The 43,000-nt window shown below is 41.1% G+C and carries 38 protein-coding genes and 1 tRNA gene; 17 read left to right on the top strand and 22 right to left on the bottom strand.

Translation table 11 applies throughout. The features are described from left to right. Positions 1–22: 22 nt before the first annotated feature. The 5 genes from KTR06_RS21010 to KTR06_RS21030 all read right to left on the bottom strand — a co-directional run bounded on the left by KTR06_RS21010 (position 23) and on the right by KTR06_RS21030 (position 7,427). On the bottom strand, positions 23–1,075 hold the full coding sequence (locus KTR06_RS21010; RefSeq protein WP_254306452.1) for an efflux RND transporter permease subunit: 1,053 nt from the start codon (positions 1,073–1,075) through the stop codon (positions 23–25). 11 nt (positions 1,076–1,086) lie between these two features. Continuing rightward, complete coding sequence (locus tag KTR06_RS21015) at positions 1,087–4,137, bottom strand: efflux RND transporter permease subunit (protein WP_120067468.1); 3,051 nt, start codon at positions 4,135–4,137, stop codon at positions 1,087–1,089. Between the two features lie 56 nt (positions 4,138–4,193). Beyond that, on the bottom strand, positions 4,194–5,273 hold the full coding sequence (locus KTR06_RS21020) for an efflux RND transporter periplasmic adaptor subunit (protein ID WP_120067467.1): 1,080 nt from the start codon (positions 5,271–5,273) through the stop codon (positions 4,194–4,196). Between the two features lie 5 nt (positions 5,274–5,278). After that, the gene (locus tag KTR06_RS21025) at positions 5,279–6,763 is read right to left on the bottom strand and encodes a TolC family protein (RefSeq protein ID WP_120067466.1); all 1,485 of its coding nucleotides are present in this window, start codon (positions 6,761–6,763) and stop codon (positions 5,279–5,281) included. Between the two features lie 256 nt (positions 6,764–7,019). Beyond that, positions 7,020–7,427 carry a fibronectin type III domain-containing protein gene (locus tag KTR06_RS21030; RefSeq protein ID WP_120067465.1) on the bottom strand — a complete coding sequence of 136 codons (408 nt, stop codon included), beginning with the start codon at positions 7,425–7,427 and terminating at the stop codon, positions 7,020–7,022. Between the two features lie 107 nt (positions 7,428–7,534). Here KTR06_RS21030 and KTR06_RS21035 point away from each other — a divergent pair, with 107 nt between their 5' ends. Next, positions 7,535–8,668 (top strand): hypothetical protein, encoded by a 1,134-nt coding sequence (locus tag KTR06_RS21035; protein ID WP_243636452.1) that lies wholly within the window; start codon positions 7,535–7,537, stop codon positions 8,666–8,668. Between the two features lie 138 nt (positions 8,669–8,806). Here the strand turns inward: KTR06_RS21035 and KTR06_RS21040 are convergent, their stop codons facing one another. Continuing rightward, complete coding sequence (locus KTR06_RS21040) at positions 8,807–10,174, bottom strand: VapE domain-containing protein (RefSeq protein WP_243636451.1); 1,368 nt, start codon at positions 10,172–10,174, stop codon at positions 8,807–8,809. 309 nt (positions 10,175–10,483) lie between these two features. Between KTR06_RS21040 and KTR06_RS21045 the strand changes: the two genes are divergently transcribed. Then, entirely contained in the window at positions 10,484–11,122 is a 639-nt protein-coding gene (locus tag KTR06_RS21045; RefSeq protein WP_008021253.1) for an HU family DNA-binding protein, read from the top strand. Between the two features lie 108 nt (positions 11,123–11,230). Here the strand turns inward: KTR06_RS21045 and KTR06_RS21050 are convergent, their stop codons facing one another. From KTR06_RS21050 to KTR06_RS21075, 6 genes are read right to left on the bottom strand one after another with little or no spacing between them, the layout of a single operon-like run. Continuing rightward, positions 11,231–12,241: an FAD:protein FMN transferase gene (locus tag KTR06_RS21050; protein WP_121960572.1), complete on the bottom strand. Its 1,011-nt coding sequence runs from the start codon at positions 12,239–12,241 to the stop codon at positions 11,231–11,233. 30 nt (positions 12,242–12,271) lie between these two features. Beyond that, positions 12,272–12,853 (bottom strand): manganese efflux pump MntP family protein, encoded by a 582-nt coding sequence (locus tag KTR06_RS21055; protein ID WP_074707263.1) that lies wholly within the window; start codon positions 12,851–12,853, stop codon positions 12,272–12,274. 6 nt (positions 12,854–12,859) lie between these two features. Further along, positions 12,860–13,609 (bottom strand): DUF6048 family protein, encoded by a 750-nt coding sequence (locus KTR06_RS21060; RefSeq protein ID WP_049703195.1) that lies wholly within the window; start codon positions 13,607–13,609, stop codon positions 12,860–12,862. Beyond that, positions 13,593–14,177, bottom strand: coding sequence for a DUF6452 family protein (locus KTR06_RS21065; RefSeq protein ID WP_049703194.1), 585 nt, complete (start codon positions 14,175–14,177; stop codon positions 13,593–13,595). The genes KTR06_RS21060 and KTR06_RS21065 overlap by 17 nt, the downstream gene beginning before the upstream one ends. 21 nt (positions 14,178–14,198) lie before the next feature. Further along, on the bottom strand, positions 14,199–15,149 hold the full coding sequence (locus KTR06_RS21070) for a glycosyltransferase family 2 protein (RefSeq protein WP_055236505.1): 951 nt from the start codon (positions 15,147–15,149) through the stop codon (positions 14,199–14,201). Positions 15,150–15,178: 29 nt separating this feature from the next. Next, on the bottom strand, positions 15,179–15,736 hold the full coding sequence (locus tag KTR06_RS21075) for a DUF4199 domain-containing protein (RefSeq protein ID WP_032811718.1): 558 nt from the start codon (positions 15,734–15,736) through the stop codon (positions 15,179–15,181). Between the two features lie 308 nt (positions 15,737–16,044). Between KTR06_RS21075 and KTR06_RS21080 the strand changes: the two genes are divergently transcribed. Then, positions 16,045–16,118: transfer RNA gene (locus tag KTR06_RS21080), tRNA-Thr, on the top strand. A 63-nt stretch (positions 16,119–16,181) separates the two neighbouring features. Here the strand turns inward: KTR06_RS21080 and eno are convergent. From eno to crcB, 3 genes are all read right to left on the bottom strand, one after another. Beyond that, a complete protein-coding gene (gene eno / locus KTR06_RS21085; protein ID WP_008021267.1) occupies positions 16,182–17,462 on the bottom strand; it encodes a phosphopyruvate hydratase in 1,281 nt (426 codons plus the stop codon). A gap of 179 nt (positions 17,463–17,641) precedes the next feature. Next, positions 17,642–18,304, bottom strand: a complete 663-nt coding sequence (locus KTR06_RS21090) for a pentapeptide repeat-containing protein (protein WP_049703192.1) — start codon at positions 18,302–18,304, stop codon at positions 17,642–17,644. Continuing rightward, complete coding sequence (gene crcB, locus KTR06_RS21095; RefSeq protein WP_217290780.1) at positions 18,301–18,675, bottom strand: fluoride efflux transporter CrcB; 375 nt, start codon at positions 18,673–18,675, stop codon at positions 18,301–18,303. Before crcB ends, KTR06_RS21090 begins: the two co-directional genes overlap by 4 nt. 351 nt (positions 18,676–19,026) lie before the next feature. Here crcB and KTR06_RS21100 point away from each other — a divergent pair, with 351 nt between their 5' ends. The 6 genes from KTR06_RS21100 (at position 19,027) to KTR06_RS21125 (ending at position 28,185) form a co-directional block, all read left to right on the top strand. Further along, positions 19,027–21,186, top strand: coding sequence for a glycoside hydrolase family 97 protein (locus KTR06_RS21100; protein ID WP_217290781.1), 2,160 nt, complete (start codon positions 19,027–19,029; stop codon positions 21,184–21,186). A 164-nt stretch (positions 21,187–21,350) separates the two neighbouring features. Beyond that, positions 21,351–22,760: an amidophosphoribosyltransferase gene (locus tag KTR06_RS21105; RefSeq protein ID WP_217290782.1), complete on the top strand. Its 1,410-nt coding sequence runs from the start codon at positions 21,351–21,353 to the stop codon at positions 22,758–22,760. 150 nt (positions 22,761–22,910) lie between these two features. Beyond that, positions 22,911–24,134 (top strand): peptidase T, encoded by a 1,224-nt coding sequence (gene pepT / locus KTR06_RS21110; protein ID WP_004316467.1) that lies wholly within the window; start codon positions 22,911–22,913, stop codon positions 24,132–24,134. Between the two features lie 66 nt (positions 24,135–24,200). After that, positions 24,201–25,286 (top strand): glycine cleavage system aminomethyltransferase GcvT, encoded by a 1,086-nt coding sequence (gene gcvT / locus KTR06_RS21115; protein ID WP_217290783.1) that lies wholly within the window; start codon positions 24,201–24,203, stop codon positions 25,284–25,286. A 150-nt stretch (positions 25,287–25,436) separates the two neighbouring features. Then, on the top strand, positions 25,437–27,710 hold the full coding sequence (locus tag KTR06_RS21120) for a cation:proton antiporter (RefSeq protein ID WP_049703186.1): 2,274 nt from the start codon (positions 25,437–25,439) through the stop codon (positions 27,708–27,710). A 49-nt stretch (positions 27,711–27,759) separates the two neighbouring features. Continuing rightward, entirely contained in the window at positions 27,760–28,185 is a 426-nt protein-coding gene (locus tag KTR06_RS21125; RefSeq protein WP_004309783.1) for an HIT family protein, read from the top strand. 184 nt (positions 28,186–28,369) lie between these two features. Here KTR06_RS21125 and KTR06_RS21130 read toward each other — a convergent pair whose 3' ends face one another. The 4 genes from KTR06_RS21130 to KTR06_RS21145 all read right to left on the bottom strand — a co-directional run bounded on the left by KTR06_RS21130 (position 28,370) and on the right by KTR06_RS21145 (position 30,736). Further along, positions 28,370–28,792 (bottom strand): RNA-binding S4 domain-containing protein, encoded by a 423-nt coding sequence (locus KTR06_RS21130; RefSeq protein WP_120144218.1) that lies wholly within the window; start codon positions 28,790–28,792, stop codon positions 28,370–28,372. Positions 28,793–28,903: 111 nt separating this feature from the next. Then, positions 28,904–29,470 carry an aminoacyl-tRNA hydrolase gene (pth, locus tag KTR06_RS21135; protein WP_032811507.1) on the bottom strand — a complete coding sequence of 189 codons (567 nt, stop codon included), beginning with the start codon at positions 29,468–29,470 and terminating at the stop codon, positions 28,904–28,906. A gap of 136 nt (positions 29,471–29,606) precedes the next feature. Next, complete coding sequence (locus KTR06_RS21140) at positions 29,607–30,197, bottom strand: 50S ribosomal protein L25/general stress protein Ctc (RefSeq protein WP_004309786.1); 591 nt, start codon at positions 30,195–30,197, stop codon at positions 29,607–29,609. A 137-nt stretch (positions 30,198–30,334) separates the two neighbouring features. Next, complete coding sequence (locus KTR06_RS21145) at positions 30,335–30,736, bottom strand: PUR family DNA/RNA-binding protein (RefSeq protein ID WP_134985804.1); 402 nt, start codon at positions 30,734–30,736, stop codon at positions 30,335–30,337. A gap of 168 nt (positions 30,737–30,904) precedes the next feature. Here KTR06_RS21145 and nusB point away from each other — a divergent pair, with 168 nt between their 5' ends. From nusB to KTR06_RS21175, 6 genes are all read left to right on the top strand, one after another. Further along, positions 30,905–31,831: a transcription antitermination factor NusB gene (gene nusB / locus KTR06_RS21150; RefSeq protein WP_008021289.1), complete on the top strand. Its 927-nt coding sequence runs from the start codon at positions 30,905–30,907 to the stop codon at positions 31,829–31,831. 39 nt (positions 31,832–31,870) lie between these two features. Next, a complete protein-coding gene (gene yajC / locus KTR06_RS21155) occupies positions 31,871–32,194 on the top strand; it encodes a preprotein translocase subunit YajC (RefSeq protein ID WP_004302063.1) in 324 nt (107 codons plus the stop codon). A gap of 21 nt (positions 32,195–32,215) precedes the next feature. Further along, positions 32,216–33,229 (top strand): CdaR family protein, encoded by a 1,014-nt coding sequence (locus tag KTR06_RS21160; RefSeq protein ID WP_215708499.1) that lies wholly within the window; start codon positions 32,216–32,218, stop codon positions 33,227–33,229. Then, a complete protein-coding gene (gene coaE / locus KTR06_RS21165) occupies positions 33,219–33,833 on the top strand; it encodes a dephospho-CoA kinase (protein ID WP_217290784.1) in 615 nt (204 codons plus the stop codon). The genes KTR06_RS21160 and coaE overlap by 11 nt, the downstream gene beginning before the upstream one ends. 24 nt (positions 33,834–33,857) lie before the next feature. Then, entirely contained in the window at positions 33,858–34,286 is a 429-nt protein-coding gene (locus KTR06_RS21170; RefSeq protein ID WP_004313967.1) for a DUF5606 domain-containing protein, read from the top strand. Positions 34,287–34,528: 242 nt separating this feature from the next. Then, on the top strand, positions 34,529–34,777 hold the full coding sequence (locus KTR06_RS21175; protein WP_008770801.1) for a hypothetical protein: 249 nt from the start codon (positions 34,529–34,531) through the stop codon (positions 34,775–34,777). A gap of 129 nt (positions 34,778–34,906) precedes the next feature. On the opposite strand, the gene clpB is transcribed toward KTR06_RS21175, so the two are convergent. Further along, on the bottom strand, positions 34,907–37,495 hold the full coding sequence (gene clpB / locus KTR06_RS21180) for an ATP-dependent chaperone ClpB (RefSeq protein WP_004313964.1): 2,589 nt from the start codon (positions 37,493–37,495) through the stop codon (positions 34,907–34,909). Between the two features lie 233 nt (positions 37,496–37,728). Further along, a complete protein-coding gene (locus KTR06_RS21185) occupies positions 37,729–39,357 on the bottom strand; it encodes a plasmid pRiA4b ORF-3 family protein (protein ID WP_217290785.1) in 1,629 nt (542 codons plus the stop codon). A 170-nt stretch (positions 39,358–39,527) separates the two neighbouring features. On the opposite strand from KTR06_RS21185, the gene KTR06_RS21190 reads away from it, so the two are divergent. Further along, positions 39,528–40,112: a DUF6621 family protein gene (locus tag KTR06_RS21190; RefSeq protein ID WP_032811814.1), complete on the top strand. Its 585-nt coding sequence runs from the start codon at positions 39,528–39,530 to the stop codon at positions 40,110–40,112. Between the two features lie 60 nt (positions 40,113–40,172). Next, positions 40,173–41,069, top strand: coding sequence for a LysR substrate-binding domain-containing protein (locus tag KTR06_RS21195; protein WP_008021299.1), 897 nt, complete (start codon positions 40,173–40,175; stop codon positions 41,067–41,069). On the opposite strand, the gene KTR06_RS21200 is transcribed toward KTR06_RS21195, so the two are convergent. Next, a complete protein-coding gene (locus tag KTR06_RS21200) occupies positions 41,070–42,791 on the bottom strand; it encodes an ATP-binding protein (protein ID WP_217290786.1) in 1,722 nt (573 codons plus the stop codon). Positions 42,792–43,000 lie beyond the last annotated feature (209 nt).

Raw genomic sequence — 43,000 nt, forward strand, 5'->3', positions numbered from 1 at the left:
TAAGAGAGTTTGGATTACTTTTTCAATTTTCAGGAAAAGATACCTGAGTAGTTACCTTAGCAGCATCATTGGTTAAAGAAATATAAAATCCATCTGAAAGATTGGCTTGTACCTCCTCCATCCGTTTACGTAACTCGGAAGAGGCTTTGATGATATTCACATCAGTATCGGCTGATATACTTAGGTTGATCGTATTCAGACCGTTGATGCGGTAAAAATTGCTTTCGCGGCGTTTTTTATAGTTTAGTTTAGCGATATTATCCAAATAGATGATTTTTCCCTCTATGGTGGTAAGCGGCGTCTTCCCGATATCAGAATCAAGCGGCTCAGTCTCTAAAAGTAGCGTGATACGCTCTTTATTACCATTACGGTCGATCTTGTCAATATCCCCGACAATAGATCGTTGCCCTAAGAAGTTTTGAAGCCCTGATGTGATTATATTGGATTCCAGGCCGTAACGTTGCAACTCTGTCGGATCATATTCTATATCCAGATAGGTTGGAGGTGCTCCCGAAACGGCGACCTCCCGCACATAATCAATTTGCGTCAGATAGGGTTTGATATTTCGTTCTACATAATTCTGAATATTGGCCGGATCCATATCCGCATTGATGATATAGGATAAAACTTGCCGGGAATTTTGTTTCATGCCGCTTCCGACATCTCCTCCTGACAGGGAAGGATAACCGGCTCCTTCAGGCAGCTTGCCGGCTACCTGTTTCAGCAGGGAGGATATTTCAAAACGGACGGCTGATACGCTGGCGTTCTCTTTCAGTTCTATCGCTACGTTTCCACTTCCGTAGGACGATGTAGAAGAGGTTTTCTCCACTCCAACCACTGATGAAACCATTCCTTCTATTTTAGAGGTAATCTCCTGTTCAATTACCCGTGGTGATGCTCCCGGCCAGTTGAACGAGACGTTCAACTGCTTTCCCTGTTTCGGCGTAGGATTATAAGCGACTCGCAGTAGCGGTACCAGCGCCATTCCAATCACCATCAATACCGCCATAATCAGTATGAGGGAGAAGCTGGGGATCCGCTCTAAAAAGCCTTTTTTTGTTATATCTTTACTCATAAGCAGCAGGATTAGCGTTTACGGTAAATAACATAATAAATCAACGGTATGAAGAACAGGCTGATAAGTGTTCCGACTGTCATGCCAATAATGATAGAGAATGACAATGGATATTGCAGATCCGAACCCATGTCCACCCGGTTCAAGAATGGTGCAATAGCCAATATGGTCGTTAGGGAAGTCATAATGATCGGCTTCAAGCGGCTGTGACCACCTACTAAAACCGCTCGCAGCAGTGACATACCCTGCTTTCGCAGGCGATTGATCGTATCCACTTTCAGGATCGAGTCGTTGATGATAATACCACTCATAACCACTAAGCCAATCATTGACATGATATTCAAACTCTCACCAAAGAGCCACAGACCAAACAACACGAAGAAGATATCAACCACAATCTCTGAAAGGATGATTAACGGTTGAACAATACTTTCAAATTGTGCTGCCAGAATAAAGTAGAGTAGCGAAATTGCTACCAGTAGAATGATGATCAACTCCTTGATGGTCTCACGGCTTGAAAAATACTCTCCAGTGAAGGCCACAAAGAAGTAACTATCCTCTTTTACAACCTGCTTGATGGTCTCCATTACTTGCTTCACATCGCTGTCCGGCACATCGAGGGCGATAGGGTAGTAGTCGCCATCACTACCCGAGTAGAGCTTTTTAAAATCTTCTCCTTTGGTTTCACGGATTACCATCGAGAGCGGTATCTCCACACCGTTCTTATTACGCACTTTGCCCGATAAAATATCAGAAGCTTCGGCACGTGATTCCCCCGTTGTGACAGGCATCGAATAACCGCCTTGATTGATGCGAAACAGCACATTCTGACTGATGATATTTTTCATCTTTCCATAGATATCATCATATGTGATATCATATACCGCCATCGCCTCCACATCGGCTATATAACGGATGTTTTGCTCCATCACAGCCGGAGGCACAACTATATCTGGCAGTGCTTTTCGAATCTTCCCTGTCAGCTCTGTTACCTGTTCCACTGTTGGAGCTTGTCCCCCTTTGCTATGTAATTGCACCACCAGTGGACTTCCCTGTTCGGCAAATATCAGATTAAAGATATTGCCCGAAACCTGAAATGTAACCAATGCTTTCGGATGGTTTTCTGCCACATAATCCGTTAGTCTTTTCTCTATCTTAGCCAACGTCTCCGCATCTTTCGCTTTGATATAAACCACGCTCTCAGAGGGGCTGATTTCTTTCGTGTGAGACATTAAAAACTGTTGCACGCCAATCATTGAAGTGGTTTGCTCAACCAAACTGTCAACTTGCGACAACAAACGATGCACCCGCAAATCATTCTCTTCGAGCGATATGCCGCTATTCCAATCGATTGTCATAATGGTATCATCATGCGAGATATGAGGCAGACGGCTCTTTTCAACTATCTGATAGATGAGATAGGTCATCGGAATAAGTGCAATAAAACAGACGATCATCACTTTGCCGTGCCGAAGTGTCCATTTAAGCGTCTTTTCATACGGACGGTAGTAGTTGAAAGTAAAAAAACGGGCAATAAAACGATTTTCGGTATGTGCCGGCAGTTTTTTGTACAACAAGTAGAAATAGACCGGAAGTACCAGTACGGCTACGAGCAATGAAGCAAACAGGGCTATCGTCACCGCCATTGCCTGATCGTAGAAGAGCGCGCCGGCCGTACCGCTTAGGAAGATCAATGGTACGAAAACCGAACAAGTGGTCAGCACACTGCTAAGCATCGGTGTAAAGACCTCACTGACTGCTTCAGCGATGGCATCATTGAGTTGCATCCCCGATTGCCATTTTTGTGATATATTATCAATTACAATAATCGAATTATCAACGATCATACCTGTCCCGAGAATTAAGCCGGATAACGAAATGATGTTAAGCGATATACCCAACAGATGGAATGACAGTAAAGTGACGATCAATGACAGGGGAATTGTCACAACGATCAGCATCGGTGAGCGGAGGTCCTTCATAAACAGGAAAATGATCAGTGCTGCCAAAATAGCACCTACCAACAGGTTACTATCCAAATTATCGATTGAATAGGCCAGCAACTTGGTTTGGTCACGGGTTAGTTCAAACCGGATGTTCGGATGTTCTGCCTCCAGATCGGCTATTAGTGTGGCGATACCCTGTTGCAGATCTTCCATCTTGGCATCGTTCTGTTTAATGATTGCCATTGAAACGGCTGGTTCGCCTTTGCTACGTACTAATCCATTTCGCTTGGCCGGACGCTGCACAATCTCACATAGCTCTTTGAACTGATAGATACGTCCATCGTGTTTGATGTATATGTTTTCGATGTCTTCTTTTGAAATGATATGCGCATCGAAATGAATGCTGTAGCGATATTGACCATCTTTGATGCTCAATGCACCCAAAGATATGTTGTTGTTATTGATTGCCTGCTCCAACAGACTAATATCCGCCCCCATAGAGGTTAGCTTAGTATAATTGGGAATACAAAGCAGTTCCGGTGTCACTACCCCGCTAATATCGACCATCGCCGTTTGTGGTAACTGTTCAATACGTTTAGAGATTACGTCACGAGCAAACTGTCCCAGCTCGCTAAAATCAATACCCGCTTCACGAGGCTCCCCCTCTTTGGGCGGAATACCATTTTTAAGTGACAGGTTGAGATAGAAAGCCGGAATATCAGTCACACTGGCTTTGATTACCTTGGGACGCTCCACATCTTTTGGAAGTGAGGTGATTGCCCGGTCCATTTTTTCATTGACATCAATAAAGACGATGTCTATATTGCAGTCGGGCTCAAAGTTCATATAGATCGCTCCGACATCGGCACGAGCTTCTGCGGTTATATTTTTCAATCCGGCCACCTGCGACAACTGGTTCTTGAGTGGTTTTAACAGAGTGTTGTCTACCTCTCGCACCGACAGACCGGGAGCTGATACCTGTACAGTGATCTGCGGTATATTAATAGCTGGCATAAGCGATACCGGCAGATAACCCACCGCCACCATACCCAGCACCACGATAGCAATTACGCTCATTGTCACTGCTATGGGGCGTGTTATCAGTCTTTTTATCATACTTTTAGGGATTAAGGGTTCGCCAATTGTGTGTTGTAAGCTATAAGTTGTGTCTTTTAATTAGGCGTTACCTCCGTTTTATCAGCCAAATTCAGATTGTTAGATACAATAACAACATCATTCTCTGAAATAGTAGTCTGTTTCTTTGCGTTGCCCGTAATCATATGAGAATCAATATTAGACATAACCACATCCACGTACGTCCATACCGCTCTACCATCTTTATAACGGAAAATCACTTGGAACCCATCTCGAAGTACCACCGCATCTTTTGGAACAACAAACTGCTGTTTCAATTCACGTTCTAACAGAATCTTCACATTCATCCCTTCCACCAAATAATTATTGTGGTTGCGTACTTTTGCACGTACTTTAATCTGTCCTCGTTCATCAATCAGCGGATTGACCTCCGTTATTTCACCTACAAAGCGTTGATCTTCATTGATAAAGGGTGAGACTGTGATCTGCAATCCTCGTGTCACCTCTTCCATCTCCGCTTCCAATACACTAAACTCCACATCGAAATAGGAGTCGTCAATCAACGTACATAGTTTATCTGTCGAACGACTATATATCTTGGAATCCAAATTTGCCACACGACCGCTAAACGGGGCGATCAGGTAACAGTTAGCTAACTGACGTTCGGCTGCCTCCAACTGATCCATCGCGCTTTCATATCCTGATGAGGCCTTCATATTCTGCAAAATAGTGGGTGGTACAGCTGTTGTATCAGCCGTATAGCCCTGTCCGATCAATTTATCTACCAAGTCAATGTTTGCTTTGGCCATTGCACGGCGACTTTTTCGAAGTTCTATTTCCGCCTCTTTCGTGTCGAGCACTGCTAGCGTCATTCCCTTGTTTATTCTGTCTCCGTTGTGTATATGAATAGCAGTAATAGTCCCCGAACCATTAAATGCAAGGTCACTCTTTACTACTGCACGTAACTTACCGTTACATACGATCTGTTTTTGGAAGGACCGTTTTTTCAATACCAGCGTATCAACAGTAATCAATTGTGTTTTCTCATTGCTCTTACCGATTGAAACTTCTTCTTTCTTCTTCCCGTCACCACAAGCTGTCACTCCCAACAGGCAAATGATTATCAATAGACTTTTATATAGGGCAAACTTCTTCATAGTTCTTATTTTTCAATGATTTTATCGAATTCCACGCTAATATCTTTTTTATAAATAAAGTCATATAACGATAATTTTCTTAGCTCAAAATAGGCACTCCAAAAGGTACTTAATTGTGATATATACTGCTCGCTGGCGTCATCCAGCTCTTTCTGAGCCGTATTCAGATCGGTCACGGTGATAGCTCCGTTTTGGAACCTGTCTTTGGTGATGTCGTACCGTTGCTGTGCGATAACCAGTGCTTTTTCCGATATCTCACACTGTCTGCCTTGTTGGTTAAACTGCATCACTTTAATTCGGATATCCTGTTGAAATTGTATTGCATCCTGTTCGTTTTGAGTGCGCGTCAACCGGGCTTTTGCTTCAGCCATCTTTACCTTTCCCCGGCTCATGCCCCAGTCGTAAATAGGCATTGTTAGCGAAAGTCCGACAATTTCCTGATCTTTCAAGAGGCGATATGCCTCATTGAAACTGTTTCCTGTTTGCGAAAAGCCTAGATTAGCTTGTAGCTCTACCTGAATACCTTTTGCCGCTTTGGCTTGTGCTACTTCCTGTTGCGCTTCAACCTCTTTCAGTTGAAGTGAAAAGTTCTGCGATGAATTTTGCAAGGCTTTGCTTAACACAAAATCATATTCCATAATGACATCCGGAGCTATTGTGGGCGGCAGCACCGCAAAAGAAGTCGTTTCCGAAATACCTAAATAGGTCTTAAAGTTGAAAAGTGCAATCTCTAAATTTGTTCTGCTATTACTAACCGTCAGTTCCGCATTTATCAGTGCCAATTCCAGTTGTAATAGTTCACTTTTAGTCACAGTGCCGATTTCTGAACGTTTGAGTGCTATATCATACATCTTTCGAGTATCATTCAGATTCTCTACATTTTTCTGATGACTGGTCTGTGCTGATAAAACGGAAAAGAATTGGGAGGTAGTTCGGAGGGTTATATCCTCCATTGCTTCTAAATATACTTTCTTTTCCTTTTCGTACCGCAAAGGTTCTGTTTTCTTCTGCCATTTTAACTCATTAAACGATCGCAGAGGTTGTGTATAACGGATTGTAAGCGGATTCGAGTTATAGATTTGTGTGCCATAATTGAACTGATCCAGTCGGTCGAGTGATGTATTAAGTGATACTTTACCACCCGTCAGAGAAATGTTCTGATCTATCGAAATAGACAAATCGTTGCTTAATGTGTTATTGGCTACATAGCTGATACGACCTGTTTCCGGATCACGTACATCTACCAACGAGCGGTTATAGTTCCCTAAATTACCATGCAAATTAAGCGACGGTAGTAACTGCGCTTTATAAGAACGAAAATTCCAGTACTGTGCCATAAAATTGAGCTGTGCCATCTGAACCTGTGGAGAGTGAGAATGTGCAATCTCAATCGCTTGTTCGAGGGTCATCTTTCTCGTAGGCAGATTTTGTCCGGTAATGACATTACTGAGTAGCCACCCGACGGATATTAATAGTAGCCTTTTTCGCATTTGTGTTTATGTCTTTAAATTTATCTTCTTTTTAATCTGCGATATCTGTTCCGTAGCTATATTCCCACAATAAATACTTTATATGCTCATTGAAAAGCAGGTTGTTTTCTCCATAGTATTCTGCGGTTTTCTTAACGTGTACAAAGGTCTGCTCATTGTTTTTTATAGTGTTATTGAGTTCTTTTATAAAAAATATCCCGAATAACTCAGCATTATGATTATACGGGACTTTTTATATCTTAATATATTATTGCAATTAGAATGGATTCCTGAATGTTATAGAATTGGAAACCTCTGAATTCATGCCTCGCCCATTACTATTTTGAGCAGAAACACGAAAAACTACCGGATCTGTTCCAACCCTATTATCTACATCGGATTGCATTGTATTATCCATAGGATATTGGGGCTTAACTCTCCTTTCTAGTTGCCACCTACCTGTTTTTAACGATCTATACTCGATAATATAAAATAGTATTGGCAATCCTCCATCACTAAGGGGCTTTTTAAATCTTAATTTACAGAAGTCAGCCTCTATGTCAAAAGCACTAGGTCTTCCTGGACGGCTAGGAGTAGTAGTAAGCGCAAATGTAATTGTTGCAACTGTTAAGCCTAAACAAGCAATTAACAATGGTTTCAGGATTCTTCTTTTAAGTGTTTTCATAGCTTTTTTATTTTGTTTGGTATAAAAATACAGATGTCTTTTGCAAAGGTAAAGATAATAACTATATTCGCAAGTAATTATCATTAATTATTTAAAAATACACACTTATGAAAACAAATGCTCAATTATTATTGCTTTTAATCAGTCTTTCTTTTTTTAGTTGTAATAGTGCTGTCAAGAATCAGGCTGCCCCTATCTCCAATATAGATACGGATTTCCCCATTACCGAAGAATTGGAATTCACCCCTTTTAATAAATTTGATATTCTGGAAATCGGTGGCTGCATGATTGATGACTCTATACTGTGGTTTGTCAGAAGAGGAGAAGATGATGATGACTTCGGATCCTGTTATAATTTAAATACCGGGGAGAAATTATCTATCATTGCATCGAAAGGAAGAGCGGCCAATGAATTAATTGGATTAGAAGACTTTCAAATAATAGGTGATTCCGTTCAACTTTATGCATATCCCAATATGATAAAGACTTTTGCTAAAAAAGAAATAATAGCTAATGTGCCTATGGGCGAACGAACATTTTCTGTGACAATAGTCCCGGATAGTATTTGGGTGCGCCGAATGGTCAAACTTCCTAATGGTTCTGTTCTTGCAACTATAATACCGGCTTTATCGGAATCTGAACAAACAGAAATAAATGAGTTTAATAAGAAATCAGTTACCATATTCAATAATGAGGAAGCGAACTCTTATGAAACAATAAATTATGGAAGTTTTGATCTTGAAAAAGCTAAAGGTATGGAACTGCCTGCAAATGATCTAATAAAATGTGCTTATGCTGATGGCTGTATTGCAATAAAGGGTAATGATATGGCAGCCTTTTCTGTATGTCATCAATTCATATTATATACGTTTGATATTAAGAGTGGAAATGTAGTAAACGAAAAAAGATACACAGAGATGCAGCGCGTTGAGTCAAGAGATGAAATGTCTACATCGCTTAGTACAATAAATAACAGGCAGATAGAAATTGAGACTATGCAAACTAATGACAAATATATTATATGCTCGGTTCGAGGATTTTTTAACGAAAAAGATGAAGAACTGAGACAATTTAGCGAGGCTATATTTGTATTTGACTGGGAGTTAAATCCAATCAAAAAGTTTGATTTGCCATATAGAAAAAATGGTTATTATACAGTCTCTAACGATGGTAGTGCTGTGTACTTCCGTGAGAGTAACGAAGATGGCCTCTCATTGTATAAAGCTGACTTAAATATTTAATTCATAGTCTTTATGTATTAATAGTATAAAGGAATAGAGAAAGTGACAAATAAACTTTGTACACTTTCTCTATTTCAAAATGTCCCAGCTATCCTTGGTGCTTTTTGATTATATTTATGTATTCTTTCTTCACATTTTTCACATTATACTAAGCTCCTGATTTATAGATATATCCTGTGAATAAATGATACTATTTTCACTCTTCACACCCTTCACCCTCTTCACCAGATACACATTCCCCAATCTTGTATGCTGTCGGCTGATACCTGCTGCGGTCAGCACTTGCGCCAATTGGATAGGAGTACAGTTACGCAGTACAGCCGGAAACCTCTTTTTCAATTCCTGATGAATGATAGCGACGGAGAGCGACAAACAATCCGGTTCATCCAACGTGACAGGTGCGTATGTGTTACGGACAATATCTTCTATGGGGTTAACATGATAGTATGCGCTGTTATGACATTGCAAAGCATGTTCTTCCTCCTTGCTGAACCAGTGACGGGCACCCGCAAGCAGTTCTTCTTTCAGTTGGGCATAGATTTGTGAATGTTCAATTCCGGTACAGTCAATGTCATGCTCTGCTTCAATACAAAAGAATCTGCGGCTGCCTGTCGGGTCGTGAAGCAGGTCGGTGCGGTTACTGGTTCCTATGAAAGAGGCGATACGAGGTAGCGGCCGGAAATTTTTCTGATAGGCTTTGCAGATGTTGAGGCTGGACATTTGCATCAGATTTTTCAGTAATGGCATCTTTTGTGCTCCGAATTTATCAAATTCGTCCATGTTTAGTAATCCCATCTCGGCAAGGAGACGTTCGGGATTGCCTTGTGCGGTTAGTTTCAGATTATCCGAATAATAACGGGTTAGTTGTGGCGGCATCAGCATGCGGCAGAAAGTAGATTTATGGCGTCCCTGTTCTTCGCTGATAAGTATCGGGGCTACGCTGTTTGCTTGTGTTTGATTCACTCCCAGCCATTGGGCAGCAAGTCCGAGCATCCAGGTGTGAAAGCTTTTTATCCATATAGGAATGTCGGATACTCGCTTTGCTAAGGGCTTTAACCGGTCCGTTCCGTCCCATATAGGTAGTTCGTTCATATAAAGCCGGAAAGGATGGTAGCTTTCCACTAGGGTAGAGTAGATGTACCTTTGAAGGTCCTTATCCCAGCAATTGATTCCTTCTTTGTGGGCTTCCAGGCAGAAAGTATTCAGTTCCCGCTTGTCTATACGACAGAAAGAGATGTCTCGTTGACCGGATGGGCGGAATTCGGTTTCTTCGGTAAGCAAGTTGTAGCGGAAGTCATACCGAACTTTCAAAAAGTCAATCACTTGTTGTGTCAGAAGGACGGGCTGTTTATGTACTTCTTGTCTATGTATTTCCTGCTTATGCATATCCTGCATTGGTTGTTCGTTCTTTGGCGTATTCGGTGAAACGATGACGTTTGACGATTCTTTCATCAATACCCGTATTCTTTTTGCCAAACGTTTCGAATTATATTCTAATGTCTTCATATTTTTCTTGTTTTTTAAATGAATAAATGTTGTTTTTTCGACCGGTTGATGCTGCTAAGGTATAACATGAGATATGGGGTTTGCAAGTATTTAACTAAGAAAAAGTTTATTTTCTCCTGAAATGAAAAACAAGCTTTCTTATGCGGATAAGTCGTTACTTTGTCGTATCTTTAGTGCTTGTTTAGGAAAAGCCGACTGGAGTTGTCCGGTTGGCTGACAATAGTTGACTGAACAGCCGATTCCAGTCGTCCGAATAGCCGATTAAAGTTGTCCTATGATGAAGTTACACATTTAAATTGATAAGAAGTAATGGCTATTGTGTTTGATTGGTATGAAAATCCTAATGCTTCTTCGGAAGAAGAAGCAGCGTTGCATCCGCGTATCTTTATGAATGGAAAGGTGGATACGGATACTCTTTGTTACAAGATTCATGACTACAGTTCGTTGACTGTGGGCGATGTAAAGAATGTGCTTGATAACTTATCGAAGATTCTTGGCGAGTCGTTGCGTGAGGGAAAAGAAGTGCATATCGAGGGGATCGGTTATTTTTATCCCACTTTGGAGGCTACGGGGAAAGTGACTCGCAGCACTCCGCATAAGACTAATAAGGTGGCTTTCAAAACTGTCCGATTTCGCCCTGACAGTAATCTGAAAGGACATTTTGTGGGTGTTCGCGCCAGTCAGTCCAAGTATGTCCGTCATTCGGAGAAGGTGTCAGAGGTGGAGATTGATATGCTGTTGAAAGAATATTTTGCCGAACATCAGATGATGACCCGCCGTGATTTTCAGGAAGTGTGTGGTTTGGCACGTACTACGGCCAAAACGCATTTGGTACGTTTGCGTGGAGAAGGAAAACTGGTGAATATCGGTTTGCGCAATCAGCCGATGTATGTGCCTGCTCCCGGTTATTATGGCGTATCCAGAGATGCGGCACATCCTTCACGGTAATGACTGTGAAGGATGTGAAGAAGCATATTTCTTTGAGTAATCACACGAAACGGTTGATAGCTTGAGACTTATCCTCATGTGAAGAGAATGAAAGAAAAGAAGCGGATCTTATTTCGCTATGTATTTTTTCATTCCTTCCGTGTAGAAAGTGTTGAACTCTCCGTTTTCTCCGCTATAAATAAAGTAGGCGTCAATCTCCGGGTTCGCTTTGCAGAAGGCTTCCGCTTCTTCCAGTCCCATCACCATGAAGGCGGTAGCCAGGGCGTCGGCAGTCATACAGTCTTTAGCGATTACGGTGGAAGACAAGATGCTGTGCTGTACCGGATAACCCGTTCTCGGGTCGATGGTATGAGCATATTTCTTTCCGTCTTTGTAATAATAGTTGCGGTAATTTCCAGAAGTTGCCAAGCCTAAATCCGAAATTTCAAGTATTGTTTGTAAGTCTTGGTTTACGGCCAGTGAATCGTCGACGGGCTTATTGATTCCGATGCGCCATAAGCCTTTGGAGGGGTTTTTGCCTTTCACAACCACCTCACCGCCTATATCTACCATATAGTTTTTTATGCCTTTACGGTCGAGCAGTTGCGCAATTACGTCTACCGAATACCCTTTGGCAACGGCACTACAACTTAGCATGGTACGGGAATCCTGCTTAATGACTTTGCCGTTGTCCATTTTTACCTTTTCATATCCGGTGATTTGCAACAGGCTATCTATCATGATTGAATCAGGAAAAGTGCCTTTTTTGAAACCGAATCCCCAAGCATTGGCAAGGGGGGCTACTGTGATGTCGAAAGCACCGTTTGTCTCGCAGGAAATTTCCATCGAACGGTTGAAACATTTCTGAAAGAAACTATCGGTAACTAATTCCTCGTTGCGGTTGACGCGACTGATAACTGAACTGTCGTTAAATGGAGACAGAGATTGATCGAAGCGTTTCAGTTCAGCTTCTATTTCCGGTTTTAAATCACCGTCATATTGGTAAGTAATCTTGTATACCGTCCCAAATACCAAACCTTTGACACTGTAATAGCCAGCTTGTTGATTATGCCTGACTAATATCCAGATGGTTGCCAAAATCAGGAAAGCCAGCCAAAGGAAACTTTTTTTTGTTTTCATACGCTCTTCTTTTTGATGAGAAAACTCATTTTATTGGAGAAATAAATGTTCAATTAATATCTTTAATCCGATGATGACCAGAATGATACCTCCCCATAACTCTGCTTTCAGTTTCCGGGCGATGCCACAGCCGCATTGGATACCAAAGATCAACCCGATGAGTGACATGACGAAGGAAACAAGTCCGATGATAAGGATAGGGGACAGGATTTCATTATAATTTTGCACTCCTAAAAAGGCAAACGAAATACCGACTGCCAGCGCGTCGATGCTTGTTGCGACGGCCATAGTGAATACCACTTTCAGACTGGTCGGGTTGAATAGCTGGCAGCACTCTTCTTCTTTGAAAGATTCCCAAATCATTCTGCCGCCAAGGAAGGCAAGAATGGCAAAGGCAATCCAATGGTCTATACTTTCTATGAAATGGCTGAAGCTTTTGGCGAACATCCATCCGATAAAAGGCATGATTGCTTGAAAAAGTCCGAATGTAAAAGCCATGATTAGCATGGGTTTCCATCGGGTACGCTTCAAAATGATACCGCTTGCAATGGAGACAGCGAAACAATCCATCGCCAGACCTATTGCAAGCAACCAAATCTCTAGTCCTGTCATTATATTCTAAAGAGGCAATTTGTAAATAAGGGAATAAGTGATTCCCATATTGTTTGATTTAAATTTTCCGTAGCCGGGCACGTACCATGGATTCCCATATTCTCCGGTAGATGCTTTGGTTTTGTATTTCATACGTACCGACCACCCCATGTTAAAGTTTTTGTAGATACGTACTTTAACGCCTAAAACAATTTCCAGCCATTGCACGGAGCCTTTCATTCCCAAGTGGCTGAAAGGTACGCTTCCGCCCCAGTAACCATCTCCTAAACTGGGGTTACCTACTGCATCTCCCCAGATGGGATCGTCCGCCGGCATTGTGGAAACGTCATATTTAAATGAACTGAACGCATAGCGAAGTCCTGCATATAAGTAGCTGTTCTTCTCTTTCTTCTTTGCCATGGTATTGTAATCCACACCGATCCGGAAGAATGGAGCCATTTTGCTTTTATAGTGTATACCTGTTTCATTCCAGGTGTCTGTTCCTCCCATGCCAAACTCAAAGGTAGGGATGAATTTGTTTTTAAGATTGACGGCCACACTGACTTCAGAACTCATAAAGTCGCCTCCCAGAAGCTTGCTTCCGATGCCGTATAAATCCACACCGATATACGTACCATTGTAAAGTGGAATGGTATCTATCTCGGCAACCTCTTTCTTTTTCTGATCTCTTTTGGGTGTTTGCGTAGGCCGCTGTTGTTGGGCCAGCAACGGAAGTCCAATGCAAAAGAGCAGGAGCAGACTAATTAGTCGTTTCATCAGGTGTGCGTTCTGGCCGATAATTATAGAATATCTGCAAGTTCTGGATTTCATTTGTATTGGCTTCTTTATTTTGTATATGAAGAGAATCTATTTGGTCCGGTTGTCCATTGCCATACGGAGGAGGAAGGCCGGGTCTTCCGGGTTTGCCAAATTTGGCACTGATGATGTTTTGTTTCATCATATATCCACATTCCATGGATTGGAAATAAGGCGTATTCTGTTGTACAATGTATAATGTGTCAACATCATCTTTTTTACGCTTTGGATCATATCTGAATATGAATACAGTAGAGTCACTTGTATATCGTAGTGGAAGCATTAACGTATGCACATTCTTTTCATTGTTCAGAATGATAGAGTCGGTGCCTAATGCTGTGATTGTCAACGAATCGAGCGTGTCTTTTAGTGCAATATTAGGGTTGTCCGGATCGATGGTATATATCGTGCAATACATCATCGGACGTCCTGCTAATGAGCAATCGTTCTCGTCCGAGCACGAGGTATGAATGCTGACAGCACCGCCAACGATTATCAATAGGAGAAAGATACGAATTAAATTCTTCATAGTCAGCTTATTGAATGTGAATCAAATTTTCTTTTCTATCTGATAGTTATTCCGTTCCGGTGCATTGCGGGAGATTAATTCGCCAAGGAATCCGGCTAAGAATAATTGTGTACCTATAATCATTGCCGTCAGTGACAAATAAAAATAGGGAGAGTCGGTCACCAGTCGATAGGGGAGACCGTTGGACATAGCATATAGTTTACTGGCACCTACAATGATGACAGAAATCATTCCGACGAGAAACATCAATGATCCCAGCAGTCCGAAGAAATGCATCGGTTTGATACCGAATCGGGAAAGAAACCAAAGAGAAAGTAAATCCAAATATCCGTTCACGAAACGGTTTAGTCCGAATTTCGTCGTGCCGTATTTACGTGCCTGGTGGTGTACCACCTTTTCACCGATTTTCTTGAATCCAGCGTTCTTTGCCAGGTAAGGGATATAACGGTGCATTTCACCATAGACTTCGATATGCTTTACTACCTCTTTTCGATATGCTTTCAGGCCGCAGTTGAAGTCGTGCAGGTTTTTGATGCCCGACACTTTGCGGGCGGTCGCATTAAACAACTTGGTCGGCAGGGTCTTCGAAATAGGGTCATATCTCTTTTGTTTCCAGCCGGAAACCAAGTCGTAACCGTCCTCGGTAATCATCCGATAGAGTTCGGGAATTTCATCCGGGCTATCTTGTAGGTCAGCATCCATCGTTATGACTACGTCTCCTTCCGCTTCTGCGAATCCACAGTAGAGCGCGGGTGATTTACCGTAGTTACGGCGGAATTTGATACCTTTTACATGTTCCGATTGAGCTTTCAGCTTTTCGATCACTTCCCATGAATGGTCGGTACTTCCGTCATTAACGAAAATCACTTCGAATGAGAATCCGTTGGCTTGCATTACCCGTTCTATCCAAGCATAGAGTTCGGGTAGTGACTCTTCTTCATTGAATAATGGGACTACAACTGATATATCCATTGTACGAATTATGATTTATGATTTATAAATTATGATTGAACGGGTCCGTCATTTTCCGGTTTGGCCTTTTTCATTACCATCAATGCGGTAGGGATGGCCAGGATACTTCCCCAGAATACATCCCATGACAATAACTGCATGGTGATATTGATAGAAGTAAGTGAACGGGCGGTATCTATCGTTTCTTTTATAACTTCTTTGTTTTCTATCAAAGCCGGAGTGTTGGCCATCAACTCGTCCCATAGCTGGATATAAGAGTTGACGATAAAACCGTGATCGATGAACTGGAAATAGGCGTAGTGGGCCACGGCTACCAATAGGGAAGCAAACATATACATAAATATAGTGAAGAGCATGGCATGCGAAAATTGGATACTCCCCCCGCAAATCTTATCCCGATACATTTTCGCGTAGTGATATCCGATGAAAGGTACGGATAATGTCAGGATTACAAATAAAAGCGAAAGGAAAGGTATGTGGAATCCCAGCGGAAATAATATGAACTTCAATATCCAGTAGATTCCCATGTACGTGCCAAAATGCATGGCATATTTTTGTAAATAGCTTCTGTTCTCTGTCATCTTCATTTATAAATTGCGCACAAAGGTACAAATAATATCGGTTGGTAGGGGAAATCTGGTTGTTAAAGTTAATAAAGCAGGGGAAGTTGCTGTCTGAATATTTTTTTGCGATTTTAATTGCTTGAAACGTAGCTTGTTAGTATTTTATTCGTAAAAAAGTTATCTGCAGCTATTGCAGAATACATAAAAATGTCTACCTTTGCAACCGCAAAACGGGTAAGTCCTATACGGCCAGCTCCCTTCGAATCCTCCAGGGCTTGATCGCAGCAAAGGTAGTTGGTTGTAGCGGCGCGATATAGATAGCTTACCCACCCGCCTCTTTAGCTCAGTTGGCCAGAGCACGTGATTTGTAATCTCGGGGTCGTTGGTTCGAATCCGACAAGAGGCTCAAAAAGAAAAAAGCATTCAGGTAGTTTACTTGAATGCTTTTTTTATAATCTAGCATAGAGATTTACTTGATTCTCTTGTATCCATATACAGCCAAGTCGCCGAGTTCTTCTTCGATACGGAGCAGTTGGTTATATTTAGCCATACGATCCGAACGGCTCAACGAACCTGTCTTGATTTGTCCGCTGTTGGTAGCTACTGCGATATCAGCGATAGTAGCGTCTTCTGTTTCACCCGAACGGTGAGAGGTAACAGTGGTGTATCCATGGCGGTGAGCCATTTCGATAGCGTTCAATGTTTCTGTCAACGAACCGATTTGGTTTACTTTAATCAGGATAGAGTTGGCACAACCTTTTTCGATACCCATGGCAAGGAAGTCTACGTTAGTCACGAACAAGTCGTCACCTACCAACTGGCAGCGGTTGCCGATACGTTCTGTCAATTTCTTCCAACCTTCCCAGTCGTTTTCGCTCATACCGTCTTCGATGGAGTCGATAGGGAACTTGTTAATCAGTTCTTCCAGATAGTTGATTTGTTCTTCAGCGGTACGTTTCTTGCCTTTTTCGCCTTCAAACTTGGTATAATCATAAATACCATCGTGGTAGAATTCAGAAGAAGCGCAGTCCATACCGATCATCACATCTTTACCCGGTTCGTAGCCTGCGGCTTTGATAGCGGCAAGGATCGAGTTCAGGGCATCTTCTGTACCTTCGAGGTTAGGGGCGAAACCTCCTTCATCACCTACGGCAGTACTTAAACCACGGTCTTTCAAAACCTTCTTCAAGGCATGGAATACTTCAGCACCCATTCGCAGACCTTCTCTGAAAGAAGGGGCACCTACGGGACGAATCATAAATTCCTGAAATGCGATAGGAGCATCGCTATGTGAACCACCGTTGATGATGTTCATCATCGGTACAGGCATTACATACGTATTTGTTCCACCGATGTAACGGTATAGAGGAAGATCCAGATAGTTGGCGGCAGCTTTGGCTACGGCAAGAGATACACCGAGAATAGCGTTGGCACCTAAATTGGATTTAGTCTTAGTGCCGTCCAATGCCAGCATTGCGTAGTCGATACCTCTCTGATTGAGCGAAGACATACCAACCAGTTTCGGAGCGATGATTTTATTTACATTGTCAACCGCTTTTTGTACTCCTTTTCCACCATAACGTTTTTTATCACCATCGCGAAGCTCCAATGCTTCATGTTCACCTGTGGAAGCACCGGATGGTACAGATGCACGTCCTGTGATGCCGGATTCCAATACTACGTCAACTTCTACTGTGGGGTTACCTCTTGAATCGAGAATTTCTCGAGCTACAATTTTTTCAATTTTCATCGTTTCTATTGTTTTTGAATAAGATTTCTGCAAAAGTACGGACTTGACAGGGAGTGAGAAATCACTATAAATAGGTATTCTTTTTGAGCCTATTCCCTATATGTCGTTAGTCCGACCTTATATTATAACAACGGGACGATGTTTTTTGTTTGAGTGTGGCGGGGTGAATTTGCAGGATTTTAATCTTCGATAATAACCCCTAACAGTGGAAGCAAATCCATAGCCTGCAAGGAGGTGATGACAGCCCCTTTCAGATCACTGATGTTGAGCGTGATTCCGCTGATGCGGGAAGTGCGCAAATCTATTCCGCGGAGCGAAGCATGTGAGAAATCGGCTTCTACAAGGTCGCAACCGTCAAAAGCGACAGATGAAAAACGGCAGTCGTTCAGAGTTCCGTTGCGGAGCTGGCTGTGTGCGAAACGTACCTGATTCATTTTACTCATGGCGAGGTTGATGTAACCGGCATTGCAGTCGTGCAGCAAGACATGATTCATCGTTGTTTCAGATAAATTGGTACCCAATAGTTTGCAGGAAATGAATTCTACCCGGTAGAGCGAACTTTCAGCAAAAGAGATGTTGGATAAATCACAGTTCTCGAACCTGACATCGGTCAGTTGGGAAGAATGGAATTTACATTCGCTGAATGTCTGATTTTGGAAAGTACAGTTCTTGAAACTTTTATAAGATTTGTCGATACCTTCTTCTTTTCCTTTACAGAATAAAAGATGAGAGACGGTTTCTTCTCTGTCGAGCCATTCCTGTAGGGTAGTAGTACTGACTTCCTGCTCTTCCATCATGGGAGGAACAACGCGGACGGGTTTGATTGGGTTTCTTTTCATCATGCCTTTCCCACATATCCGCCGGCTACCACAGCGGCCAATCCTATACCTATACTTATTAATGTATATAGAATAAATACTCCGTAAAATTCTCCTTTCAGTAGACTTACGCCGTCACTGGAGAAAGTAGAGAACGTTGTGAAACCTCCACATAAGCCCGTTGTCAGAAACAAACGGACTTCGAACGGAAGGTGAAACCGTTCTGAAAGGGCATAAAACAGGCCGATAAGAAAACTACCGAGGAGATTGACAGTGAAAGTAGCCCATGGAAAATGGTAGGGGACGATTCGTTCGTACATTAACAACTGAATGAAATAACGCAATGCACTACCCGTGCCTCCGCCGATAAAGATATAGATAACTTCTTTGCTCATTTGATTGAAAGATTGATATTATTTAGGCGACTTCAAAATCCTTTTCGAGTTGCTCGAAACCTCCGGGATAAATTAAGGCGTTGTGCCATATGAATAATAAAATGTTTATTGTGATTGAGATAATAATCTGCAAATATAGAAAGATTATGCAATATTCATATTTAATCCTTTTAATTTATTCACCATAGACACTATATTTTTTCTAGTCTCAAAATATGTTATCTACTTTATTATTAAATACTTATTCTGTTTTTGGTTCTGTATCCCTCTATATTTTATTTATAAAGAAAAACACCTCTTGTGTTTCCGGTCTATCTTTGCCATACGATTATTAACTAACTCATTTATATCATGAAGAACATGAAAATAGGAACTGTAATAGGGCTCTGTCTGTTGCTCTTTTTTTTCTTCGGCACATCAGCTAAAGCCGAAAGTATCACTTCTCCTGACGGACAATTAAAGCTTAATTTCTCTGTCAATGCGCAAGGAGAACCGGTGTACGAACTCTCTTATAAAGGAAAAGAAGTAATTAAACCTTCGAAACTGGGATTGGAATTAAAGAATGATCCGGGACTGATGAACGGATTCACGCTGATCGATACGAAAACTGCTACTTTTGACGAAACATGGCAACCTGTGTGGGGAGAGGTGAAATCCATCCGCAACCATTATAATGAAATGGCTGTCACCTTGAATCAAAAGGCACAAGATCGTAATATGATTATTTGTTTTCGTCTTTATAACGATGGCTTGGGATTCCGTTATGAATTTCCACAGCAGAAAAATCTGAATTACTTCGTTATCAAAGAAGAACATTCTCAATTCGCTATGGCTGGCGATCATACAGCCTTCTGGATTCCCGGCGATTATGATACGCAGGAATATGACTATACCGAATCCAAACTTTCAGAAATTCGCGGATTATTGCAAGGGGCAATTACTCCAAATGCTTCTCAAACACCTTTCTCTCCGACAGGTGTACAAACTTCCCTGCAAATGAAAACGGCCGATGGATTGTATATCAATCTGCATGAAGCCGCTTTGATCGACTATTCTTGTATGCATCTGAATCTGGACGATCAGAACCTGGTTTTTGAATCATGGCTGACTCCTGATGCGAAAGGAGATAAGGGGTATATGCAGACTCCCTGCCGTTCACCCTGGCGTACGGTGATTGTAAGTGATGATGCCCGTGATATTCTGGCTTCTAAATTGACTCTGAACCTGAATGAGTCTTGTATTTATGAAGATGTTTCTTGGATTAAGCCGGTGAAATATATCGGAGTGTGGTGGGAAATGATCACCGGAAAAGGTTCCTGGTCGTATACGGATGATGTTTATTCGGTGAAACTTGGACAGACGGATTATTCCAAAACAAAGCCAAACGGACGCCATTCAGCCAACAATGATAAAGTGAAACGTTATATCGATTTTGCTTCCGAACATGGATTCGACCAGGTATTGGTGGAAGGCTGGAATGAAGGTTGGGAAGACTGGTTTGGAAATTCGAAGGATTATGTCTTTGATTTCGTCACTCCGTATCCTGATTTTGACGTGAAAATGCTCAATGCGTATGCAAAGGAAAAAGGGGTGAAGCTGATGATGCATCACGAGACCTCTGCTTCTGTACGTAACTACGAACGTCATCTTGATAAGGCATATCAGTTTATGATAGATAACGGGTATAATGCTGTGAAAAGTGGATATGTAGGTAACATTATTCCTCGTGGGGAGCATCATTACGGACAGTGGATGAATAACCATTATTTATATGCGGTAGAAAAAGCTGCCGAATATAAGATATGTGTAAATGCCCATGAAGCAACCCGTCCCACAGGATTATGTCGTACCTACCCGAATCTGATTGGTAACGAATCGGCTCGTGGCACGGAATATGAAGCTTTTGCAGGCAACAAACCGTTCCATACCACTTTGCTTCCTTTCACCCGTCAGATTGGCGGACCGATGGATTATACGCCGGGTATTTTTGATACCAAACTATCTTTTCTGTCGGGCGATCACAGCTTTGTACGTACTACTTTAGCTAAACAATTAGCACTTTATGTAACGATGTACAGCCCTTTGCAGATGGCAGCTGACCTTCCGGAAAGCTACGAACGCCACATGGATGCGTTTCAATTTATCAAAGAGGTAGCTGTTGATTGGGATGACAGCAAGTATCTGGAAGCAGAACCGGGAGATTATATCACGGTTGCCCGTAAAGCGAAAGGCACTGATAACTGGTTTGTAGGTGGCATCACCGACGAAAATCCCCGTACCTCTGCTTTTACGCTTGATTTTCTTGAACCGGGAAAACAATATGTAGCCACTCTTTATGCTGACGGAAAAGATGCTGACTTTGAAAAGAATCCGACCTCTTATCAGATAAAAAAAGGATTGGTGACAAACAAGAATAAGATGTCTGTGAAGCTGGCACGCAGTGGAGGGTTTGCGGTAAGTCTGATAGAAGCAACTCCCGCCGACTTGAAAACAATCAGGAAATGGAAATAAGATTCAGGTAAAAAGATTGTTTACGGATTCCTCGTTTTTTAATAAATATTAGTTGTGCTTCGCAAAGAAAACTAAAACTTTGCGGAGTACTTTTTTTATAGGACGGATTCTTTTTTGTACTTTTGCGCCATCTTTTTTAAAACATCATCAATAAAGAGAACAACATGGGAGGTTTTTTCGGAACAGTCTCGAAAACTAGTTGCGTGACTGATTTATTCTATGGCACAGATTATAACTCACATCTGGGTACCAAGCGAGGAGGACTCGCAACATACAGTGAGGAAAAAGGGTTTATCCGCTCCATTCACAATTTGGAAAGTACTTATTTCCGAACCAAATTTGAAGGAGAACTAGACAAATTTAAAGGAAACGCCGGCATCGGCATCATTAGCGACACAGATGCACAACCTATCATCATCAATTCTCATCTCGGGCGTTTCGCCATTGTCACAGTCGCTAAAATAGCCAATATCCAGGAATTGGAAGAAGAACTTCTCAGTCAAAACATGCACTTCGCCGAGCTTAGTTCGAGCAGCACCAACCAGACGGAACTTATCGCATTACTTATTATACAAGGTAGAACCTTTGTTGAAGGTATCGAAAATGTGTTTAATCACATTAAAGGTTCTTGCTCTATGCTGCTCCTGACGGAAGATGGTAGCATCATCGCTGCCCGTGACCGATGGGGACGTACTCCGGTAGTGATTGGAAAGAAAGACGGTGCTTATGCTGCAACGAGCGAATCGTCCAGCTTCCCGAATTTGGATTATGAGATTGAGAGATATTTAGGTCCCGGTGAGATTGTTCGCATGTATGACGATCACATCGACCAGCTTCGCAAACCCAATGAGGATATGCAAATTTGCTCGTTCCTGTGGGTGTACTATGGTTTCCCGACTTCTTGCTATGAAGGAAAGAATGTGGAAGAAGTGCGTTTCACCAGCGGATTGAAAATGGGGCAGACAGATGAATCGGAAGTAGACTGCGCCTGCGGTATTCCTGATTCGGGAGTGGGTATGGCTTTAGGATATGCCGAAGGAAAAGGAGTTCCCTATCATCGTGCTATCTCGAAATATACACCGACGTGGCCTCGTAGCTTTACTCCCAGCAATCAGGAGATGCGTTCGCTGGTAGCCAAGATGAAGCTGATTCCTAACCGTGCGATGTTGCAAAATAAACGTTTGTTGTTCTGTGACGATTCTATTGTACGGGGAACTCAACTGCGTGATAATGTGAAGATTCTGTATGATTATGGAGCAAAGGAGGTACACATGCGTATCGCTTGTCCGCCATTGATTTACGCTTGTCCGTTTGTCGGTTTCTCGGCTTCCAAAAATGCATTGGAGTTGATAACCCGTCGCATTATCAAGGAACTGGAAGGTGATGAAAATAAGAATTTGGAGAAATATGCCACTACCGGTTCTCCGGAATACGAAAAGATGGTTAGCATTATTGCCGAGCGTTTCGGACTAAGTTCATTGAAGTTTAACACGCTGGAAACGTTGATTGAGGCTATCGGCTTACCTAAATGCAAAGTATGTACACATTGCTTTGATGGTAGCAGCCACTTTTAAAGCAGTAAAATAGGATATTTAAATATTCGGATAAAAGTATACAATAAAAAAGAGCCGTGAATTGCTTTGTAATTCACGGCTCTTTTTTTACCTTTACGGCACTATAAACTATCAAATTGTAAATTGTAAATCGTTAAATCGTAAATAGAAATGACTTTAGTAGACAGATTTTTAAAGTATGTAAGTTTCGATACACAATCTGATGAATCGACTGGGCTTACTCCAAGTACTCCTAAGCAGATGATTTTTGCTGAATACTTGAAAAAAGAGTTGGAATCTTTGGGATTGGAAGATATTACTTTGGATGAGCATGGCTATCTTTTTGCTACACTTCCTGCCAATATAGATAAAGAAGTACCCACTATCGGATTTATTGCCCACATGGATACAAGTCCTGATATGACAGGTAAAGATGTCACTCCGCGGATTGTGGAAAAATATGATGGCTCGGATATTGTGCTTTGTGCTGAAGAGAATGTGATTCTTTCTCCATCGCAATTCCCGGAATTGCTGGATCATAAGGGGGAAGACTTGATTGTAACCAACGGAAAAACGTTGCTCGGTGCCGACGACAAAGCCGGTATCGCGGAAATTGTATCTGCGATGGTTTATCTGAAGGAACATCCCGAAATCAAACACGGTAAAATCCGTATCGGCTTCAATCCTGACGAAGAAATCGGTGAAGGTGCTCATAAATTCGATGTAGAGAAATTCGGTTGCGAATGGGGATATACGATGGATGGAGGTGAAGTAGGGGAGTTGGAGTTTGAGAACTTTAATGCCGCTGCCGCAAAAATAACCTTTAAAGGACGTAATGTGCATCCGGGATATGCCAAGGATAAGATGATTAACTCTATCTATCTTGCCAATCAGTTTATCACGATGCTTCCCTCACAGGAAAGACCGGAACATACGACCGGCTATGAAGGATTCTATCATTTGATCGGTATTCAGGGGGATGTGGAGCAAAGCACTGTGTCTTATATCATCCGCGATCATGACCGTGCAAAATTTGAGAACCGTAAAAAAGAGATAGAACGTCTGGTAGCTCAAATGAACGCTGAATATGGAGCTGGAACTGCGACACTCGAACTGCGCGACCAGTATTATAATATGCGTGAGAAAATAGAACCGGTAATGCACATCATCGATACTGCTTTTGCAGCTATGGAAGCCGTTGGCGTGAAACCGAACGTAAAACCGATTCGTGGAGGTACGGATGGTGCGCAGCTCTCTTTCAAAGGATTGCCTTGTCCGAATATCTTTGCCGGTGGTCTGAATTTCCACGGACGTTACGAATTCGTACCTATCCAGAATATGGAAAAAGCGATGAAAGTGATCGTGAAAATAGCTGAACTGGTAGCTTCCAAATAAAAAAGGTGGTAAACACAGGTAATACTTAAAACTTAATACTTGATTAATACTTAATACTTTAAAATAATGAAAACCACTCCGTTTACAGAGAAACATATCATACTCGGTGCTAAGATGCACGAGTTTGCAGGTTATAATATGCCTATTGAGTACTCCGGTATCATTGACGAACACCTGACTGTTTGTCAAAGTGTCGGTGTATTTGATGTGTCGCACATGGGAGAATTTTGGGTGAAAGGTCCACATGCATTAGCCTTTCTGCAGAAAATAACTTCCAATAATGTGGCGGCATTGGCTCCGGGTAAAATACAATATACCTGTTTTCCCAATGAAGAGGGAGGTATTGTAGATGATTTGCTGGTGTATCAGTACGAGCCGGAAAAATACATGCTGGTAGTCAACGCTGCCAATATGGAAAAAGACTGGAACTGGTGTGTTTCTCACAATACGGAAGGGGCCGAGTTGGAAAACTCTTCGGACAACATAGCTCAACTCGCTGTACAGGGCCCGAAGGCTGTTCTAGCTCTGCAAAAGTTGACGGACATTGATCTTGCTTCTATTCCATATTATACATTTAAAGTTGGAACGTTTGCAGGTGAAGAGAATGTGATAATCTCCAATACGGGTTATACCGGTGCGGGAGGTTTCGAACTTTATTTCTATCCGTCTGCTGCTGATCGTATATGGAAAGCGGTTTTTGAAGCTGGTGAGGAATACGGCATTAAACCTATCGGTTTGGGAGCTCGTGATACACTTCGGTTGGAAATGGGCTTCTGTCTGTATGGTAATGACTTGGATGATACTACTTCTCCGATAGAAGCCGGACTGGGTTGGATTACTAAGTTTGTGGAAGGTAAGGATTTTATCAACCGTCCGTTGCTGGAAAAACAGAAAACGGAAGGTGTTACCCGTAAACTGGTTGGTTTTGAAATGGTTGACCGCGGGATTCCCCGCCACGGCTATGAACTGGTAAATGCTGAAGGCGAGCAAGTGGGAGTGGTTACTTCCGGTACGATGTCGCCTACCCGTAAGATTGGTATCGGCATGGGATATGTAAAGCCGGAATATAGTAAAGTGGGCACGGAAATCTGTATTGATATGCGTGGTCGGAAGTTAAAAGCAGTGGTAGTGAAACCTCCTTTTAGAAAATAAGAAATAAGCTGGTTGTTGTGTATAGCCCCGGATAAGTATCGACTCTATCCGGGGCTAACTTATTTTAGGACGTTATTGCAAAACATATCCGTAGATATGTTGTTTATCCCATAGAAATAATATAATTTTGTCATCAAATACGATGAAATAATGTCTCAATTACCTACTCTTATAGCTGACCTCGCACTGATATTGATCTGTGCCGGTGTTATGACTTTGTTGTTTAAGAAGTTGAAGCAACCTCTGGTCTTGGGATATGTAGTTGCCGGATTCCTGGCAAGTCCGCATATGCCGTATACTCCTTCAGTGATGGATACTGCCAATATTAAGACATGGGCAGATATTGGTGTCATTTTCTTGTTGTTTGCTCTCGGTTTGGAGTTTAGTTTTAAGAAGATTGTCAAGGTGGGTGGTTCTGCTATCATAGCTGCCTGTACCATCATCTTTTGTATGATTTTGTTAGGTATAGGAGTCGGTATGGGCTTTGGCTGGCACCGGATGGATAGTTTGTTTCTGGGTGGTATGATTGCAATGTCGTCTACCACTATTATTTATAAAGCTTTTGACGATTTGGGATTAAGGAAGAAACAGTTTACGGGACTGGTGTTGAGCATCTTGATTTTGGAAGATATTTTAGCCATTGTATTAATGGTGATGCTTTCCACGATGGCGGTCAGCCATAATTTTGAAGGGACCGAAATGTTGGAAAGTATCGGCAAATTATTGTTTTTCCTTATCCTGTGGTTTGTTGTCGGCATTTATCTGATTCCTGAATTCTTAAAGCGCTGCCGGAAATTGATGGGAGAGGAGACTTTGCTTATTGTGTCGTTGGCGCTTTGCTTTGGTATGGTAGTGATGGCAGCTCATACAGGTTTCTCTGCTGCATTTGGTGCATTTATTATGGGCTCTATTTTGGCGGAAACGATTGAAGCGGAATCCATAGACCGGCTGGTGAAGCCTGTTAAGGACCTTTTCGGAGCTATCTTTTTCGTATCGGTTGGTATGATGGTAGATCCGGCAATGATTGTAGAATATGCTGTTCCTATTATAGTAATCACTTTGGCTGTTATTTTGGGGCAGTCTGTTTTTGGTACTTTCGGTGTCATACTCTCCGGAAAACCATTAAAGACGGCTATGCAATGCGGCTTTAGTTTAACGCAGATTGGTGAATTTGCATTTATTATTGCCTCTTTGGGAGTCTCCTTGCATGTAACGAGTGATTTTCTGTATCCGATAGTAGTAGCAGTCTCTGTCATTACTACTTTCCTGACTCCTTACATGATTCGTTTTGCCGAGCCGGCTTCCACTTTTGTAGATGCGCATCTTCCGGAATCATGGAAAAAAATGATGATGCGTTACTCCTCCGGTTCGCAAACAGCACTCAATCATGAGAATTTGTGGAAGAAGCTAATCTTGGCAATGGTACGTATTACAGTTGTTTATTCAATTGTCAGCATATCGATTGTTGCGCTCTCTTTTCGTTTTGTTGTGCCATTCTTTAAAGAGAATCTGCCTCATTTCTGGGCGTCGTTATTAGGAGCCGCATTTATTATCCTATGTATTGCCCCTTTCTTGCGTGCCATCATGGTGAAAAAGAACCATTCGGTCGAGTTTATGACTTTATGGCATGATAATCGTGCTAATCGTGCACCATTGTTATCAACAATCGTGATTCGCATTATGATAGCAGTGCTTTTTGTCATCTTTATTATTTCCGGATTATTTAAGGCGTCTATCGGCTTGATTATTGGTGTGGCCGTACTTGTCGTTTTGCTGATGGTATGGTCTCGCCGTCTGAAGAAGCAATCGATATTGATTGAACGTCGCTTTTTTCAGAATCTTCGTTCCAGAGATGTACGTGCAGAGTATTTAGGAGAGAAAAAACCGGAATATGCCGGGCGTTTGTTGTCGCATGATTTACATCTTGCTGATATGGAAATTCCGGGTGAATCTTGTTGGGCAGGAAAGACATTGATGGAACTGAATCTGGGAAAGAAGTTTGGAGTTCATGTGGCTTCTATCCTTCGTGGAAAGAGGCGTATTAATATTCCGGGCGGTTCTGTCCGGTTGTTTCCAATGGATAAGATACAGGTGATAGGAACAGATGAACAATTGAGCGTCTTTAATGAAGCGATGCAAAATGGAGCGAAGATAGACTGGGAGGTCTATGAAAAGAGTGAAATGGCTTTGAAGCAATTTATCATTGACAGTGATTCTGTTTTTCTGGGTAAAACGATTCGTGAATCGGGTATTCGCGACAAATATCATTGCATGATAGCGGGCGTTGAGAGTGAAGACGGTACGTTGATGGTTCCCGATGTAAATGCTCCGCTCGAAGAAGGTGATGTTGTTTGGGTGGTAGGTGAAAAAGAGGATGTATACCAATTAGTCGATCAAAAAAACGAAAAAGTACAAGCCGGATAAGAATGGAATACTTATTTTTGCAACGATAAAAACTTAAAATAATAATATCATGAAGAGTGATCCGAAAGAATGTCTGTATTGCCAGAACAATGAAACGCTGCATAATCTGATGATTGAGATAGCGCAATTGAGTGTGTCACGTGTGTTTCTGTTTAAAGAACAAACCTATCGTGGACGTTGTCTTGTTGCTTACAAAGACCATGTGAACGATTTAAATGAATTGAGTGATGAAGACCGTAATGCTTTTATGGCAGATGTAGCGCGTGTCACTCGTGCCATGCAAAAAGCTTTCCAACCGGAAAAGATTAATTATGGTGCTTACTCGGATAAATTGTCTCATCTACATTTTCATTTAGCTCCTAAGTATGTGGATGGACCTGATTATGGAGGTATATTCCAAATGAACCCGGGAAAGGTTTATCTGACTGATGCAGAATATCAGGAATTGATTGATGCTGTTAAGGCAAACCTATAAACGGTAAATTTTGCGGGGTGCCCTGAAAGGGCATAATTGTATACAGTTCCGCCCTTTCAGGGCTTGTGGCCGGTGTGTTTTTTTCGTAGGGCGTTGCCCTACGCTATATAATTAAGCCCTTTCAGGACACCCCAATAAATATATAATTGTAAGGCTTTCAGCCTAACCGCTAAATTCCCATTTATTATTCTTCACTGTCAAAATCGAAATCAAAGTCGAAATCATCCATGAACTCCGGAGTTGTAAATTCATCCAGTTCCCGGCGGTCTTTCTTGGTCGGTCGTCCGGTTCCACGTGCACGATCTACGAATCCGCTGATTTTACTCATTTCAAGCAGTTCGTATTGATCGGGAGTAGTTACGTTTTCCATCATTTCCGATACAAGTTTGGCTCCCACACGTTTTTCAATAGTTTGTAATACCTTGAATGAATAAGTGATAGGCGGTTTCTTCACCTGAATAACGTCTCCCGGTTTTATCATACGGGCAGCTTTGGCTAGAGAACCGTTGATGGTAATGCGTCCTTTTTTGCAGGCTTCTGCTGCAATCGTACGTGTCTTGAAGATGCGGACAGCCCACATCCATTTATCTATCCTTGCTTCGGCCATTTTAGTTAGTTATTTAGTGATAAATAATTCTTTGGTTAGTATTAGTTGACGTTGTCATTTATTGCTAACCATTCATTGTCATCTTTATTTTTTTTGGGGGGAGCTAGTCCATTATTTTTTATTGAACTGGTTCATTGTGATGTCAATACCGGCGAGGCAGAAACTTTTTATAATTTCCCCTGCCATCTCCAGTCTTTCATCCATTGTTTTCCAATCTTCGTCAGTGAAGTGTCCGAGTACATAATCAACCTGTCCGCCACGTGGAAAATCATTTCCGATACCAAATCGCAGGCGGGCATAGTTTTGAGTACCCAGAATAGCGGCGATATGCTTCAATCCATTATGTCCTGCGTCACTCCCTTTTCCCTTCAGGCGTAAAGTTCCAAAGGGAAGAGCCAGATCATCTACTACGATCAGTACATTTTCCAATGGAATATTTTCTTTCTGCATCCAATAGCGAACGGCCAGTCCGCTCAGGTTCATAAAAGTCGATGGCTTAAGCAGAATCAACTGGCGTCCTTTGATAGAAAAGCTGGTAGTGAATCCATATCGTCCATCCATAAAAGGGGGAGCGTTATTGATTCTAGCCAATGCTTCTACTGTCATGAATCCGATATTATGTCGGGTCTCATGATATTCGGGACCAATGTTTCCCAGTCCGACAACTAAGTATTTTATCATCGTATTTCCGTAAAACAGTTCATTAATATAGAAAGAGAAACGCAGATTAATACAAATTAATGCAGACTGAACATCTGCTTTAATCTGCATTAATCTGCGTTTGAAGTATATCTCTTTACAGGGATAATCTCAATTACTTACCAGCGGCTGCTGCTGCACCTCTTGCTGCACGAGTCAACTTAACAGCACATACAACGGCTTCTTTTGCGCTAATCAGTTCAAGACCTTCGAAACTCAATTCACCAACTTTAACAGTCTTACCTAATCCCAGGTGAGAAACGTTAACGGTCAACTTTTCAGGAATTACATTGTACAAAGCTTTCACTTTGATCTTACGCATCTGCAGTGCAAGTTTACCACCGGCTTTCACACCTTCTGCAAGACCTTCCAACTGTACAGGAACTTCCATTACGATAGGTTTAGCTTCGTCAATTTGATAGAAGTCAACGTGCAGGATGGTATCTTTTACCGGGTGGAACTGAATATCTTTCAGGATAGCGTTTACTTTTTTGCCATCGATAATCAGGTCTACAACGTAGATGTGCGGAGTATAAACCAAGTTACGAAGTCCTTCGTTAGTCACTGTGAAGTGAACTACTTCATTACCTCCGTAAAGTACACAAGGTACACCACCGTTCTTACGAATTTCTTTCAAAGCTCTTGCTTGTTCTGAAGAGCGTTCTGCAATTGTTCTTGCAGTTCCTTTTACTTCAATTGATTTCATTTCTTTAAAAATTTGTGTTACTCTAAATTAAGTTAGTTTGCTTAATTCACCATCACACGATGTGGATTATCACACGATGTTGCAAAAAAGCGGTGCAAAAGTACATCTTTTTTTTGAAATATCAAAGAGTTACTTTCTTAAAAGTCAATATCAATCTTAATTTCGCTCTCCAATTTGTTTTCCCGGGCTTCTTCGATTGCTTTCCGTTCATTTTCTTCATCAGCTTCGATGTTCAGGCGGGCGATATATTCGTTTGCGTCGTTGCACTCAATGAAATTGACTGCTTCTTCGAGTCCTGCCATAAACTTCTGAAAGTCTTCCCTATATAGGAAGATTTTGTGTTTCTCGAAACTAACTTGAGAATCATCGCCTTCTCCCGTTATCACTTTTTTGCTCTCTGTAATAGCCAGGAACATTTCATCTTTACGATTCTTTTTTACGTCGAGGTAATAGATGCGTTTACCTGCCTTAATGGACTTGGAGAATACGATCTCCTTATCATTCATGTCTGCGCTCATTTTCTTTTTTAAATCTTCCATATCTTTCGGTCCGTTTATAATCGGCTTCAAAATTGGATATTTTTTTTAAACTGTCAAAAGAAAAAGCGCAGAGAATCAAATACTGCATTAAAAAATGTGATTTATTAGTGGAAACTCATTAAAAATATCTACTTTTGCAGTTCGATAACAACAGTATTAATTTGAATTATGATCAACAGAGTTCTTATTCGTCTTAAGATTATACAGATAGTATATGCCTATTATCAGAATGGCAGCAAAAATCTAGACTCAGCGGAGAAAGAGTTATTCTTTAGTCTTTCAAAGGCGTATGACCTTTACAACTATTTGTTAATGCTGATGATAGCATTGACAGAGTATGCACAAAAACGTATTGATGCGGCAAAAGCTAAATTGGCACCTACGAAAGAGGAGTTGTATCCCAACAGGAAGTTCGTAGATAACAAGTTTATTGCTCAATTGGAAGTCAATAAACAATTGTCCGAGTTTATAGCCAATCAGAAAAGAACCTGGACAAATGACCAGGACTTTATCAAAGAGCTTTATGAGAAAATTGTAGAAACCGATATCTATAAAGATTATATGGCTTCTGATGACAACTCATACGAAGCTGATCGTGAACTGTGGAGAAAAATCTATAAGACATACATCTTTAATAATGATTCTCTTGACCAGGTATTGGAAGACCAGAGTCTGTATTGGAATGATGATAAAGAAATTGTAGACACGTTCGTCTTGAAAACAATCAAACGCTTTGATGAAAAGAAGGGTGCCAACCAGGAACTGCTTCCGGAATTTAAGGATGACGAAGATCAGGAGTTTGCACGTCGTCTGTTCCGTCGCACCATTTTGAATTCTGACTATTATCGTCATTTGGTGAGTGAGAATACAAAAAACTGGGATTTGGACCGCATCGCATTTATGGATGTAATCATTATGCAGACTGCATTAGCAGAAATTCTTAGTTTCCCGAACATTCCGGTCAGTGTTTCGTTAAATGAATATGTAGAGATTGCGAAGTTGTATAGCACAGCTAAAAGCGGTAGCTTTATCAACGGTACGCTGGATGGAATAGTTAATCAATTAAAAAAAGAAGGTAAGTTGACTAAAAACTGATACCTTTGTCCATATAGTAGAAACTAAAACAGATTATTTATGAACGTATTGACTGTATTATTGCAAGCTCCTGCCGGTGCTGCCGGAGGTGGAAGTATGATGTGGATCATGCTGATAGCTATGTTTGTTATCATGTATTTCTTTATGATCCGTCCTCAAAATAAGAAGCAGAAAGAAATAGCTAATTTCCGTAAATCTCTTCAGGTAAATCAGAATGTGATTACTGCAGGTGGTATCCACGGAACAATCAAGGAAATTACTGACGACTATATAGTACTTGAGATTGCTTCTAATGTAAAGATTAAAATAGACAAGAATTCTATATTCGCTGATGCTTCAGCGGCTAGCAATCAGTCTAAATAAATAGTTGGTAAATAAATGCCTATGTTTGATCGTAGGAATATAAAATATACATATTTAAAACTATCTAAGAAAATTAAGGATTTTCTGCTCAGTGATAAGAGCAGAGAGTTCTTAATTTTTTTATTTTTCTTTCTGATAGCCGGTGGATTCTGGTTGCTTCAGACGCTCAATAATGATTATGAAGCGGAGTTTTCTATCCCGGTGCGAATGAAAGATCTTCCTAACAATGTAGTGTTGACTTCGGAACCTCCTTCCGAACTTCGTGTCAGAGTGAAAGATAAAGGAACAGTGCTTCTCAATTATATGTTGGGGAAAAGTTTCTTTCCGGTCAATCTAGGTTTTCTTGATTATAAAGGAAAAGATAATCATGTGAAAATTTATGCTTCCGACTTTGAGAAAAAAATATTAAGCCAACTGAATGTATCCTCCAAAATCCTATCGATCAAGCCGGATACATTAGAATATATCTATTCCGAAGGAAAGTCCAAGCTGGTTCCTGTTCGTTTTCAGGGGAAAGTGACAGCCGGACTTCAATATTATGTATCTGACACCATTTGTAAGCCGGACTCTGTATTGGTTTATGCTCCGGAAGGAATTTTGGATACTATAACAACTGCATATACTCAAAATATAACTTTGGAGAATATATCCGATACAACCCGGCGACGAGTTCCGCTGACTTTTGAAAGAGGAGTGAAGTTTGTTCCGGCTTCGGTAGAAATGACTTTCCCGGTGGATATTTATACGGAGAAAACGGTCGAAGTGCCATTACATGGAGTTAATTTTCCGGCAGATAAGGTGTTGCGCACTTTTCCTTCCAAAGTTCAGATTACTTTTCAAGTGGGGTTAAAACGGTTCCGCAGTATAAAAGCAAGCGATTTTATCATCAATATCTCTTATGAAGAATTGCTGAAGCTTGGCTCTGATAAATATACAGTTAAATTGAAATCGTTTCCAAGTGGAATAAATCAAATACGTATTGTTCCCGAGCAAGTGGACTTCCTGATAGAACAAATTACTTCTAATGGCGATTAAGATTGGCATAACCGGTGGCATTGGTAGTGGAAAAAGTGTTGTTTCCAAGCTACTCGAAATAATGGGAATACCTGTCTATATATCAGATATAGAAGCAAAGCGAATTACACAGACAGATCCGGTGATTCGCCGGGGGCTTTGTGATCTGGTTGGTCAGGATGTGTTTCAGGGTGGAGAGTTGAATCGTTCTTTGTTGGCTTCTTATATGTTCGGTCATCAGGAGCATGTGCGGAAAGTGAATGAGATTATTCATCCGCAAGTGAAAGAAGATTTCCGTCAATGGGCTGCCCGGTTGAAAAGTGAACTGCTGGTGGGTATGGAGTCTGCAATACTGGTGGAGGCTGGTTTTAAGGATGAAGTTGATTTTCTGGTTATGATATATGCGCCGTTGGAAGTGAGAGTGGAACGTGCTGTAAAGCGGGACTGTTCGTCAAGAGAACTGGTGATGAAGCGTATCGAAGCTCAAATGAGTGATGAAGTAAAGAGAAGCCATGCCGATTTCGTGATAGTGAATGATGATGAAACACCGGTAATTCCACAGGTTTTGGAGCTTATTTCTTTGCTATCTAAAAATAATCATTACCTTTGCTCCGCAAAAAAATAATTAATAAATAAAAGGATATATACTATGTTGAAGACTATCTTGTCTATCTCAGGTAAACCGGGATTATACAAACTTATTTCGCAAGGAAAAAATATGTTGATTGTTGAATCAGTCAATGCTGAAAAGAAACGTTTCCCTGCTTATGGTAATGAAAAAATTATCTCTTTGGCAGATATAGCAATGTACACGGACGATGCAGAAGTTCCTTTGTATGATGTGTTGGAGTCAATAAAAGAGAAAGAAAAATCAGCGCAGGCTTCTATCGATCCGAAAAAAGCGACTCCCGAACAATTGCGTGAATACTTGGCTGAAGTATTACCTAATTTTGATCGTGAACGTGTATATGTAGCCGATATTAAGAAATTGGTTGCTTGGTATAACATCTTAATTTCTAATGGAATTACAGAATTCAAACCGGAAGGAGAGATTAAGGAAGAAGAAGTTGCAGAGTAATCTGTATAGTTTATTTAATAGGAATAAAGAACATGATAATCATTTAAGGTGGTTATCATGTTTTTTTTATATAAACACTTGTAGGTTTAGGAAAAAATTAGTATTATTTGGGTAATCTTTTGCAATAATAAATATCTTCTACTTATATTGTAAATAATGATGCTTTTTATGTATCTTTGTCGCTGTTCACCATTCTTGGGAATATAGCTCGTGGATGCTGAATAACGTTTTTAATGTAGGGTATGGAGACAATAACAAATAAAGAAGTAAACGTCCGTTTGGACAATGAAAAAGGGACATTATGCCTGACAGGTTTGTTGGCAGGTACAATGGTATTCCTTTACGATTCACAGGGAGAACTAAGAGGTAAACATAAGTTTGCTTTGCCTTCATTGACTATGGAAATACCCCAACCGGGCACTTATGTTTTGGTGATGAGTCATCCGAATTGCCAACCGGAAGTTCGGCGAATTACATATTTAGGAATATAAAAAAGGGGCTGCCTAACATGTTTCTTTTTAACGATTTCACCCCTATCAGAGTTCAAACAAACTCTGATAGGAGTGATTTTTAATTTTAGAGACTTGTTAGACAGTCCCATTCTATTTGAATGATGACTTTTAATTTCTGAATACCAATCCGTCTCCGTCAGCATCAACGATAATTGCTTTGCTTCGGTCGACTTCCTGTGATAGTAACTTCTTGGATAGATCATTCAGCAGATAGCGTTGAATAGCCCTCTTCACCGGACGAGCTCCAAATTCAGGATCATAACCCACTTGCGATAAGAAGTTCAATGCTCCTTCTGTCAATTGCAGTTCCACTCCGTTTTCGGCAAGCATTTTCTGTACTCCTTTAATTTGTAAAAGTACGATTTGCTTGATTTCTTTTTCGTTCAATGGTAAGAACATAATCGTTTCATCAATACGGTTCAGGAATTCCGGACGAATTGTCTTTTTCAACATATTCATCACTTCCTTCTTCGTTTCTTCGATTACTTCTTCCTTATTGGAACCATGCAACTTCTCCATCTGACTTTGTATATAAGAACTGCCCATATTTGAAGTCATGATGATAATGGTATTTTTGAAGTTGACCACCCTTCCTTTATTGTCAGTCAGTCGTCCGTCATCCAATACCTGTAACAGAATATTGAAGACATCCGGATGAGCCTTTTCTATTTCGTCAAACAAAACAACAGAGTAAGGTTTCCGCCGTATAGCTTCTGTCAACTGACCGCCTTCATCGTATCCAACATATCCCGGAGGCGCTCCGACCAGACGGGAGACACTATGTTTTTCCTGATACTCACTCATATCGATACGAGTCATCATCGTTTCGTCATCAAACAGGAACTCTGCCAATGCCTTTGCTAATTCGGTCTTACCTACGCCAGTGGTTCCCAGGAAGATAAATGACCCGATCGGACGTTTTGGATCTTGTAATCCGGCACGACTACGGCGCACAGCATCTGCCACCGCTTCAATCGCTTCGTCCTGACCAATTACACGTTGATGAAGTTCTTCTTCCAAGTGCAACAGTTTATCTTTTTCACTTTGCAGCATCTTGCTGACAGGAATACCAGTCCAGCGGGAAACAACATCAGCAATATCTTCAGCGTCTACCTCCTCTTTAATCATGGCTTTATCGCCTTGCATATCACGCAGTTGCTTTTGAGTATCTTCTATTTCTTTATCCAAAGCCTGAAGTTTGCCATAACGGATCTCGGCTACTTTACCATAATCGCCTTCACGTTCGGCTTTTTCTGCTTCAAATTTAAGATTCTCTATCTCAACCTTGTTCTGCTGGATTTTATCCATCAGCGTTTTCTCACTTTGCCATTTAGCTTTAAAGGATTTTTCCTGTTCTTTGAGCTCGGCAAGTTCCTTACCGATAATTTCCAGTTTCGGTTTATCGTTTTCACGTTTGATAGCCTCGCGTTCAATTTCCAGCTGCTTGATTTTACGGGAAATCTCATCCAGTTCTTCAGGAACGGAATCTACCTCCATACGTAGTTTGGCTGCGGCTTCGTCCATCAGGTCAATGGCTTTATCCGGCAGGAAACGGTCGGTGATGTAACGGCTACTCAATTCGACGGCTGCAATGATTGCGTCGTCTTTGATACGTACGTGATGATGGTTCTCGTAACGTTCTTTCAATCCGCGAAGGATGGAAATGGTACTCAAGTTATCCGGTTCGTCCACTTGCACGATTTGGAAACGACGCTCCAATGCTTTATCCTTTTCGAAGTATTTTTGATACTCGTCGAGGGTTGTTGCTCCGATGGAACGTAGTTCTCCACGAGCTAAGGCGGGCTTTAGAATGTTGGCGGCATCCATGGCACCTTCACCTTTTCCGGCACCTACCAGCGTGTGAATCTCATCAATGAACAGAATAATATCACCTTCTGATTTCTTTACTTCATTGACAACCGATTTCAATCGTTCTTCAAATTCACCTTTGTACTTTGCGCCGGCAACCAGTGCTCCCATATCCAGTGAATAAACTTGTTTGTTTTTCAGGTTTTCGGGCACGTCTCCGCGAAGAATACGATGTGCCAAACCTTCTACAATAGCCGTTTTACCGGTACCCGGTTCACCAATCAGAATCGGGTTGTTTTTTGTACGGCGGCTCAATATCTGTAATACCCGGCGGATTTCTTCATCACGTCCGATTACGGGATCCAGTTTTCCGCTACGGGCAGCTTCGTTCAGGTTGATAGCATACTTTTCCAATGATTGATAAGTATCTTCACTGGATTGTGATGTAACCTTTTCTCCTTTTCTCAATTCGCTGATAGCGTTGCGCAATTCTTTTTCCGTCATACCGGCATCTTTCAAGATCGTGGAGACGGTACTCTTCACAGTCAGCAATGCCAGTATGATAGGCTCCAATGAAACAAACTCGTCGCCCATTTCTTTAGAATACTGTGTTGCTTTCTGCAAAACTTCGTTGGATTCACGACTTAGATACGGTTCTCCGCCGGATACTTTCGGCAGGGAGTCGATTTGCTTGTCGACCACGAGAGCTACTTGCTGTCCATTCATACCAAGTTTTTGGAAGATGAAATTAGTGACGTTTTCGCCTACTTTCATTACTCCCTGCATGATGTGGACAGGTTCAATGGCTTGCTGTCCCCGGCTTTGTACCAGGTTTACGGCCTCCTGTACCGCTTCTTGAGATTTAATGGTAAAATTGTTAAAGTTCATATCTTTGTTCTCCTTTCTTATTTCACGCTTTTAATAACACCTAAAGGGGCTCAAAAGATTTGCCAAGTATAAAAATATGACAAAATAACATGAGTATTAAGGAGTTAAAGGACAAAATGACCTTTTTTATCTAGATATGACTGACGAATTTACCATATACTCCACAGAATAGGATGGGCTTCAGAATAAGATGGGTTTTCAATGAAGTTTACTATTCTGTGGAGAAACAATTGTTAGAAGATTCTTATCGGGAAGTCTCTAAGCTCTCTTTCTACTTTTTTCGCATTAAATTTGTGTGCGTTGAAATTCTTTCCCAACCATTCCCGATATTCTTTTGCAGCTTTTGAGTGTGGTTGTTTTAATGCCTCCAACATCTCTTGGTAACCATATATTCCTCCGCAATCTTCGGGTGGACATGCATTTGCTCCGTCTATGAGAAAGATGCCTTGTGTTTCGTCCTTTTTATATGCTTGTTGCGATTCCAGAGTAATCCGATGCACCCAACTATCTCCGAAATCATATTCATATTTAATATGTGAGCCTTTTCGGGTAAGGATCTCTCCTAAAGAGAGAGAGTAGGAGTTGACTGTATTATTGGGATCAAACAAAAGATCATCACCGTATTCATCGGCTGTATATATTGTTTTCCCTTTTTGAAACAGATGCAAGTGATAGCCTTCCCACCCCATTGCGGTATTTATGACATCCGCAAAATTTTCCAGACGGATGTTGGAAGGAACTTCCACTATACGATATATTTCCGGGTCGGAATTAATCAAAGAAATTTTTATATTGAGCTTTTTAGAGGTTTGTTCTTCAATGTAGAAAGATTCGTCGTATTCATCATCGTCAAACTCGTCATCGTATTCTTCATCAAATTCGTTAGCATCAAATTCATTATTCTCATTGAAGGCAAAGAACTCATTCAATAAATTCATTAGTTCTTCCATACTGTCCACTTCCAATCCCTTCAGTTCTGCGTGTGGCATTTCTTTTTTTATCTCTTTGATTCCTTTTCTCGTTAATGTATTGGGTATTTTGAATCGTTTATAGATTTTTTCCAATATAGGCAACGTTTCTATGGCACGGATATTCATCAACGTATTTGTGATATAGTCAATTATCGCGATATTATTATCTTCCCCACGCTCAAACCGATCGTAATAAGAATTCAATAATTGGCAGAACCAGTTAATAATTTCCAATCTTCGTTCAGGGTTGGTTATGGCAATTTGTGCGACAGCACTACAAATATCTTCTTTTCCGAAAGGAGCGATTCCGTCTTCATTCATGAAACTAAGTAGCAAAGGCAATTGGTTCTGCCCGAGTTGGTAAATGATGGCAATGGTGGCTTCATCCTGTACGAGGTGGCAATAGGAAGCGAGGAAAGTCGGACTTTGCCGCATTATTTCCAAGATGATATTTAAAGAAGATTCCATTCGGTAATGTTCCATTGCCCAGTAGATATACCATAACTTAAAAGGTCTGTCTTCTTCTTTTGCGTTTTCGAGAGGTCCTTGATAGTGGATAAATAGATGCAGGATAAAGTTGCGCAAATCTTTTTCTAATTCGGCAGTGGGTACTGTCGTGCAATCTTTTTTAAACTCGTCAAATGGGTAGTCTTTGCATGTCTGCATATCCCAAAGCCTTTGCAGGTAAGCTGCAATGGGGGTTGCTTCCGAGCTATAGTCCGGATGTTGATAGTGATAGAAAGCTTCTTCCATTTGTTGGTAGATTTTTTCTAATCCGTTATTGCTTAATATATCTATCACTTCCTGTTGTTCTTCAGGTGTAAACAAGTTTAATACTTCGGTCATAATCGCATCGAGATCAATCGAAGTTTGGTTCTTTTTTTTATTCATTATCGTGCCATTTAATAAATTTGTCAATTTTCTCCAAAGGTACGCCTCTTTATTGAGTAATAGCCTGATAATTTCTCTTTTTTTTAAATATTCTTTCCGGAGAAGATAAGAAAGTTTATCTTTGTCCTATAGTAGAGAGTAAATCTGTTTTCTAATTGATGACTAATGATATGAACGATAAACCACAAATAAAATTATCGGAGACAGTGGTGCTGATTGATGCCGCTTTCCTGAATTTTGTAATTACAGATATGAAGAGATACTTCGAAGAGACTTTGCAACGTTCTTTACAAGAGATAGATCTTTCGATGTTGACTACCTATCTGACTTTGGATGCAGGGATTGCGGAAGGAAAAAATGAAGTGCAGTTTCTTTTTGTTTATGATAAAGAGTCAGGTAATCTTGCGCATTGCCAGCCTTCTGACTTGGAGAAAGAGTTGAATGGAGTTGCTTTTCAAAGCCCTTATGGAGAATATTCGTTTGCCAGTGTTCCGTCGGAAGGGATGGTGTCGAGAGAGGAGTTGTTTTTAGACTTATTATCCATTGTAGCCGATTCGGCCGATGTGAAAAAAATGATTCTGGTATCTTTCAATGAAGAATATGGAAAGAAAGTGACTGATGCTTTGAATGAAGTACAGGGCAAGGAGATTGTCCAATTCCGAATGAACGAACCGGATACTCCGGTAGCTTATAAATGGGATATGTTGGCTTTTCCTGTCATGCAGGCATTGGGAATCAGAGCCGATGAATTATAGCCATAGCTACCCATTTCAGTCATTAATCGCTAATCACTAATAAGTTAATCACTATTTTCCATGTCCGATTTTCGTTTAAAAGTATTTCAGAGCGTGGCGAAGAATTTAAGTTTCACGAAGGCTTCGCAAGAGCTGTTTGTCAGTCAGCCTGCTATCACTAAGCACATTCAGGAACTGGAAGCTTATTATCAGACTCGTTTGTTCGATCGTCAGGGCAGTAAGATCTCGTTGACTAAGTCCGGAGAACTATTATTGAAACATAGCGAAAAGATTTTGGACGATTATAAACAGTTGGAATATGAGATGCATTTGTTGCATAATGAATATATCGGCGAACTGAAACTGGGTGCCAGTACTACGATTGCGCAATATGTACTTCCTCCTTTGTTGGCGGATTTTATAGCCAAGTTTCCACAAATCAATCTTTCTTTGATTAATGGAAATTCCCGGGGAGTGGAAGCTGCTTTACAAGAACATCGGATTGATTTGGGATTGGTTGAAGGAATCTTCCGTTTGCCTAATCTGAAGTATACTCCATTTTTGCAAGACGAACTGGTTGCCGTGGTTCATACCCATAGTAAATTGGCTGTTTCGGATGAGATCGCTCCGGAAGATTTGCCAAATATCCCCTTAGTTTTGCGGGAGAGAGGTTCAGGAACGTTGGATGTGTTTGAGCGTTCCCTGTTACGCCATAATTTAAAACTTTCTTCTTTGAATGTATTGATGTATCTCGGTAGTACGGAGAGCATCAAGCTTTTTTTGGAACATACAGATTGTATGGGAATTGTTTCTATCCGTTCTGTTTATAAGGAACTGGTTGCCGGTAATTTTCGTGTGGTTGAGATAAAAGGAATGCCCATGCAGCGCGAGTTTAATTTTGTGCAACTGCAAGGGCAGGAGGGAGGTTTATCTCAAGCTTTCATGCGATTTGCCGGGCATCACAGTAAGAGTTTGTAATTAAACCTCTTCCATACGGACTAATTCCCAGCCACAGAATTGCATAACAATGCAATGAAGTTGAGTTCCCTGACATAGTTGGCGAACTTTCGGACCGGCAGCATAACCATGAATTTGTTCTACGGCTTCCTGCCATTGTGCGGTGCCTTGGGTGTCGTATTTTTCTTTCGGCAGATATTTTAATTCCAAGATATAGCTATGCGCTACTTCTGCGTAACGTTGCAGATCGGGCATCAGAAACATATCGCAAAAGCCGTGATTCAGTTCTACTTCAGGCATTGTGAGGTAGTAGGCGTTCACGCTAAGGTAAGCGGTGAAGAATCCCTGAATGTTACGTTCGCCCTCAATGCTGCTGCGTACGGAAGTATTCTCCTTATAAGCTTTGGCTATGAATTCCAATGCCGGTCGCCATTGTCCGTCAAAAGCCATATCATTGAATAAAATCTCTATATCTATCAGGTTGATATAATGGTGATTCTGATATTCTTCCAGGATATATTCATAATATTGTTTACGGACATTCGTGTTGGGAATTCCCAGGATAGTCAGATTTCCACGTGTTCCGATGATAGTTAGCATACCATAATAAAATAATAGACTGGGGAATATTTCCGGATTCGTAATTTGATCGGCAGAAAAAGACTGGTATAGGTTAGTCATGATTTTCCCTTCTTCGGCAATTCGTTTGATAACACCTTTGCGGTTACCGTCAAGACGGTCAAGCTGAATCAGTTTTTTCATCTTATTGTAGTCCGTACGGGTATTAGGATCAATCATCTGTTCAGGAGATTCTCCTAACTGAATTCGATTACGTAGGTAATAGAGTACCATGTCGCAATTAAACATTTTAGGATCTGACTTTAGACTTTGGCGAGCAAAACAATAATTATCATACCATGGCTTTATCTCCTGAATCATTTCTTCAATGTCTCCTTGTAACTGCCCTGCTTCCTGATAATATCGGAGCATAGTACGTACGTCTTCTTCAGAAAATCCCAGCATTTGATTAAACAGTGGATTAGTGCTGATGTTCCAACCTATGTTATATCCGCTTGACAAGTCGTCCAAAGTTACGGGACTGACTCCAATCATGAATATACGGTCGAACATTCCTTTATAATTCTTGAAGGCATCTCTGTAGAATCCGCTGGCATGGGTGATGGCGTGGTATATCTCATTTCCTTTCTCGTTGAGTACGATATTTGTGAAATTGTCATACTCATCTATAATAAGGTATAGGGGATACCCTTGACGGCGTGCTTCATCGTCTAGTATATGCAGTTTATCAATCCCTTTTTCCGCTGTGCTGAAGCGCTCAATAAACTCATCCGTGTAGTATTCACGATAACGGTTCAGAAAGCCATCCAGTTGCACTGCGCTATACGAATCAAATCTTTGCGGCAGTTCATCAATGTTGCCGCCAATCTTGGAAAAGTCAAGATAAAGCATCTGATATTTGCCTTGAAGCGGAGTTGTATTCTGCCCGATCCAGAGATTCCCGAAAAGTTGCTGGAACTTATCTTTCTGTGAAAGGTCATAATATGAACGAAGCATGCTTAGTAGCAGGCTCTTGCCAAAGCGTCTCGGACGGATGAATATCAGATAGTTGGCTTGATCTTCCAACATGGGGATATACATTGTTTTATCCACATAATAGCGGTTTTGCGTGATTACATCCTCAAAATTGGACATACCATAAGGAATTCCTTTTATTGTTCCCATAACTTTTTCAGATTGTTTCTTCTTGTTTTCCAAACAATTAATTACCAAAGATAGTTTTTTTGAAATGGATATTCCATTCTTTTACGCTTATTTTTTATCTAATTATAAACGCAGTTTTTAACGTCAGGGATTATTCTTCTACTAGAAAAGAAAAGGTTCTTAATCAAATTCCGTGCTACTTATTTATGTTCAATAACCTTATTCATGGC

The sequence above is a fragment of the Bacteroides sp. MSK.20.12 genome (genome assembly GCF_019052435.1).
Classification (GTDB): Bacteria; Bacteroidota; Bacteroidia; order Bacteroidales; family Bacteroidaceae; genus Bacteroides; species Bacteroides xylanisolvens.

Bases quoted from the DNA above. Each gene is read 5' to 3' on its own strand.
- KTR06_RS21100 (WP_217290781.1), top strand. From the start codon at position 19,027: ATGAAGAACATGAAAATAGGAACTGTAATAGGGCTCTGTCTGTTGCTC.
- KTR06_RS21195 (WP_008021299.1), top strand. From the start codon at position 40,173: ATGTCCGATTTTCGTTTAAAAGTATTTCAGAGCGTGGCGAAGAATTTA.
- clpB (WP_004313964.1), bottom strand. From the start codon at position 37,495: ATGAACTTTAACAATTTTACCATTAAATCTCAAGAAGCGGTACAGGAG.
- KTR06_RS21145 (WP_134985804.1), bottom strand. From the start codon at position 30,736: ATGGAAGATTTAAAAAAGAAAATGAGCGCAGACATGAATGATAAGGAG.
- KTR06_RS21160 (WP_215708499.1), top strand. From the start codon at position 32,216: ATGTTTGATCGTAGGAATATAAAATATACATATTTAAAACTATCTAAG.
- KTR06_RS21175 (WP_008770801.1), top strand. From the start codon at position 34,529: ATGGAGACAATAACAAATAAAGAAGTAAACGTCCGTTTGGACAATGAA.
- KTR06_RS21035 (WP_243636452.1), top strand. From the start codon at position 7,535: ATGAAAACAAATGCTCAATTATTATTGCTTTTAATCAGTCTTTCTTTT.
- crcB (WP_217290780.1), bottom strand. From the start codon at position 18,675: ATGAGCAAAGAAGTTATCTATATCTTTATCGGCGGAGGCACGGGTAGT.
- yajC (WP_004302063.1), top strand. From the start codon at position 31,871: ATGAACGTATTGACTGTATTATTGCAAGCTCCTGCCGGTGCTGCCGGA.
- KTR06_RS21090 (WP_049703192.1), bottom strand. From the start codon at position 18,304: ATGATGAAAAGAAACCCAATCAAACCCGTCCGCGTTGTTCCTCCCATG.
- KTR06_RS21130 (WP_120144218.1), bottom strand. From the start codon at position 28,792: ATGGCCGAAGCAAGGATAGATAAATGGATGTGGGCTGTCCGCATCTTC.
- KTR06_RS21020 (WP_120067467.1), bottom strand. From the start codon at position 5,273: ATGAAGAAGTTTGCCCTATATAAAAGTCTATTGATAATCATTTGCCTG.
- KTR06_RS21140 (WP_004309786.1), bottom strand. From the start codon at position 30,197: ATGAAATCAATTGAAGTAAAAGGAACTGCAAGAACAATTGCAGAACGC.
- KTR06_RS21055 (WP_074707263.1), bottom strand. From the start codon at position 12,853: ATGACAGGACTAGAGATTTGGTTGCTTGCAATAGGTCTGGCGATGGAT.
- KTR06_RS21190 (WP_032811814.1), top strand. From the start codon at position 39,528: ATGAACGATAAACCACAAATAAAATTATCGGAGACAGTGGTGCTGATT.
- eno (WP_008021267.1), bottom strand. From the start codon at position 17,462: ATGAAAATTGAAAAAATTGTAGCTCGAGAAATTCTCGATTCAAGAGGT.
- gcvT (WP_217290783.1), top strand. From the start codon at position 24,201: ATGAAAACCACTCCGTTTACAGAGAAACATATCATACTCGGTGCTAAG.
- KTR06_RS21185 (WP_217290785.1), bottom strand. From the start codon at position 39,357: ATGAATAAAAAAAAGAACCAAACTTCGATTGATCTCGATGCGATTATG.
- KTR06_RS21060 (WP_049703195.1), bottom strand. From the start codon at position 13,609: ATGAAACGACTAATTAGTCTGCTCCTGCTCTTTTGCATTGGACTTCCG.
- KTR06_RS21025 (WP_120067466.1), bottom strand. From the start codon at position 6,763: ATGCGAAAAAGGCTACTATTAATATCCGTCGGGTGGCTACTCAGTAAT.
- KTR06_RS21045 (WP_008021253.1), top strand. From the start codon at position 10,484: ATGGCTATTGTGTTTGATTGGTATGAAAATCCTAATGCTTCTTCGGAA.
- KTR06_RS21200 (WP_217290786.1), bottom strand. From the start codon at position 42,791: ATGGGAACAATAAAAGGAATTCCTTATGGTATGTCCAATTTTGAGGAT.
- KTR06_RS21065 (WP_049703194.1), bottom strand. From the start codon at position 14,177: ATGAAGAATTTAATTCGTATCTTTCTCCTATTGATAATCGTTGGCGGT.
- KTR06_RS21105 (WP_217290782.1), top strand. From the start codon at position 21,351: ATGGGAGGTTTTTTCGGAACAGTCTCGAAAACTAGTTGCGTGACTGAT.
- KTR06_RS21030 (WP_120067465.1), bottom strand. From the start codon at position 7,427: ATGAAAACACTTAAAAGAAGAATCCTGAAACCATTGTTAATTGCTTGT.
- KTR06_RS21170 (WP_004313967.1), top strand. From the start codon at position 33,858: ATGTTGAAGACTATCTTGTCTATCTCAGGTAAACCGGGATTATACAAA.
- KTR06_RS21120 (WP_049703186.1), top strand. From the start codon at position 25,437: ATGTCTCAATTACCTACTCTTATAGCTGACCTCGCACTGATATTGATC.
- KTR06_RS21050 (WP_121960572.1), bottom strand. From the start codon at position 12,241: ATGAAAACAAAAAAAAGTTTCCTTTGGCTGGCTTTCCTGATTTTGGCA.
- KTR06_RS21040 (WP_243636451.1), bottom strand. From the start codon at position 10,174: ATGAAGACATTAGAATATAATTCGAAACGTTTGGCAAAAAGAATACGG.
- nusB (WP_008021289.1), top strand. From the start codon at position 30,905: ATGATCAACAGAGTTCTTATTCGTCTTAAGATTATACAGATAGTATAT.
- KTR06_RS21075 (WP_032811718.1), bottom strand. From the start codon at position 15,736: ATGAAGATGACAGAGAACAGAAGCTATTTACAAAAATATGCCATGCAT.
- coaE (WP_217290784.1), top strand. From the start codon at position 33,219: ATGGCGATTAAGATTGGCATAACCGGTGGCATTGGTAGTGGAAAAAGT.
- KTR06_RS21015 (WP_120067468.1), bottom strand. From the start codon at position 4,137: ATGATAAAAAGACTGATAACACGCCCCATAGCAGTGACAATGAGCGTA.
- pepT (WP_004316467.1), top strand. From the start codon at position 22,911: ATGACTTTAGTAGACAGATTTTTAAAGTATGTAAGTTTCGATACACAA.
- KTR06_RS21070 (WP_055236505.1), bottom strand. From the start codon at position 15,149: ATGGATATATCAGTTGTAGTCCCATTATTCAATGAAGAAGAGTCACTA.
- KTR06_RS21125 (WP_004309783.1), top strand. From the start codon at position 27,760: ATGAAGAGTGATCCGAAAGAATGTCTGTATTGCCAGAACAATGAAACG.
- KTR06_RS21010 (WP_254306452.1), bottom strand. From the start codon at position 1,075: ATGAGTAAAGATATAACAAAAAAAGGCTTTTTAGAGCGGATCCCCAGC.